The sequence below is a fragment of the Cellulomonas marina genome, from assembly GCF_900111925.1.
Lineage (GTDB): Bacteria > Actinomycetota > Actinomycetes > Actinomycetales > Cellulomonadaceae > Cellulomonas > Cellulomonas marina.
This window is the reverse complement of record NZ_FOKA01000021.1, coordinates 1-54,847: the sequence shown is the minus strand read 5'-3', so window position 1 is coordinate 54,847 and position 54,847 is coordinate 1. Positions and strand designations below refer to the sequence as shown.

At 73.2% G+C, this 54,847-nt stretch carries 62 protein-coding genes (1 of these 62 cut by a window edge); 28 read left to right on the top strand and 34 right to left on the bottom strand.

Annotation, left to right across the window (positions count from 1 at the left end; translation table 11 throughout):
• The 5 genes from BM048_RS16820 to BM048_RS16800 all read left to right on the top strand — a co-directional run.
• Window positions 1–651, top strand: the 3' portion of a protein-coding gene (locus tag BM048_RS16820; protein ID WP_090034969.1) for a RelA/SpoT domain-containing protein. The gene continues 150 nt to the left of window position 1, outside the view; only the last 651 of its 801 coding nucleotides appear in the window; its start codon lies beyond the left edge, outside the window; the stop codon is at window positions 649–651.
• A gap of 49 nt (window positions 652–700) precedes the next feature.
• Window positions 701–1,255, top strand: coding sequence for a hypothetical protein (locus BM048_RS16815; protein WP_090034966.1), 555 nt, complete (start codon window positions 701–703; stop codon window positions 1,253–1,255).
• A gap of 2 nt (window positions 1,256–1,257) precedes the next feature.
• The gene (locus BM048_RS16810) at window positions 1,258–2,145 is read left to right on the top strand and encodes a hypothetical protein (RefSeq protein WP_090034963.1); all 888 of its coding nucleotides are present in this window, start codon (window positions 1,258–1,260) and stop codon (window positions 2,143–2,145) included.
• A 312-nt stretch (window positions 2,146–2,457) separates the two neighbouring features.
• Window positions 2,458–3,597: a type IV toxin-antitoxin system AbiEi family antitoxin domain-containing protein gene (locus BM048_RS16805; RefSeq protein WP_090034960.1), complete on the top strand. Its 1,140-nt coding sequence runs from the start codon at window positions 2,458–2,460 to the stop codon at window positions 3,595–3,597.
• A complete protein-coding gene (locus BM048_RS16800) occupies window positions 3,594–4,508 on the top strand; it encodes a nucleotidyl transferase AbiEii/AbiGii toxin family protein (RefSeq protein WP_239078852.1) in 915 nt (304 codons plus the stop codon). The genes BM048_RS16805 and BM048_RS16800 overlap by 4 nt, the downstream gene beginning before the upstream one ends.
• A gap of 20 nt (window positions 4,509–4,528) precedes the next feature.
• Here the strand turns inward: BM048_RS16800 and BM048_RS16795 are convergent, their stop codons facing one another.
• From BM048_RS16795 to BM048_RS16700, 20 genes are all read right to left on the bottom strand, one after another.
• Window positions 4,529–5,782, bottom strand: coding sequence for an AlbA family DNA-binding domain-containing protein (locus BM048_RS16795; protein ID WP_090034957.1), 1,254 nt, complete (start codon window positions 5,780–5,782; stop codon window positions 4,529–4,531).
• A gap of 214 nt (window positions 5,783–5,996) precedes the next feature.
• On the bottom strand, window positions 5,997–6,926 hold the full coding sequence (locus BM048_RS16790) for a hypothetical protein (RefSeq protein ID WP_139224524.1): 930 nt from the start codon (window positions 6,924–6,926) through the stop codon (window positions 5,997–5,999).
• A 247-nt stretch (window positions 6,927–7,173) separates the two neighbouring features.
• The gene (locus tag BM048_RS16785) at window positions 7,174–8,763 is read right to left on the bottom strand and encodes an RNA-guided endonuclease InsQ/TnpB family protein (RefSeq protein ID WP_090034952.1); all 1,590 of its coding nucleotides are present in this window, start codon (window positions 8,761–8,763) and stop codon (window positions 7,174–7,176) included.
• 64 nt (window positions 8,764–8,827) lie between these two features.
• Window positions 8,828–9,136 (bottom strand): hypothetical protein, encoded by a 309-nt coding sequence (locus BM048_RS16780; protein WP_090034949.1) that lies wholly within the window; start codon window positions 9,134–9,136, stop codon window positions 8,828–8,830.
• Window positions 9,133–10,149, bottom strand: coding sequence for a PDDEXK nuclease domain-containing protein (locus BM048_RS16775; protein ID WP_239078854.1), 1,017 nt, complete (start codon window positions 10,147–10,149; stop codon window positions 9,133–9,135). The genes BM048_RS16780 and BM048_RS16775 overlap by 4 nt, the downstream gene beginning before the upstream one ends.
• Window positions 10,150–10,297: 148 nt before the next feature.
• Window positions 10,298–11,254 carry a hypothetical protein gene (locus BM048_RS16770; RefSeq protein WP_090034947.1) on the bottom strand — a complete coding sequence of 319 codons (957 nt, stop codon included), beginning with the start codon at window positions 11,252–11,254 and terminating at the stop codon, window positions 10,298–10,300.
• Complete coding sequence (locus tag BM048_RS16765) at window positions 11,248–11,850, bottom strand: hypothetical protein (RefSeq protein WP_139224523.1); 603 nt, start codon at window positions 11,848–11,850, stop codon at window positions 11,248–11,250. The genes BM048_RS16770 and BM048_RS16765 overlap by 7 nt, the downstream gene beginning before the upstream one ends.
• Window positions 11,847–15,077, bottom strand: a complete 3,231-nt coding sequence (locus tag BM048_RS16760) for a LysM peptidoglycan-binding domain-containing protein (protein ID WP_090034942.1) — start codon at window positions 15,075–15,077, stop codon at window positions 11,847–11,849. The genes BM048_RS16765 and BM048_RS16760 overlap by 4 nt, the downstream gene beginning before the upstream one ends.
• On the bottom strand, window positions 15,077–15,502 hold the full coding sequence (locus BM048_RS16755) for a hypothetical protein (RefSeq protein ID WP_090034940.1): 426 nt from the start codon (window positions 15,500–15,502) through the stop codon (window positions 15,077–15,079). Before BM048_RS16755 ends, BM048_RS16760 begins: the two co-directional genes overlap by 1 nt.
• The gene (locus tag BM048_RS16750; RefSeq protein WP_239078853.1) at window positions 15,499–15,942 is read right to left on the bottom strand and encodes a TadE/TadG family type IV pilus assembly protein; all 444 of its coding nucleotides are present in this window, start codon (window positions 15,940–15,942) and stop codon (window positions 15,499–15,501) included. The genes BM048_RS16755 and BM048_RS16750 overlap by 4 nt, the downstream gene beginning before the upstream one ends.
• Window positions 15,939–16,358 carry a TadE/TadG family type IV pilus assembly protein gene (locus BM048_RS16745; RefSeq protein WP_175499609.1) on the bottom strand — a complete coding sequence of 140 codons (420 nt, stop codon included), beginning with the start codon at window positions 16,356–16,358 and terminating at the stop codon, window positions 15,939–15,941. The genes BM048_RS16750 and BM048_RS16745 overlap by 4 nt, the downstream gene beginning before the upstream one ends.
• A 38-nt stretch (window positions 16,359–16,396) precedes the next feature.
• Window positions 16,397–16,588 carry a hypothetical protein gene (locus BM048_RS16740; RefSeq protein ID WP_090034934.1) on the bottom strand — a complete coding sequence of 64 codons (192 nt, stop codon included), beginning with the start codon at window positions 16,586–16,588 and terminating at the stop codon, window positions 16,397–16,399.
• Between the two features lie 99 nt (window positions 16,589–16,687).
• Window positions 16,688–17,599: a hypothetical protein gene (locus BM048_RS16735; RefSeq protein WP_139224522.1), complete on the bottom strand. Its 912-nt coding sequence runs from the start codon at window positions 17,597–17,599 to the stop codon at window positions 16,688–16,690.
• A 5-nt stretch (window positions 17,600–17,604) separates the two neighbouring features.
• Window positions 17,605–18,477, bottom strand: coding sequence for a type II secretion system F family protein (locus tag BM048_RS16730; protein WP_090034929.1), 873 nt, complete (start codon window positions 18,475–18,477; stop codon window positions 17,605–17,607).
• Window positions 18,474–19,976, bottom strand: a complete 1,503-nt coding sequence (locus BM048_RS16725; RefSeq protein WP_090034926.1) for a TadA family conjugal transfer-associated ATPase — start codon at window positions 19,974–19,976, stop codon at window positions 18,474–18,476. Before BM048_RS16725 ends, BM048_RS16730 begins: the two co-directional genes overlap by 4 nt.
• Window positions 19,973–20,755 (bottom strand): CpaE/TadZ family protein, encoded by a 783-nt coding sequence (locus BM048_RS16720; protein WP_090034923.1) that lies wholly within the window; start codon window positions 20,753–20,755, stop codon window positions 19,973–19,975. The genes BM048_RS16725 and BM048_RS16720 overlap by 4 nt, the downstream gene beginning before the upstream one ends.
• 1 nt (window position 20,756) lies before the next feature.
• On the bottom strand, window positions 20,757–21,434 hold the full coding sequence (locus BM048_RS16715) for an SAF domain-containing protein (RefSeq protein WP_090034921.1): 678 nt from the start codon (window positions 21,432–21,434) through the stop codon (window positions 20,757–20,759).
• Between the two features lie 24 nt (window positions 21,435–21,458).
• Window positions 21,459–22,187, bottom strand: coding sequence for a hypothetical protein (locus BM048_RS16710; protein WP_090034918.1), 729 nt, complete (start codon window positions 22,185–22,187; stop codon window positions 21,459–21,461).
• Window positions 22,184–23,116 carry a ParA family protein gene (locus BM048_RS16705; protein ID WP_175499608.1) on the bottom strand — a complete coding sequence of 311 codons (933 nt, stop codon included), beginning with the start codon at window positions 23,114–23,116 and terminating at the stop codon, window positions 22,184–22,186. Before BM048_RS16705 ends, BM048_RS16710 begins: the two co-directional genes overlap by 4 nt.
• A 406-nt stretch (window positions 23,117–23,522) precedes the next feature.
• On the bottom strand, window positions 23,523–24,344 hold the full coding sequence (locus tag BM048_RS16700; RefSeq protein ID WP_139224521.1) for a hypothetical protein: 822 nt from the start codon (window positions 24,342–24,344) through the stop codon (window positions 23,523–23,525).
• A gap of 194 nt (window positions 24,345–24,538) precedes the next feature.
• Here BM048_RS16700 and BM048_RS17980 point away from each other — a divergent pair, with 194 nt between their 5' ends.
• The 21 genes from BM048_RS17980 (at window position 24,539) to BM048_RS16600 (ending at window position 43,373) form a co-directional block, all read left to right on the top strand.
• A complete protein-coding gene (locus BM048_RS17980) occupies window positions 24,539–24,787 on the top strand; it encodes a hypothetical protein (RefSeq protein WP_139224520.1) in 249 nt (82 codons plus the stop codon).
• Entirely contained in the window at window positions 24,784–25,782 is a 999-nt protein-coding gene (locus tag BM048_RS16695) for a conjugal transfer protein (protein ID WP_139224519.1), read from the top strand. Before BM048_RS17980 ends, BM048_RS16695 begins: the two co-directional genes overlap by 4 nt.
• The gene (locus BM048_RS16690; RefSeq protein ID WP_090034906.1) at window positions 25,779–26,087 is read left to right on the top strand and encodes a hypothetical protein; all 309 of its coding nucleotides are present in this window, start codon (window positions 25,779–25,781) and stop codon (window positions 26,085–26,087) included. Before BM048_RS16695 ends, BM048_RS16690 begins: the two co-directional genes overlap by 4 nt.
• Before the next feature lie 44 nt (window positions 26,088–26,131).
• Window positions 26,132–26,698, top strand: a complete 567-nt coding sequence (locus BM048_RS16685; RefSeq protein ID WP_139224518.1) for a hypothetical protein — start codon at window positions 26,132–26,134, stop codon at window positions 26,696–26,698.
• Window positions 26,691–29,198 carry an ATP-binding protein gene (locus BM048_RS16680; RefSeq protein ID WP_090034900.1) on the top strand — a complete coding sequence of 836 codons (2,508 nt, stop codon included), beginning with the start codon at window positions 26,691–26,693 and terminating at the stop codon, window positions 29,196–29,198. Before BM048_RS16685 ends, BM048_RS16680 begins: the two co-directional genes overlap by 8 nt.
• On the top strand, window positions 29,195–31,270 hold the full coding sequence (locus BM048_RS16675; protein ID WP_090034898.1) for a hypothetical protein: 2,076 nt from the start codon (window positions 29,195–29,197) through the stop codon (window positions 31,268–31,270). Before BM048_RS16680 ends, BM048_RS16675 begins: the two co-directional genes overlap by 4 nt.
• Window positions 31,267–31,890: a hypothetical protein gene (locus BM048_RS16670; protein ID WP_090034895.1), complete on the top strand. Its 624-nt coding sequence runs from the start codon at window positions 31,267–31,269 to the stop codon at window positions 31,888–31,890. Before BM048_RS16675 ends, BM048_RS16670 begins: the two co-directional genes overlap by 4 nt.
• Window positions 31,887–33,041, top strand: a complete 1,155-nt coding sequence (locus BM048_RS16665; RefSeq protein ID WP_090034892.1) for a M23 family metallopeptidase — start codon at window positions 31,887–31,889, stop codon at window positions 33,039–33,041. The genes BM048_RS16670 and BM048_RS16665 overlap by 4 nt, the downstream gene beginning before the upstream one ends.
• A 238-nt stretch (window positions 33,042–33,279) precedes the next feature.
• Window positions 33,280–34,542: an AlbA family DNA-binding domain-containing protein gene (locus BM048_RS16660; RefSeq protein WP_090034890.1), complete on the top strand. Its 1,263-nt coding sequence runs from the start codon at window positions 33,280–33,282 to the stop codon at window positions 34,540–34,542.
• 118 nt (window positions 34,543–34,660) lie between these two features.
• On the top strand, window positions 34,661–36,085 hold the full coding sequence (locus BM048_RS16655) for a hypothetical protein (RefSeq protein WP_139224517.1): 1,425 nt from the start codon (window positions 34,661–34,663) through the stop codon (window positions 36,083–36,085).
• A 671-nt stretch (window positions 36,086–36,756) separates the two neighbouring features.
• Complete coding sequence (locus BM048_RS16650; RefSeq protein ID WP_090034885.1) at window positions 36,757–38,844, top strand: FtsK/SpoIIIE domain-containing protein; 2,088 nt, start codon at window positions 36,757–36,759, stop codon at window positions 38,842–38,844.
• Window positions 38,841–39,155, top strand: coding sequence for a hypothetical protein (locus BM048_RS16645; RefSeq protein ID WP_090034882.1), 315 nt, complete (start codon window positions 38,841–38,843; stop codon window positions 39,153–39,155). Before BM048_RS16650 ends, BM048_RS16645 begins: the two co-directional genes overlap by 4 nt.
• Before the next feature lie 5 nt (window positions 39,156–39,160).
• The gene (locus tag BM048_RS16640; protein ID WP_139224516.1) at window positions 39,161–39,436 is read left to right on the top strand and encodes a hypothetical protein; all 276 of its coding nucleotides are present in this window, start codon (window positions 39,161–39,163) and stop codon (window positions 39,434–39,436) included.
• Window positions 39,437–39,527: 91 nt separating this feature from the next.
• Window positions 39,528–40,259, top strand: coding sequence for a hypothetical protein (locus BM048_RS16635; protein WP_090034878.1), 732 nt, complete (start codon window positions 39,528–39,530; stop codon window positions 40,257–40,259).
• Window positions 40,256–40,498 (top strand): WhiB family transcriptional regulator, encoded by a 243-nt coding sequence (locus BM048_RS16630; protein WP_090034875.1) that lies wholly within the window; start codon window positions 40,256–40,258, stop codon window positions 40,496–40,498. The genes BM048_RS16635 and BM048_RS16630 overlap by 4 nt, the downstream gene beginning before the upstream one ends.
• A 19-nt stretch (window positions 40,499–40,517) precedes the next feature.
• Entirely contained in the window at window positions 40,518–41,378 is an 861-nt protein-coding gene (locus tag BM048_RS16625) for an Lsr2 family DNA-binding protein (RefSeq protein WP_090034874.1), read from the top strand.
• A gap of 27 nt (window positions 41,379–41,405) precedes the next feature.
• Complete coding sequence (locus tag BM048_RS16620; protein ID WP_090034871.1) at window positions 41,406–41,618, top strand: hypothetical protein; 213 nt, start codon at window positions 41,406–41,408, stop codon at window positions 41,616–41,618.
• 56 nt (window positions 41,619–41,674) lie between these two features.
• Window positions 41,675–42,352, top strand: a complete 678-nt coding sequence (locus tag BM048_RS16615) for an HNH endonuclease family protein (RefSeq protein WP_175499607.1) — start codon at window positions 41,675–41,677, stop codon at window positions 42,350–42,352.
• Window positions 42,353–42,383: 31 nt separating this feature from the next.
• Window positions 42,384–42,650: a glutaredoxin-like protein NrdH gene (gene nrdH, locus BM048_RS16610; protein ID WP_090034864.1), complete on the top strand. Its 267-nt coding sequence runs from the start codon at window positions 42,384–42,386 to the stop codon at window positions 42,648–42,650.
• Window positions 42,643–43,074 (top strand): hypothetical protein, encoded by a 432-nt coding sequence (locus BM048_RS16605; protein ID WP_090034862.1) that lies wholly within the window; start codon window positions 42,643–42,645, stop codon window positions 43,072–43,074. The genes nrdH and BM048_RS16605 overlap by 8 nt, the downstream gene beginning before the upstream one ends.
• Window positions 43,071–43,373, top strand: coding sequence for a hypothetical protein (locus tag BM048_RS16600; protein WP_139224515.1), 303 nt, complete (start codon window positions 43,071–43,073; stop codon window positions 43,371–43,373). Before BM048_RS16605 ends, BM048_RS16600 begins: the two co-directional genes overlap by 4 nt.
• Window positions 43,374–43,463: 90 nt before the next feature.
• Here BM048_RS16600 and BM048_RS16595 read toward each other — a convergent pair whose 3' ends face one another.
• The 3 genes from BM048_RS16595 to BM048_RS16585 form a co-directional block, all read right to left on the bottom strand.
• Entirely contained in the window at window positions 43,464–44,042 is a 579-nt protein-coding gene (locus tag BM048_RS16595; RefSeq protein ID WP_090034859.1) for a hypothetical protein, read from the bottom strand.
• Window positions 44,043–44,274: 232 nt separating this feature from the next.
• Window positions 44,275–44,916 carry a hypothetical protein gene (locus BM048_RS16590; protein WP_090034857.1) on the bottom strand — a complete coding sequence of 214 codons (642 nt, stop codon included), beginning with the start codon at window positions 44,914–44,916 and terminating at the stop codon, window positions 44,275–44,277.
• Window positions 44,913–45,383, bottom strand: a complete 471-nt coding sequence (locus tag BM048_RS16585) for a hypothetical protein (RefSeq protein ID WP_090034853.1) — start codon at window positions 45,381–45,383, stop codon at window positions 44,913–44,915. The genes BM048_RS16590 and BM048_RS16585 overlap by 4 nt, the downstream gene beginning before the upstream one ends.
• Window positions 45,384–45,578: 195 nt before the next feature.
• Between BM048_RS16585 and BM048_RS18345 the strand changes: the two genes are divergently transcribed.
• Window positions 45,579–45,749 (top strand): hypothetical protein, encoded by a 171-nt coding sequence (locus BM048_RS18345; protein WP_175499606.1) that lies wholly within the window; start codon window positions 45,579–45,581, stop codon window positions 45,747–45,749.
• An 80-nt stretch (window positions 45,750–45,829) separates the two neighbouring features.
• On the opposite strand, the gene BM048_RS16580 is transcribed toward BM048_RS18345, so the two are convergent.
• The 5 genes from BM048_RS16580 to BM048_RS16565 all read right to left on the bottom strand — a co-directional run bounded on the left by BM048_RS16580 (window position 45,830) and on the right by BM048_RS16565 (window position 48,265).
• The gene (locus tag BM048_RS16580) at window positions 45,830–46,354 is read right to left on the bottom strand and encodes a helix-turn-helix transcriptional regulator (RefSeq protein ID WP_090034850.1); all 525 of its coding nucleotides are present in this window, start codon (window positions 46,352–46,354) and stop codon (window positions 45,830–45,832) included.
• Between the two features lie 121 nt (window positions 46,355–46,475).
• Window positions 46,476–46,871: a DUF6573 family protein gene (locus BM048_RS16575; RefSeq protein ID WP_090034847.1), complete on the bottom strand. Its 396-nt coding sequence runs from the start codon at window positions 46,869–46,871 to the stop codon at window positions 46,476–46,478.
• Window positions 46,868–47,011, bottom strand: coding sequence for a hypothetical protein (locus tag BM048_RS18340; protein ID WP_175499605.1), 144 nt, complete (start codon window positions 47,009–47,011; stop codon window positions 46,868–46,870). The genes BM048_RS16575 and BM048_RS18340 overlap by 4 nt, the downstream gene beginning before the upstream one ends.
• Before the next feature lie 76 nt (window positions 47,012–47,087).
• Window positions 47,088–48,089 carry a DUF3560 domain-containing protein gene (locus tag BM048_RS16570; RefSeq protein WP_090034843.1) on the bottom strand — a complete coding sequence of 334 codons (1,002 nt, stop codon included), beginning with the start codon at window positions 48,087–48,089 and terminating at the stop codon, window positions 47,088–47,090.
• The gene (locus BM048_RS16565; protein WP_090034841.1) at window positions 48,086–48,265 is read right to left on the bottom strand and encodes a hypothetical protein; all 180 of its coding nucleotides are present in this window, start codon (window positions 48,263–48,265) and stop codon (window positions 48,086–48,088) included. Before BM048_RS16565 ends, BM048_RS16570 begins: the two co-directional genes overlap by 4 nt.
• Before the next feature lie 111 nt (window positions 48,266–48,376).
• Between BM048_RS16565 and BM048_RS16560 the strand changes: the two genes are divergently transcribed.
• On the top strand, window positions 48,377–49,087 hold the full coding sequence (locus BM048_RS16560; RefSeq protein ID WP_139224514.1) for a helicase associated domain-containing protein: 711 nt from the start codon (window positions 48,377–48,379) through the stop codon (window positions 49,085–49,087).
• A gap of 12 nt (window positions 49,088–49,099) precedes the next feature.
• Here BM048_RS16560 and BM048_RS16555 read toward each other — a convergent pair whose 3' ends face one another.
• From BM048_RS16555 to BM048_RS16530, 6 genes are all read right to left on the bottom strand, one after another.
• Window positions 49,100–50,365, bottom strand: a complete 1,266-nt coding sequence (locus BM048_RS16555; protein ID WP_090034836.1) for an AAA family ATPase — start codon at window positions 50,363–50,365, stop codon at window positions 49,100–49,102.
• A gap of 79 nt (window positions 50,366–50,444) precedes the next feature.
• Entirely contained in the window at window positions 50,445–51,596 is a 1,152-nt protein-coding gene (locus BM048_RS16550; RefSeq protein ID WP_090034835.1) for a hypothetical protein, read from the bottom strand.
• Window positions 51,593–51,784, bottom strand: coding sequence for a hypothetical protein (locus BM048_RS16545; RefSeq protein ID WP_090034833.1), 192 nt, complete (start codon window positions 51,782–51,784; stop codon window positions 51,593–51,595). Before BM048_RS16545 ends, BM048_RS16550 begins: the two co-directional genes overlap by 4 nt.
• Window positions 51,781–52,023 carry a hypothetical protein gene (locus BM048_RS16540; protein WP_090034830.1) on the bottom strand — a complete coding sequence of 81 codons (243 nt, stop codon included), beginning with the start codon at window positions 52,021–52,023 and terminating at the stop codon, window positions 51,781–51,783. Before BM048_RS16540 ends, BM048_RS16545 begins: the two co-directional genes overlap by 4 nt.
• A gap of 68 nt (window positions 52,024–52,091) precedes the next feature.
• Window positions 52,092–53,291, bottom strand: a complete 1,200-nt coding sequence (locus tag BM048_RS16535; RefSeq protein WP_090034827.1) for a vWA domain-containing protein — start codon at window positions 53,289–53,291, stop codon at window positions 52,092–52,094.
• Window positions 53,288–54,415 carry an ATP-binding protein gene (locus tag BM048_RS16530; protein WP_090034824.1) on the bottom strand — a complete coding sequence of 376 codons (1,128 nt, stop codon included), beginning with the start codon at window positions 54,413–54,415 and terminating at the stop codon, window positions 53,288–53,290. Before BM048_RS16530 ends, BM048_RS16535 begins: the two co-directional genes overlap by 4 nt.
• Between the last annotated feature and the right edge of the window lie 432 nt (window positions 54,416–54,847).

Below are 54,847 nucleotides of genomic sequence, written 5' to 3'. Positions count from 1 at the left end.
AAGTATCCGACCGCCGTCGCCGGCGAGGCCGTGGCCACGATCCTCGAGGCCTGCGCCGAGGAGTCCGGCATCACCAGCGACCACCTCCAGGTCGTGCCCCCGGGCGCGCGCATGCACGCGCTCGAGTTCCGCGTGAAGAGCCCCTCGTCGCTGGCCCGCAAGATCCTGTCGCGACTGCGCCGAGACCGCGTCGTCGTCGGCGAGGGCACTGCCCGGGACGTGGCCGGCCGGTTGACCGACGTCGTCCGCTACACCGCCGTGTGCGTCGACCACGAGGACCTCCCCGCGACGGCGCGCTCCATGGTGACTGCGCTGGGCACCCGCTCGTACACGGTCGTCGAGGCCGAGCACTCCTATGTCGACGGCAACCCCTACAAAGGTCTGCACCTGCTGGTGGCCTCCCCCGGCGGCCGCGTCTTCGAGCTGCAGATCCACTCCGAGCTCAGCCAGAGCGTGAAGGACACCCTGCACGTCGACTACGAGATCGAGCGCGACATGGACCTGGCCTGGGAGGAGCGCGCCGCCGCACGTGAACGGATGGAGAAGCTGTCGGCGAGCGTGCCCACGCCGGCTGGCCTCGACGAGCTCACCACGCTCGGCGACGTGCCGGTCCGGGCGCGCACGTACCCCAACGCTTACGCGACTTCGTAGCCGCTGGTAACCTGGAGGTGTAAGGAAAAGTGTCGATAGGACGAAGGGGGTGGGTCCGATGGCCACGCAGTTCTTCCGCGTCCTGAACGCACTGGGCCAGACCAACGCGCCCGCGGCGTGGACCGACGACCACCGCATGTTCGTCTGGGTCCCGAACACCCGCAGCTGGCACCGCTCGCGCGAGCTCGAGACCGACTACCTCATCGACCGCGAGCTCACGTACGAGCCGCTCCCCTCCGATGACGTGCCGCCCGCGATGGCGGCCGCGAAGCGGATCGACGAGCGCTCCGCCGGCTGGCTGATCGAGGAGTACCGCAACCAGCCTCCGGCCGACCGGCGCACCAGCTCCGACCTCGGGCTGCGGATCGCGGGCGAGCGAGCCACGACCGCCAGGGTGCTCATCGAGCGTCTGGCCTCGACGTCCGGCTGGGTGGTCGTCAAGACCTACCCCAGCGGCGGCCGTGCCGCCGAGCGCTCCGCGGCCTCGCTGGCCAGCGACATCCGTCGCGGCCAGCGCAAGGCGCTGTCCAAGCTCGGCCAGCTGGACGCGCGCGTCACACCATCGGGCGCAGACCTCGTCGTCGAGGCCCGACGCCTGCCCTGACCGTGCAGAGCGCCGTCGACCCCGCCACCGGGCGCACCTGGTCGGCAGAGCTCTACGCCCGCACCGCGCCAGCCCACCGGCCCGTGACGCTCGAGTGCGACGGTGCCGGCGCCGACGGCCCGTGCCGCGCCGTCACGTTCTTCCGCCGCGCCTCGGTCGACGGCCGGCGGCCCTGCTTCTTCAGCCGCGACCACGTCACGGACTGCACCTCCGGGTCGATCGCCACCGACGACGCCGACGCAGGGCCGGCGCGCCCGACGGCCGCGATCGCCAGCCGGGTGCGCTGGGTGGCGATCAACCTCGACCCGCCGGCGCCGAGCCGGGGGCCGGACGGGCGCCGGCGCACGACCGAGGACCCGTCGCAGCCGTCCGCCCCGCGGCACGACGTCACCGCCGGCACCTCGACGAGCGAGGCGACCCTGCGGCCGCGGTTGCGCGCCGTCCTGGCCACTCTCCAAGGCGACGGGTACCCGCCCGGCGCCGTGGTCCGCCTGGACGGCTTCCCGCAGCTGCCGGTCGAGCGCTTCTTCGTCCGCCTCGAGCACGTCGACGCCGCGGCGATGAGCGGCCTGAGCCGCGGCTACTACGGGCACGTCCGAAGCGTGCGCGTCGACCCGGACGACGGCAGCTGGCTCGTGCGCGCGCACGACAGCGACATCTCCGTCGTTGTCAGCGCACGCGCGTTGAGCGGCTCACGCCTGAGCGGCACGGACCCAGCCACGCTCGTCGACGGGCCGCTCCTCGCGCTGGGGCACCCGCGCCCGTCGCAGCGCTCCCCGGGGCGGTTCTACGTCAAGGTCGCCGACCCGACGCTCCTGGAGATCCAGGCGCCGGCTCGACCAGGCGCAGGTGCCGGCGCAACGACGGCGCCCGCGAGTCCTCGCGTGTAGCCAGCACCTCGAGGATGAGCGCGGCTGTGGTCTCGGGTAGGTCCGCCGGCGCGTAACGCAGCGCGGTCCGCGGGCTCACGCCCATCTGCTCGCTGACCTGCTCGATCCGGTGGTTGAGCACCGCGTCGACCTCCTCGCTGCGCACGTGCGCGCTGTGTTCCTCGAGGAGTCGCGCGACACGGTCGGCCAGCGCGGCGAACGCCAGCGTGCGACGCGTCAGGGCCATCGGTGGAGCGTCCCATACGGGCCGAAGGAGGACCGCTCGCCACAACGCTGCTGGGATTGTCACACTCAGGGCGTTACATTTGCAGCATGCGCACCTCTGACCTCGCGACGCTCACCGAGCTCGCAGCTGGGCAGTGGGGGCTGGTGACCGCCGCCCAGGCGCAGGAGGTTGGGGTCTCCCGCATGCAGCTGGCCCGCCTGGTCGACGCCGGCATCCTCGATCGGGTCGCGCACGGCGTGTACGCCACCCCGGCGGTCCTGGGCGATGAGCTGCTCGGGCTGCGGACGGCGTGGGTCGCGCTGCAGCCGCGACGTGCCGTAGCCGATCGCCTGGCGGACCCGATCGACGCCGGCGTCGTCTCGCATGCCTCCGCCGCGCAGCTGCATGGCCTCGGCGACCTGCTCGCCGACGAGCACGAGCTCACCCTGCCGACCCGCTACCAGTCCACCCGTCCCGGCGTGCGAGTGCACCGCGCGGCCCTGGCGCCGGATGACGTCACCGTGGTCGCGGGTCTGCCCGTCACCACGGCGGCGCGTACGGTCGCCGACCTGCTGAGCGCCGGCCACGACCTCGAGCACGTCGGCCAGGTGGCGGCCGACGCCGTGCGCAAGGGATCGGCCGACGGTCGCGCGCTCGTGCGGGCGCTCGAGCCGGTCGCGCGACGCCACGAGTCCCGCGACGCCGCCGCGCTGACGACCCGGCTGCTGCAGGCCGGGGGTTTGGCCCCACGTGAGCTCGGGGACCGCCTGGTCGGTTCCGACGCCGGCGTCGACCTGGTCGCCCGCTCCCTGAACGACCGTCTCGCCCTGTCCCCCGAGAGCGTCAAGCTCGTCGAGGACCTCGCCACGCTCGTGAGCGCCGCGGCGATCAGCCCTGAGCTGCGCGCCGGCCTGGCCAACATGGCCGAGCGGACCCGCGCGATGGTCGCGCCGGTCAACGAGACCATCGCCCGCACGGTGCTGCCCAGCGTCAACGCCGCGCGTGCCCGGATCGCGGCCGCGCTGCCGAGCCTGGAGACCCGCGAGCGGATGGCGACCTGGTTCGAGGACCCGGAGAACCAGGCGGCCCTGCAGCAGCTCCTCCTCGCGCTGCAGACCGCTGCTCAGACCACGGCCGCGGCTGCGGCTGCCAGCGACGACGTCGACGAGCACGACGAAGAGCACGTCGACGAGCACGACGAAGAGCACGACGACGAGCACGACGACGACGATGAGGATCGGCTGTGAACGTGACCGGGTACCGCGACGGCATCGCGATGTGGCGCGCCATCAGCGATCGCGCACGCGCGGCGTCCAAGGCGACAGGGCGCCCGACGAACGAGCTCGTCCGCCGGTTCGTCTACGACCGCTTCCTCGCCCGCGTGTTCGCCGACCCCGGCTCCCCCTGGGTGCTCAAGGGCGGCACCGCCGTGCTCGCGCGCGTGAACGATGCCCGGCACAGCAAGGACGTCGACCTCCTGCGCAGCCTCGGCAACATCGACGACGCGCTCGAGGCGCTGCGCGCGGCCGTGGCCGTCGACCTCGCCGACCACTTCCGGTTCGTGGTCGGCACCGCGCGTCCCGTCGGCGGCGCCGGCCAGCAGCCCGACGTCGCGGGCTACCGGGTGCAGATCGAGGCCTACTGCGGCACGCGTCGCTGTGAGGTCTTCGGGGTCGACCTGGTCACCGGCTCGCTGATGACCACCGAGCCGGAGGTCGTGCGCTCGAGCCTGCCGCTGGAGCTGCCAGGTCTGCAGGCACCGACGGTGCGGGCCTACCCCGTCGTCGACCACATCGCCGACAAGCTCGCCGCCACCGAGACCGTCTACGCCGACGGCGCCCGCTCCAGTCGCCCCCGCGACCTCGTCGACCTCGTCGTGTTCGCCCGCACCCAGACCGTCGACGGCGAGGAGCTACACAACGCGATCGTCGCCGAGCGCCTGCACCGCCGGCTGCCGGCCACCCAGACCTTCACCGTCCCGCCGGCCTGGGCGACCACCTACCCGCCGCTGGCCGCCAAGACGCCCCACTGCGACGGGCTCCACGACCTCGCGTCAGCGGTCAGCCTCGTCGCGGCGTTCCTCGAGCCGGCCCTGACCGGCGCGGCCACAGGTCACCGCTGGAACCCGGCCGACCAGAGCTGGAGCTCGCTCAACTGACACCAGGCAGGTGCCGCGGCTCAGCGGCGGCTGGCGCCCCCGGCGAAGCTGCGCGGGTCGGTGTAGGGCAGGTACTGCGAGGTCACGCCGAGCCCACGCAGGAGCGGCTCCAGGAGCCGGCCCACGACGTCGGGCGTCTGGCTCACGAGCTCACCCGTGGTCGCGGTGACGACGCGCACGAACTCCGCCCGCGGGTACCCGGCGAAGCGGCGCCCCATCCTGTCGTCCATGGCGGCGGTCGCCGGCACGCCGTACAGCCGATCTACCCGGACCCCGAGCCGCCACGGACCGCCGTAGGAGAACCGCTCGCTCGACAGATGACCGGTGATCTCGGCGAGGCAGTGCGTGAGCTCGAGGATGTGCCCGGCGTCGACGAACTGCTGCGAGGGCCGCTCACCGTTGAAGTCCGAGGGGTCGGTCGTCCCGCCGCTGGACGTCATGGCGATCTGGCCGTCGTCGGCGACGAGCCCCCGCAGCGCGTACAGGTCCTGCTTCAACTGCTCGGTCGGCGGGAAGGACGTTGCGGCCAGGCCGTCGGGGTCCGCTCGCTGGTACGTCAGCGACTCGATGGTCGGGATGAACTGGGGCCTGAACCGCACGGCCGAGGTGACCATCTGGAGCAAGGTCTCGTGGTGACCGGCGGCCGGTTGTGCGTGAACAGGAGCGAGAGGCTCGGCGAGGAGGTAGACGTGGCCCTTCCGCCGGGTGAGTGCAGGAATCTCGAAGTCCTCCGCCATCGCACGCAGCCGGGTCTCGAACCCGGCCGTCTGCGCCTGACGGGCCGTCATCAGCCGCCGGACCTCCGGGTCGGACAGGCGCCGCTTGCCAGTCGCACCGCGGGCCCAGTACGCACCGTCGACCATGTGCGGTGCGTCCGGTGACGCAGGCACCCCCACCAGCAGGACGCCACGCTCGTCGTCGTCCGGGTGGTCCACCCGGACGATCGTCACGCTCAGGGGCGGGGTGATCTGCCCGCCCGCGACCTGGTCGATCCGGGTCTCCAGACCCTGCAACCGGGCACCGACGACGTCGCCGGCCTTGCGGTCGGCGTCGGCGACGCCGATCACGAGCAGCCCGCCGTCGACGGACAGCGACGCGAGGTCCTTCGCGAGCTCGAGGTTGGCCGACTTGCTCGAGGCGGGCACGTCCTGCTTGAGCTCGACCCACTGCGTCTCGTCGAGCACCCCCGCCTGCGCAGCGGAGACGACTTCGTCCCAGGAGGTCAGCGGCACGGGCCGTCGTGTGGGGCCCAGGTAGAACGACTCGGTGATCACGACGTCATCGTGCCGTAGAGGTCTGTCACCCCGGCGATGGGCTCGACCCTGACGGGCCCGCGCTCAAGCAACGACGCCGGCGCGCCGAGGAATCAACAGAACGGCTGTCCCCTCGGGTCATGCTGTTCCCGCGCCCCGGTGTGGGCCTCGGCGCCCCCCTGCAGTCGGGGGCCCACACCGGGGCCACCCCTCTTGGCTGTGGCCAAGCCATCGGTCATGGGTGCTGCGCAAAGGCCTCGCGTGGGAGCCCGGCCCACCCCTCCGGCGTCTGCTCGTAGCACCAGGTGCACTCCGACCAGTGCCAGATGTACGGGTCCTCCGCATGCAGGCGTCGCCGGACGGCCACAGCCGGCGCCTTCGCCACCGATGACCACCACCGCACCCCTGGCATGAGCTCTGCGCCCGCCCGGTACAGCCGCGTGCCGATCCCGAGCCCGACGAAGCACTCCCACGGTCCCGGGTCCGGCTCATCCACCAGCGAGGCGACCTTGTACGTTCGCGCGTTCGTGGCACCGAAGACGCCGATGCGGCCGGGCACGGGCACGCGATCGGCCCAGAAGTGCTGGCGCAGCCCGCTCGCCCGATGCTGTACGACGCACTGGTCGTCACCCACCCAGGTGAGCATCTCCTCGTCCGACGCGATCCGGGCGAGTGCCTCGACGGTGTCGACGCTGTAAGCGCGGATCGCAGCCTCGTCGAGCAACTCGGCAAGCGCGGGTAACTGCGTGACGAAGACGTCCTTGCGGTGTGTCGTCATCCCCTGGAACCCACCAGCAGCAGCCGGTGTGGTCCGCTCCAGGCTCGAGCGCGCCGCCGCGACGACTCGGTCGAGCTCGTCGAGGACCTCCGGGTGGAACGTGTTGCGGTGCGAGTGCTGACGCGCCTGGGACACCGCGCGCCCGATCAACGCAGCCACGATGGTGCGCCGCAGCTCTGGGTCATCAATCTGTGCCGAGACCCTCGCGAGGTCGTCCTCAGTTCGTCGCAGCGCTCGGCGCAGGTCGAGCTGCTCCGCGAGCTGCCACCAGCGCACCGTCTGCGCCCGCCGCTGCAGCGAGCCCAGCTCCTTCAGGACGTCGGCATGCCGAACCAGGTCGTCGACGTAGTTCGCGCGGCGCCGCTCCTCCTCATCCCACAGCCTCACCTCCCGCACTGTGCCACGGCTCTCGAGGTGTGTTCGGCACACGCGCGGTGCCGGTGCGGCGTCCCCCGGCGACGGGGTGGCGTTCCTCCCGACCATCCCCGCGCGTGGGGGACGCGGCAGGTGCATCTGGGCGAGATGCTGCTCCAGCTGCTGGGACCATCCCCGCGCGTGCGGGTCGCGGCAGCTCGGTGACGGCGAGCGGTGGACCGAGGTCGGACCATCCCTGTGCGTGCGTGCGGGTCGCGAGCTACGCGACCAGCGACGGTGCAGTGCGCTGGGGGGATGGGGAGTCGGTTACCCGCTCCGGTGGCCCCGCGGTGCGGGGTCTTGCCGGACCAGCCTGCTCCCCCGTCGCACGGGGTCGTCGGCGCTCGTCCGGCCGTTTCGCGTCTCCCGCGTCCGCAGGCGACGTCGCGACTATCGCCGAAGCGAGGTCGCGGATGTTCCGTGCGGCGTTGAGGTCCCGGTCGATGACCAGGCCGCACTCGTCGCATCGGTAGGTGCGCTCGGACAGGAGCAGCTTGGCTCTCACTGCTCCACAGCCCGAGCATGTCTTGGAGGTCGGCGCGAACCGGGCGACCGCGACCACGACGGACCCGTACCGCTCGGCCTTGTAGGTCAGCTGCCGGCGTAGCTCGCCGAACCCGACGTCGAGGATGGCCCGGTTGAGTCCGGACTTCGCGGCTGAGCCGTTCGACAGGAACGACCCGGGCCGGTCGGGGTCGGGTACGGCCAGCGGTGCCGCGGTCATCCCGCGGACGTTGAGGTCCTCAATGGCCACGACAGCCCACCCGGTGGCGAGTGCCTTGGTGAGCTCGTGCACGACGCCCTGGCGGCGGAGCGCGGTGCGGTGCCGCAGCCGCGCGACGGCCCTCTGAGCCTCTTTCCAGCCCTCGGACGGGCCAACACCGCGGCGAGGGCCCGCGCGGCGCGCAGCGGCCCTCTGCGCGCGTGTGAGGCGCCGTTCCGCAGCGGCCGCGGCACGGGGGTTGTCGTGAACAGTGCCGTCGGATAGCACGGCGAGGTGCTTGACGCCGAGGTCGACGCCGACGACGCCGGCGGTGCGCTGGGCTCGGGTTGTGACCGGGGCGGGCAGGGAAGTGGTGGCGATAGCGACGTTGATCGAGACGTACCAGCGATCACCGTGACGGGAGAAGTGCGCCGCTGTGGGCCGGCCCCCGCGGTGGATGAGCCGGCGCAGCTGGCGGGTGTTCTCGTGCACGCGCAGCGACCCGAGCGAGGGAACCTTGATCCGGTGGGCGCCGTCGATCACGCGCCAGGGATCCTGGTCGGCGATGACGAGGTTGTAGAGCGAGAACGCGTCGCGGTCGCGGCCCTTGCGCTTGAACCGAGGCCACCCCGCCGGCCGACCGTCACGCCGGGTCCGCCGCGCCGGCGCGGTGAGCCGCTGGTGGTAGCGGTCGACCGAGGCATCGAGCGCGCGGAGCGCGGAGGAGACGGCGAACCGGTTGACGCCGTGCCGCTCGGTCTGCCACCACGCGAACCGTGACTCGGGATCGCGGGTCTCGGCGGTGAACGCCCGGCCGAGGGCGATCGCGCGCGGGGTGCGGCCGAGCTCGGCCCGTGCCGCGGCGTACGCGCGGCGACGCCACGCAGAGTCGTCCATCAACGCGGTGGACGACGCGGCCGCGCCGGCTGCCTGATTCTGGACGTGCGCGCGCACGGCGTCCTCGTGGGCGTTCACGGCCGCCAGGGCCCAGTTCCACACCGCACGAGCCGTACCGGCATGCCGGGCGAGCAGCACCGCCTGCTCTTCGGAGAGGGCGCGCGTGTCCAGGCACAGGCGCACGACTCGTGTCGTGGTCTGCTCCCCCACCGTGCACCCCCTCTGGCGATCGTGGCGTGACGGTAGCGACCGGCACCGACACCGGCCGCCGGCGCTACGCGTCTGGCTGTGGCCGAGGTGGCCCGGACAGCGGCCAGGGCGCCGCGTCGATCTGCGCCCACGCGTCCTCCACGCTCGGGCGCATCACCATGTGCGGGCCGTGCACCGTGCGCGCCGCGACCGCGCGCCAGAACAGCGCCACCATCCGCACGTCGTCCTCGTAGCCGAGGTGGCCCTGCACGTAGGCGTCCACCAGCGCCGAGCACTTGAGCGCCTGGAGGTACGTCACCGCCACCGGCACGTTGTCGTGCGGCTGGGGCTCCCGGACGGTGTCCTGCCACTCGTCCGGGTCGAACCCCGTCACGGCTCGGGGTCCAGGTCGTCGAGGTCGAGCGCCTCGCGCAGCTGCTCAGCGCTCGGCAGCGCGGCACGAGCGTCGGCCGGCAGCCCCTGGTAGTCCGCGACGGCGACCGGCGCGGCCGTCGACGCCAGCGAGTACCGCACCACCGGCCCGGCCTTCCCGGTGCACAGCAGGATCCCGACGGTCGATGCGTGCTTCTCGGGCCGGCGGTACTGGTCGTCGACGACGGCCACGTAGAACCCCAGCTGGCCGAGGTGGGCCGGCTCGAAGTCGCCCACCTTCAGCTCGACGACGACATACCGCAGCTGCTCGACGTGGAAGAAGAGCAGGTCGAGGTAGAACTCCGAGACGGCGTCGGTGCGGTCGTCGGGCACCGTGAGGCGCACCTGGCGGCCGACGAACGCCATCCCGCTGCCGAGCTCGAGCATCGTCGCCTGCAGGCGGTCCATCAGCGCCTGCTCGACGTCGCGCTCGGCCAGGGTCTTGACCAGGGCCAGGTGCTCGAAGACGTAGGGGTCCTTGACCAGCTGCTGGGCGAGCTCGGAGTCGGCCGAGTCGAGCGCGGCGGTGAAGTTCGTCGGTGCGGCGCCCAGCGCGGTGCGCAGCCCGGAGCGGATCTGCAGCTCGAGCACCCCGCGCGTCCAGCCGTGCTCGGCCGCGGCCGCGGCGTACCAGTCGCGCTCTTCACGGGTACCGAGCCGGTCCAGGAGCACGTGCACGTGGGTCCACGGCAGTTGTGCAGCAGCGTGCTGCACAAACTCCGCCTCGGTCGGCCAGACCTCGGCCGCCTTGCGCATGTAGAGCAGGTTCCGTCGGGACCAGCCGCGCTGATCAGGGAACTCGCGCTTGAGGTCGCCCGCGAGCCGGTCGACGACCTTGCTACCCCACCCAGCAGCCTGCTGCCGTACGAGGATGTCGCGGCCGATCGACCAGTACAGCCGCAGCACCTCGGTGTTCGCCGCGCGCGCCGCGCGGAACTGCGTCGCGCGCACGCGCGCCTTGAGCTCGGCGAGCAGCTCGCCGTACCCGTCCACGACGTCGCGCTCGTCCTCACCGTCGCGCTCGACGCGGGCCGCGGCCTCCGCGAGCTCGGCCGCGGCCCGCAGCTCGCGCTCAAGCGCGGACTCGCTCACCCGCGACTCCACGAGCGGTGACCGGCCGGCGTCATCGACCGGCCCCGTCCGTGACGATCACCTGGAGCTCGCCCACCCGCAGCTGCGTCGTGCGCGTGAAGGTCAGCGGGATCGTCCCGGACTGACCGCCGCCGGCCCACGCGACGGTCCAGTACGACGTCGCGGTCACCGTGTACGCCTCCCCCGGCCGCCCAGCCGAGGTCCGGGCGTACCGGTGCCCGCACGTCGGTGAGGGCTGGTCCTGGTAGCGCGCCTCGTACGCAGTGCCCTTGGCCGACGGACCCGTGCACGTCACCGAGCGACCGTCGCCCATGTTCCAGACGATCCGGTCGAGCGTGCCGGTCGCGGTAACCGTCAGCCCGCCGGCGCTGGCGCTGCGCGTGATCGGCCCGACCGTGTGCTCATCCGGATCTGCGACCCACAGCCATGTCGGAAGACCAATGATCTGCATCGAGTCCGGATCGTCGCCCTTGCCCGTGATCCCGATCTCCGGCGCGCGGAAGTCCATCGCCGCGACAGCCTGGTCCGCGAGCTCACGTGGTGATGGACCGGCGCCCGGTGCCGAGGCTGCCCAGTACGTCTCCGAGTAGCACTCGCCAGCATCCTGACCGAGGCACGACGGCTGGACGCACACCAGGATGACGCCGTCCGTACGACCGCCCCACACCGGAGCACCAGCAGGCGGCTGAGGATCTGCGGTCCGCGCGTAGCAGCCCTTGCCGGCGACCCAGTAGTAGCCCTCGAGGGAGCAGGGAACCTCTCGCCCACCGAATGAGCACGTCGTCGGGCCGCTGGCACCGCCGCCGCCGTTTCCGGGGCCACCCGGGCCGCCCGGCTCCTCCGGGTCCGTGACCGTAATCGTGCACTGCCCCCGGACAGGTGTGGTGCCGGGCGGGCACTGGATGGGCTCGGCCGCGGCCGGCTGGAACGCCGAGGGCAGCACGAGCAGGAGCGCGACGAGCAGGATGCGGAGGGTCCGGGTCAGCATGGCCGGTCCTGCAGAGTCTCGGCCGCATTCACAGTCCACCGGCCGTCAGCCTGGCGCTGCATGAGGACGGCAGTGATCAGGCGATCGGGGAAACCGGGCTGTGTCACCGAGGCACCCTCCGGGTTCACGATGTCGCTGTCGCTCGTGTCGAGGCACGCCTCCATCCGCACCTGCTCGCCACCACCGCCCGACGGGTCGGGGATGTGCTCGGTCACGGTCAGCGACGCGATGGCGGTCTCGCCGGTCTGTCGAAGCCCCTGCTGCGAGGCCTGTGTGTAGTAGTTGACGAGCACCTCGCGGTAGTCGCCGCCGACGAGCGGGATTACCTGGTCCTGCCATCCCGCCATCCCAGCCTGCTGGACCGCGTTGTCGACGGCGTTGTAGTGCTCGTAGGCGGCCCGCGCCTCGCCGATCTGCTCCTGCACAGGGTCGAGCGTCGGCGTCGGCGTCGGCGTCGGGGTGGGGCTCGGTGTCGGTGCCGTGGTCGTCGTGGCGGTAGGTGTCGGCTTGCGGTCGTCGGGCGTGCAGGCGGTGGTGCCGGCGACGAGGGCCCCGGCGATCACCGTGGCGACCAGAAGTCGTCGAGGGTGGGTCATCGTGCTCCTCCGTGTGCGGCGCGTCGGGTGGTGAGTTTGTGGACCTCGGCGAAGAGCTCTTCGGTCTCGGGCTCGGCTTCGGTCTCGAGGTCGGCGAGGAGGTCCTGCAGCTGGCTGACGAGGCGGGTGGCGTCGTCGGCGCGGCCGGCGGCCCACTCGGCGCGGATCCCGTCGCGCCAGACGCGCTCGTCCGCGGCGTCGACGAGCCGGCCGACGGCGGCGGCCTGGCGGGCGGTGGCGGTGTCGCCGGTCTGCAGCGCGCGGCGTGCGACCTCGTGAGCGACGTCGACGATCGCGGCGAGCATCTCCTGCATGTCTGCCTCGGCCCAGGTGTACTTGGTGGCCTTGGCGTCGGCGAAGGGCCGGCCGCGCACGAGGGAGAGCGCGGCCTTGAGGTCGGCCAGGGGCGTGGTCGCGGCGTTGTCCCCGACGAGCTCGAGGAACTGCGCCCAGTCGGTCGTGACGCCGCGCAGGCGGTAGCCGTCGCCGTCGGCGGCGTCCTCTTCGCTGCCGACCACGAGCGGCAGGTGGTTGCGCCCGTCGGCGTCGACGCCGAGCCAGCGCCGGGCCCGGGAGACGGCCGAGCGGCGCGTCGTGAGGTTCGGGGCGCGGCCGGGCCACATCGCGGCGGAGATGTCCGCACCGGTGGCGCCGGGGTGCAGCGCGAGGAACGCGACGAGCTCGGTGGCCTGACGCTGGTGCGAGGGCTGCATCGTGACGCCGGAGGTCACTTCGACGTCGACGGGGCCGAGGACCTTGACGGCCGGCGGCCGCAGCTGGACGACTGCCGCCGACGTCGGCTCGTCGGCGACCTCCGCGACGTCGACGTCGACGACCGTGCTGTCGGCTGCCGCCTCGTCGTCGTCGGTCGCGGCCGCGACGGGCAGGTCGGCGAGCGGGACCTCGTCGTCGACGAGGTGAGCGGCCCACGTCGGGCCGGGCTGAGGGTCCTGCTCGCGCAGCAGGTTGAGCGCGAGCTCGTAGGTGGCGGCGTCGAGCTGCTGGGGGCGGATGGTGATGCCGGCGGGCTGGAGCACGCCGCGGCTGGGGTCGTCGCGGTCGAGGTCGAGGACCCACTCCCCTAGCTGCGCGTCGGAGGTCACCGCGGCGATCCCCACGCGGGGGACGCGGGTGACGAGCTGCTCGAGGGCGGCGCGCACCGTGGGGTCGAGCTGCTCGCCGATGAGCAGGATCTCGGGGGTCCAGGCGTCAGCGGCGAGGCCGCGGCCGCGTGCGTCGACGAGCGACTGGGCGCCGGACTGGCCGAGCGCGGACTCGACCTCGGCGGCGCGGGCCTCGAGCTCCCGGACGATGTTCGCCAGGCCGTGGACGTGTCGGATGCGGCCGGTGTCGATGACGTCGCCGAGCTCGGGCATGGTCGAGACGAGGGTGACCTGGACGTCGTCGGCCCACGGGGTGGTCGCGAGCTCGATGGCCAGCGCGGCGAGGGTCGCGTGGGTGGTGGGCTCGTCGCCGCGGATCGAGAGGCAGTCGACCTGCTCGAGGTCGAGCAGCACGTGCGCGTTCTCCTCGTCGTGCCCGAGGGTCACCAGGCTCGGGTAGGGCGAGGAGGTGTCGGCGTCGACCTCGAGCGGGACGTCGGCGGTGTCGGTCGCGGTGATCTGCCAGACGCACCGGTCGGCGGTCCCGGTCCACGGGGCGGGCAGGTCGGCGGGCTGGTCGAGGTAGATCTCGAAGTAGTCCTCGGACAGCCGGGCGGCGCGGACGTCGGGCAGTGCCTTGCCCTGCTCGCGGTGCCAGGCGGCCATGGCGCGCAGCGCCCGGTTGACGGTGTCGACGCCGAGCGGGTCGGCCACGGCGCGCAGCTCGGCCTCGAGGACCGACTCGCCGCTGTCGGGCTCGGGCAGGGCGATGCGCTGGCCCGGGCGCCGGCGCCGGCGGGCGGCGGAGCGCTTGGCGGCGAGCAGCCCGAGGAGCCCGACGGCGAGCAGGCCACCGACCCCGGTGAGCGTCCGAACCTCGACGGCGTGGTCGTCGACGTCCTCGTCGAGTGACGTGGCGGTCTCGTCGTCGCCCTGCTGCGTCGAGTCCTGCGCGTCCTGAGGCGCCTGGCTGGCGGGCGGTGCGGGCTGTGCCGGCTCCTGGCCGGTCTCCTCGGCGCGCTGCGTCTGGTCGGCCGGCTCGAGCGCCTCCTGTGCGCCTGCGGGACCCTGCTCGTCGAGCGGCTGCTGAGCCTCGGCCGGCGGGGCCACGGTGGTGGGCGCCTCGTCGATCGCAGGCTGCTCGTCGACCACGGCCGCGGGCTGCTCGTCGACGACGGGCGCCTGCTCCTGGGCCCCCATGACCGTGGTGGTCGCGGGCACGATGACCGTCCAGCCGGGGCGGATGAGGCTCGGGTCCTGCAGGCGGGCACCGTCCCCCTGGTCGAGGTCCTTGGACGCGTCGAAGATGTCGGTCCACCGCTCGCCGTCGCCGAGCTGGTCGTCGGCGATGGACCACAGGGTCTCCCCCGGCTGCACGACGTGCGTCGTGCTCGCCGCGGGCGCGCTGGCGGGCGCGGCGGCCTGCGGTGCCGGCACGGGGAGCAGCAGCGTCCAGCCCGGGTCGATCCAGTGCGACGGGCCCAGGGAGTGCCCGCCGGGCTGCGGCCGTCCGTAGTTGAGCTCGGCGATCTCCGGCCAGCGCTGCCCGTCTCCGAGCTGCTCGTCGGCGATCGCCCACAGGGAGTCGCCCTTGCGTACCTGGTAGGTCGCGAGCTCCTCGGTCTGGGGTGCTGCCTGCTCCTGAACCGCGGGGGCCGGCGCGGTAGCGGCGACAGGGGTGGCCGGTGCGCTGACGGTGACGCCCGGGGTGAGGGCGGCGCTGACTGGGGCCGGCGCCGCGGCGGCGTCAGCCGCGGTCGCGACGGGTGCGACGGAGAGCGCGATGAGCACGGAGGCGACCAGCCCTGAGGCGAGCCGCTGCTGGGCGCCGAGGCCACGCAGTCGGGGCGCGCGCACGCCGCGCAGCTGGGCGGCGGTCTCGGTGATCGTGGCGATCGCGAAGGTGGCCCAGGCGAGCCACGCGACGACCTTGATCACGCCGAGCAGGACGCTGCCGGTGTAGTCGGGCCGCGAGAAGGTGCCGACGACCTGGTCCCAGTCGGGCAGCGCGCTCGGCAGGGGGCTGCCGGCGACCGCCCACAGCAGCACGGGCAGGCCGACGACGAGCGCGACCAGGACCAGTGCGGCGAGCAGGCCGCGCAGGCGTGTGGCGGTGGTGGTCATCAGCCCTCCTCGGTGATGCCGCGGGCCACGCGCGCGGACGCGGAGCTGGTCACGTTCCAGGTGCCGGCACCCACGATCCCCAGCAGCTGGGGCGTGTAGGTGGTGGTGACGGTGACGGTGACGGTCTGGCCGGACACGTCGACCGCGCCGGTCATTCCGGAGGCGCCGATGACGGCGTTGGCGGCGGCCTGGGCGCCGGAGTTGGTGACGTCGGGCCGGACGCCGTCCTGCGCCTGGGCGGTCTCGATCTGCTGTCCGGCGGCGCGCGCGGCCTGCCGGGCGACGTAGGCGGCCTGGTCGGCGGCGTGCAGGCGGCCGCCGACGTCGACGACGAGGCCGACCATGGCGATGAGCGCGACCATGACGACGATGAGCATGATCGAGGCGTCGCCGCGGTCGTCGTCGGTGAGGCGTCGGCGGGTCATGACCGCTCCCGGTAGGTGTCGAGGACCGACGTCGCGGTCGCGGTGAGGGTCCTGGTCGCCGGCGCACCGGGCAGGGCCAGGTCCCCCAGGGGCACGACGCAGGTGACGGTGACCTGCACGGTGGCGGGCTGTCCCGGCGCGGCCGCGAAGCCGCTCGTGCTGGTCGTGACGTCGGTCGAGACGCAGGCGAGGTCGGAGTTGGCGAGGGTCGTGGCGGCGGCGTTCGTGGCGGTGGACTGGGCCGCGGTCGCGTTGCGGGAGATCGACGCGGCTCGGGCCGCCTCGTTCGCGGCGGCCTGGACGGCGCCGTCGCCGACGGCGATCCGGCCGACCGCGATGATCAGCAGGCCGATCAGGAAAAACGCCGGTAGGACGACGGAGGTGCCGACGGACACGGAGCCGCGGTCGTCGTGCTTGAGCTGGCGCAGGCGCTGCCTCACGGTGCACCTGCCGAGGTGAACTGCTCGACGGAGCCTGTCGCGGTGGCCCAGACGGTGATCCCGGACAGGCCCGGGACGATCGACAGCGCCTGGCCGCTGACGGTGGCGGTGACCTGCGCTGCGCCCCGCTCGACGTTGACCGCCGCGCCGGACAGCAGGGACGCGCCGCCGGCGCGGTCGAGACGGGCGTTGGCCTCGGCGACACCGGAGCCGGCGGTCGCGTCCTCCAGCTGGGTGGCGAGCACCGCGCCGTTCGCTGCAGAGCGCGCGACGTTGCGGGCGTGGAAGACGATCCCGCCCTGGACGATCGCGAAGAGCAGGAGCAGGACGACGGGGTAGAGGATCACGACCTCGACGCCCGCGGAGCCGGTGTCGTCACCGGCGCGCAGGCGGGCGATCCACGGTGATGCGGACACCGTGGATCGCCGCCCCCTGCGAGTCATGGCCATCGCGCTTAGAAGAGCGCGATCTGGCCGTTGACGAAGGCCGTGACCGCGACCGCGATGAGACCGGCGATGACGATGCCGAGGACCGTCAGCAGGACGTACTCGACGGAGCTGGCCCCCTCGTCGTTGGGCCGGTCGCCCTTGAGCCGCGAGATGCGGTCCTGGAGGCGGGTCGTGGTGGTGCGGAGCTTGCGGATCATCGGCTTCTCCCCTGCGGTGCGGTGGTGGTGGGTGGAGTTGCGGGCATCTCCTGTAACTGCGGATCTGGACGTCGTTGTGACACGAGGCAGGCTACGGATCTATCCGGCGCCTTGGGAGAACACAGTCATACCGACTGGAATCACCATCGCGAGAAGGAAAACTCCGACGGTGAGCGTGGCGGGGATCGTCATGCGGGTGCTGTCGTCATTGGCGGCCGCCCGGTCCAGGGAGATCTGTGCGCCGCGCAGGCTGCGTGCGCGGCCGCGCAGCTGCTCGACGACGGCCGCGCCCTCGGCGCCGGCCAGGCGCATGATGTCGGCGACGTCGTGCAGCGCGGGCACCTCCAGGGAGTCACCGAGCTGGTCGAGCGCGGCCCACGGGGTCACGCCGGCGAACCGTGCGAGCTGCAGCGTCTGGGAGATGCGCTGGAACGGCCACGACCCGCCGACGGTCGCGGCGCCTTCGGTGGCCTGGATCGCGCCGGCGCCGGACATCCGCTCGATCGCGAGCAGCTCGAGGTAGGCGCCGACGGCACGGGTGACCTCCGCGCGTGCGGCCTGGGCCTTGGACGTGGCCTCCAGGTCGGGCAGGAACCAGAAGACCGTGGCGAGCAGGAGCGTGCCGAACACCGGCACGATCAGCGGCAGCTGCAGACCGAGCGCGGAGAAGAGCACCCCGCAGGCGGGGAGCGCGATCAGGCCGATCAGCGCGACGAGGACCTTCTCCCCCAGCAGCGTGTGCGGCGCCTTGCCGATGAGCTCGAGGTCGGCCGGGCTGGGCGTGATGCCCTTGATGCGCGGCAGGCTGACGCGTCGGGAGACGACGACGCCGAGGCGGTCGCTGATGCTGCCGTCGTGGACCTCGAGCGCGGGGTTGCGGGGCTGATCGGCGCCGGAGAGCCGGTCGAGCGCGCTGTTGAGTGCCGGCTGGGTGGGCAGGAGCTCGCGCAGGACGAGCCAGACACCGGCGCCGATGGTGGCGCCGAGGAGGAGCGGCAGGATCCAGGGCATGGTGATCACCGTCCGGGGGTGGCGGGCAGGAAGCGCGGGATGGGTGTGCCGGTCGCGATCTTCCGCATCCACATCAGGCACCCGGCGTAGGCGGCGATGAGCACGATGGCGACGATCTGGCCGAGTCCGGTGCCGTACCAGGCGGCGTAGGAGCTGGTGAGTGCGAGCAGGGCGATCGTGCCGACGCTGAAGATCGTCACCCACCGGGCAGTGGCACGGGGTCCGGATCGGTCGGCCTCGATCTGGCGCCGGGAGGCGGTGAGCTCGGCGACGGTCTCGGCGAGCTCGTCGAGCGCCTTGGTGACCGCGCCCTCGCGCCGCTCGGCCTCCAGGATCAGGCACGCGGCGACCAGGTCGCTGACGTAGTCGTCCATCTCGTCCGCCCACCGCAGCAGGGCCCCGCGGATCGGTTGCTGGGCGTCGAGGCGGGCCACGAGCCCGGACAGAGAGGGCTGCAGCGTCGGGGGCGCGGACCCGAGCGAGGCACGCAGCGCCTGCTCGAGACCGACCGACCCGCCGACGAGGGTGCCGGACAGGCCGCGCACCCAGCTCTCGAGGTCGCCCAGGCGCTGCACGTCGACGTTGGAGCGCGCCGGGCGCAGCAGCGACGGCAGGCCCAGGATCGCCGCCGGCGCCAGGGGGACGAGGATCCACCATCCGGTCAGTGCCGCGACGACGAGCGCGACCGCTGCGGCGACCGCCGCGGCGCGGCGCCGGCGGCCCAGCGCTCCGGCGGCGCGCAGGCCGAGGAGGTCCAGCAGCTTCGCGCCTCGCTGCGGGCCCGGGACCGTGGGATCGATGGGACGCAGGCCCGCGACGATGGCGAGGATCCCGGCGCCGATGAGGATGACGACGATCGCGGCGGTCAGCGCAGTCACGACTGCCCCCAGGTGCCTTGGGTGTAGTTGAACAGCGAGCGGTCGAATCCCGCGCGCACGAGGTCGTCCATGAAGGTCGGCGCGTTGGCCGGCACCGCCCGCCCGTCCGGTCCGGGCACGAACACGTCGGTGATCGCGACGGGGTTGTCCCGTTCGCCGCGGGTGACCTCGATGACCTGGGAGACGTACCGGTCGCGGGACCCGTCGGGCCGTGTGTCGACCGAGATGTAGACGATGAGGTCGATGCTGTTGGCGATCGCCCGGTAGGCGTAGGTCTCCGAGAGGCGGGAGTCCTTGACGGTGAGGCCGACCAGGCGCTCGACGACGTCGCGGGCGGAGTCGGCGTGCACGGTCGACATGGAGCCGTTGCCGCCCTGCATCGCCTCGAACATCGCGACGATCTCGGCGCCGCGGACCTCGCCGACCAGGATCCGGTCGACGTTGTGACGCAGGGATCCGCGCAGCAGCTCGCTGGCGGAGATCTCGCCGGCGCGGGTGCCCCCGGCGGTGTACTCCCCCGAGCCCAGCCGGGTCTCGAACGGCACGACGCGGTGGTGACGCTCGGGCTCCTCGTGCAGGTAGAGCTCGAAGTCGGTCTCGATCGTCGCCAGGGACTCCCACGGGTCGAGGGCCGAGGCCAGCGCCCGCAGCAGGGTCGTCTTGCCCGAGCCCTGGCCCTGACCGCTGACCACGATCGACTTGCGTGCACGCACGGTGGCCGCGAGGAACTCCTCGAGCACGTGGTCGATCTCGCCGGCCCGCCGCAGCATCGCCATGTCGACGTGCTGGAGGTGCTGCAGGCGGATCGAGATGCGCGGGACGGGTGTGGTCCAGGCGTCGGCGGCCAGGCGGACCCGGCCAGGGAGGCGCATCTCCAGGTGCGGGTTCGAGCGGGTGAACGACAGCTCGTTGTCGTCAGGGTCACGGCTGGCGAGGAACTGGAGGAAGTTGATCAGGTCGGCGTTGGAGTCGGCGATGGGCGGGGCCCACTCACGGTGGCCGTCGGCGAACAGCAGCAGGACGCGGTCGTGGCCGGTGATCTCGATGTTGACGACGTCCTCGCGCTCGACGAGTGCCTGCAGCCGGCCGAGCCGGAACATCGCGTCGAACAGCGCCTTGACCAGGCGGGCCTCGTACCTCGGCTCGAACCCGGGCTGGCCGTTCTCGAGCATGGTGTCGCTGTGGTCGCGCACGACCGACTGGATGTGCGCGCGGCCGAGTTCCTCGCGGCTCGCACGGTCGAGGCGCTGCCCGACGAGCGACCCGGCCTGCAGCTCGGCGACCTTCTGCCGCAAGGCGTTGACCGTGCGCCAGAACTCTGCGTCGGCTGCCCCGGTCACGGCGCCGGTCGTCGTAGCGGCGGGGGCGACGCGGGCCAGGCCGCGCGCCGGCGTCTCGGTGGTGTCCGCCCAGACGTGCCGCGGTGGCAGGTCGGTCGGCTGCGGCGGGGTCGCGAACAGCGGCAGGTCGTCCAGCGACGGGATGTTCTCGGTGGTCATCGCTCCTCCGTTCCCAGGTCGGTGCGCCTGCGCGCGATCCGGCGCGAGGCTTCGTGGGCGACGGTCAGGGCGGTTCGTGCGAGGTGCGACCGGTCGAACTTCCGGGTCGTCTTGGCGCCGACGGAGTACACCTCCGCGGAGACCGGGTCCCAGGCCAGCGCGCCCACGGACGCCAGGCCGATCTGCTTGGAGATCTCGCTCTCGGGGTAGGGCCGGCCCGCGCCGATGACCAGCAGCGCGTGGTTGGTGACCTGGCGGGCCGCGGTCTCGACGCGAGCGTTGACCAGTGCCCGGGTGGCGTAGATGTCGGGCAGGCGGGATCCGGTGGTGACGAGCACGAGGTCGGCGACGGTCAGGATCGCTTCGCGCGGGTCGACTGGGCTGTGGAGCCGGCCGAGGTCGAGGATCACGTCCACTCCCCCGCTCTCGAGGGCTGCCAGCAGGCTGGCCAGCGGACCCCACAGGTCACGCAGCGACGGCGCGCTGGCGGCCTCGGGGATGCCGGGCAGGAAGTACCGGTCCTCCGCGCCGTCGAAGATCGGCAGGGTGTTCTCGCGCAGCTGGTGCTGGGTCAGCTCGCCGTGGCTGTGGGCGATCGCGAGCTGGCGCAGGCCGCGGTCGTGGGGCAGCTGTCCCTGGTAGAAGCCGGGCAGGACGCTCGAGCCGGCGACGTCGGCCTCGACCAGGAGCGCCGGTCGCGGCCAGGCCGCGGTGAGCGCGATCGCGCTCGTCGTGCAGCCGGGTGCGCCCTTGGCGGATGCGATGGCGATGAGCGCCACGTCAGCCCTCCAGCGAGTCGAGGACCAGCGCGACGCGGCCGGTGGCGGCCCGGGCGGCGAGGTCGGCGGCGTCGGAGGTGTCGACCTCGACGTTGACGATCACGGTGTCGCCGCCTTCGACGGCGGAGACGGAGATGACGGTCGCGGCGATCGCCGCGGGTGTCTCGACCGGCGGGTCGCCCTGGGAGACGGGCGTCTCGACGACGCGGACCTGATCTCCGGAGCGCAGGTCGAGGTTCGGACGCTGGGAGGGTGTCAGGGCGATGCCCACGACCGACCTTTCGGCCGGCGGTGTGAGCTCGGCCGTGACCGAGCTCGGCGTGAGGAGCGACCCGGCGGGCAGATCGGTGGCGGCCCGCTGCCCGGCGATGTCGTCGAGCTGGGCGGCGTCGACCGGCTGGAGTGTGGTGGCGCCGGCGGGCAGGTCGACGACGGCCAGGTCGCTGGCCTCGATGACGTCGCCTCGGCTAACCGGACTGGCCAGCGCGAGGACCTGGACGCTGTCCGACAGGCGCCCGACGAGCATCACCGCCGCCAGCGCGCCGACGGCGATCAGGGCGACGCCCAGAGCGGTCAGGCCGCGCCGGCGCCGGGGCTTGAGCGCGCTGCGAGCGGGGACCGGCGCGGTGGCCAGCGGCGCGGCCGGTGTGTTCCGGGCCGGTGTGGTCGTGGTCGTCATGCTTCCCCCTGCAGTGGGTGCGCCTCAGCGCGTGGTCGGCGGAGTGAGGTAGTGGGTCAGTGCGACGGTGATCAGGTGCGAGCGGTCGAGCGCTCCGGTCTGCTCGACGAGCTGCTCGATGACGGCCCGGTTCTCCTCGGACATCCGGAGCATCAGCTGGCTGCGGGCTCGCGGGCCGTCGTTGGTGGGTCGCGCCCGTCGCGGGGCGCGGCTGAACAGTGAGGCGGGCTGGTCGCCGATGACGTCGGCGCTGATCGCGTCCCGCAGGCGTGCGTACGGCTCGGGGCTGCCGGGGTCGACGAGCGCGTCGATGGCGTCGAAGACGAGAAGGGTGTTGCTGGTGCCCTCCTGGTCGCGCCGCTCGGTGAAGAGCGGCACCAGGTCGGCCGGCACGTGCACGGGGTAGTTGGTGTTGGTGCTGCGTGCCCCGCCGGCCCCGGCCTCGTCGCGGTCCTTGGCGCGCTGGCGCGGGGCGCTCCTGGTTGCGCGCTCCCCCGCGGTGCGTCGCTTCGGTGTGGCGGAGTGCTCCGGCTCGCGGGCGGGTGCCGCGGGTGCGGCGTCGACCACGTCGTCCGCAGGCTCGGGGTCCGGTGCAGGTGCAGCCGGGGTGTCGTCGGGCTCCGGGGCGGGCGCGGGGCGCTTGAGCCGGCCAGCGAGGGACGCGGTGCGGCTGCTCGCTCCGAAGGTCGCCCCGAGGTTCTGGCGGCCGACGACGGACGTGGTCGGCGGGGTGGGGGTCTCGTCGGTGCTCACTGCTCTGCCTCACGCTTCTCGAGCCGGGTCACGATCTCCTCGGCGAGCTGCTGGTAGTCGCCGGCGAGACCGCCGACCGAGGCCGCGACGGTCGGCGCGGCCGGGGCGCTGTCGCCGGTGGAGCCGGCGCGCTTGCGCAGGCGCTCGTACCAGGGCTCCTGCGTGGCGGCGCGGGCCTCGAGCTCGTGGACGAGCTGGCCGGCGTTGCGCGCCTGGGCGGCAGAGACCTCCGCGTGTCGGATCACCGCGTCGAACAGAGGCTCAGCGCTGTCGAGGTCGGCGGCGATCTCCGCGAGCGTGTCCGCGCGCAGTCGATGGGCCGCGGTGCCGGCGCCGAACAGGACTACTCCGAGGAGCTCGATGTCGGGGTTGACCTCGCGTGCGGCGACGTAGCGCTCACCGATCTGGCTGATGGCCTTCCGCGAGGAGGCGTCGGACTTCGTCGGTACGAGGAGCCACCGGGCTGCGGCGAGGGCGATCTCCTGGACGATGCGGCCCTTGGGCGGGCAGTCGATCAGCACGACGTCGTAGCGGTCGACGATTGGCAGGAGGGACCGGGCCAGCGCCTCGAGCGCCTCGGCGCCCTTGCGGGCCCGTCGGCTCTCGAGTGTGACGGCCAGGTCCTCGAGGTACTCCCCCGCCGGGACGACGTCGAGGTCGGGGCGCACGTCAGTGATCGGCTCCAGCGCTCGTCCCGTGCTGATCGCCTCGAAGGCACCCTGGCCGTTGTCGGCGCGGTCGGTTCCGGTGTAGCCGAGGTCCTCACCGAGGTTGCTCTGGGAGTCGAGGTCGATCGCGAGGACCTTGAGGCCGGAGGCAGCCAGCAGGCCGGCGACGTTGGCGGTGATGGAGGTCTTGCCGACCCCGCCCTTGCCGGTGGCCACGGCGATGACGCGGTAGAGCGACCGCCGCTCCTGGGCTGTGAGCATCCTTGCCTCCTGGTTGGCGCCCGGTGTAGGCCGAGCGCGGTGTCGGTGCGTAGTGGCAACACTACCCAGGGTTGCTAGCAACTGACAAGCAGGCATGCCGCTAGTGCACCTCGATGCGCCTGTGAGGCAGTACCAGGTCACTACCTGACGGTTACGGGCCCTATCTCTGAGCAGTAGCACCGCGCCAGCGATAATCAAGGTAGATGCAACCCGCGTTATCGCGGTCTTATACCTACGTGCTACTAGTGCGACAGGGCGGGTGCGGCATGCAGACTGCGGTCATCATGCGTTGCGCATGCTGGGCGGTGGCGTCGTGCTGCCTGCCCCTGTGTCGGTGAACCATCCGCGGCGATGCAGGTGCCGCGCAGCGGCAGCGATGCGTCGTTGACGCTTCGTCGAGTGCATGTCACAGCCTTGCACCCGCGGCGGCGTTGTCGGCGTGCACAGCCTGCGCCAGTCGTCGCACGGCGCGGTGGGCGCGCTGGCGCAGGGCCGTGTGCGTGATGCCGAGCTCGGCGGCGAGCGTTGCGCCGTCCGGCGTCGCGCCGGTCTCGTCGACGACGTAGAGCCGGGTGACGAGGGCGGCTTCGTCGGCGGTCAGGGCGCGGGTGTCGACGCCCCAGGCGATGACCTCGAGGACCTCACCGGTGATCCCGAGCGCGTGCTCGTGGGGGGCGGCGGGGGCCGTCGATTCGGCGAGGAGCGCGTGCGCGTCGAGGACGTCGAAGGGGAGGGGTACCTCGTGCTCGGCGACCTTGACCGTCCGCCGGCCCGCGACGGCCTCCAGGACGGCGAAGTGCAGCCGACCGGCGACTCGGTCGGCGTGGTCGGTGGGGAAGCAGGCGATGGCCGTCCAGAGGGCGGCGACCGTCTCGGCGATCGCGTCGTCGTAGGTGGAGAAGCGGCCCTGGCACCGGCGGGCGATCGTCACGGCGGTGCCGAGCATGCACTGCAGAACCATCCGGCCCGCGGGGTAACTGCCGTCGGCGTGCTCGCTGAGGAGTGCGCCGAGGATCTCGTCGGCCTGCGCTCGGTCCAGGCGTGCGCTGGCGGGGCGGCTGTCGGTGCGGAAGTAGGGCCGAAGGGCCGGCCATCGCTCGAGCCAGAGCTCGGTGTGGGCGGCGAAGTGCCCGGAGTTCACGAGGTCGGTCCACTCGCGGTCGAGGTCGTCGATGACCTGCCCGCGGGGGGCGGTTGAGCGGGTGTTCGGGGTCTGCGTCGCGGACATCGCGGGGCTCCTCTCGTCTCCCCGCGACGCTCCTCAGGCGCTGTTGCCCGCTCCTGTTGCCCAAATCGCCCCGCCAGATGTGACCTGCGTCACATCTCGTTCGAGTTCGTGCAGGCCGTGTCACACGGCTGCCCGTGGGCGCAGTTACCGGTGTTGCCGGGCGGAGGAGCCGCCGACAGACGGGAGAGCGGGCGATGGACCACGACGACAGCGCCGCGGTGGGCACCCTGCGCGACAGCGCGACCGTGCACGCCGTGCGGCGAGAGATGGCGCGCCGGGCCGGCCCGCTGCTCGAGCGACTGAGCCGGGACCCGCTCGGCGACCCGCAGACGGCGGCCGAGCTCCAGGAGTACGCCCAGCTCATGGCGAGCGAGCGGGTGGCGCAGGGTCGCGCTGCCCGAACCCGCCTGGGTGCGATGGTTGCCGGCGGAGACCTGCCGTGACGCCGATCCTGACCCGGAAGCGGGCAACCCCTGTCGAGGAGGTCGAGGAGACCGCCGCGTCGACGTTGCCCGTCGCAGAGACCCAGGCGTGGAGCGGGGGGTCAGCCCTCGCCACCAGGGCCGGCACCGCGGTTCTGTGGGCGCTCCTCGCCTGCGGGCCCCTCGGCCTCGCCGTCAACGCACTGGAGCCGGCGGCACAGGTCCAGGCGGCCGTCGACCCCGCGCCGCTGCCGGGTGAGGTCGCGGTGGTGGGGGAGAGCGCCGTGCAAGCCGTCAGCGGGTGGCTCACGGCTACCCGCGAGGACGCCGGCGCGGCCAGCGGCATCTATCCGGAGCTGAAGGCTTCGGCGCTGCCGAAGGCGGCCGCGACCATCACGGACGCGTCGGTCGCCACGCTCCGGCTCGAGGCACCCGGGGTGTGGTCCGTGACCGTCGGCGTGGACGCGTCCTGGCCCGACGAGGCGGGCAACCCGCTGCCCGCGCAGCGCCTGTACTTCGAGGTCCCCGTGGCGGCCGCCGGCGACGGAACCGCCGCCAGCGTGCTCGCGCTGCCTGCGCCCGTGCCCGCGCCGCAGCCGGTCGGTGACGCCGAGCTGCGCTACCAGACCGGCCTACCCGCGAACAGCGCCCTGGGGACCACCGTCGGGGAGTTCCTGCAGGCACTCCTGACGGGCCAGGGCGACGTCAGCAGGTACGTGACCCCCGGTGCGGAGATCACGGCCGTCACCCCCGCCCCGTTCTCCGCCGTCGACGTCCGTCGCGTGTGGGCCACCGAGCAGCTCGACACGAGCGCGACGCCCGACGACGGACAGACGGCCCAGGTGCTCGTGGACTCCGCCGTCACGCCGACGTCGGGCGTGGAGTTGGCCACGCAGTACCGCCTCAAGCTCACCGCCCGCGCGGGTCGGTGGGAGATCAGCCAGATGCAGAGCAACCCCGTCGTGCGCGCCGAGTCCGGCGCGTCGGCACCGACCACAGAAGGAGCACTCCCATGAGCACCAACCTCCTCGCGTCCGGCGCGGTGAACGCCGGCCTGATCGACAACATCACCGGTCTCGCCGGCGAGAGCCAGACGGCCGTCAACGCCGTGGTGAGCGTCGCGCTGCTGGCGTTCGTCGCGCTCGTGACGTTCAAGAACGGGTTCTCGCTCGCCCGGTTGCTGATGTCGGCGCTCGTGGCCGGGTTCTGCGCCTGGCTCGTGCTGGGTCAGGGCATCTTCACGGTCCAGAACCAGGTCGGCGAGGACGTCGGCGCGTCCGGCCCGGTGGTCGTGGTCGTCGGCGACCGGCATCTGGTCTGAGCGCTCGCTCGATCGCTGATCGGTACGAGGGGCGGTGAGTAGCCATGGCTGAGCCGGCGAGGTTCTTCACGCGGGCCCGCAGGATCCCGATCCTGGTGGGCCGGCTGCCCGACGGCCGGCCGATGCCCGGTGGGCCGTACACCCTCGTGCAGGTGCTCAGCGGGGCGGGCGTCGGGCTCACGCTGTCGAAGACCACCGCGCTGTGGGCGCACTTCGGTGGCCTGCTCGACCTGGTCTTCGCGGCCTGCGTGGTCGTCGGTGTCGTGTGGGGGACCGGGAAGCTGCCGAGCAGCGGGCGCAACCCGTTCACCTGGGTGCTGGACGCGGTGTCGCTCTACAGCACGCCGCACCAGGGCAGCATGCGCGGCCGGCCGTTGCGGGTGAGCCGTCCTCGGCTCGTCCGTCACCGTCTCGTGGTTCTCCAGGCGCCCCAGCCCGCGGCCGACCCGGCAGCGGTCGAGACGCCTCCTGCCACGACCGAGCCGCATCGCGCCCAGGTCGAGGTCTCGGCCAAGCCTGCAGCCGCCGTGCCGGCCGCGACGGGCCCTGCACTGAGCGGGGTCGCGCGGCTGCTCGCCGGCGCCGTCACACGAGAGGACTCCCATGCGTAGCCAGATCACCGCCCTGCACCGCAACCTGCTCTGGACGCGGTCGGGGACGTGCTGGGCCCTGTGGCGGCTGACGCCGCTGCCGTACGGGTACCGGACCGACGACAAGAAGGCCGAGGTCCGAGCCGCGCACACCGCGCTGCTGCGCGTGCTGCGCGGCGAGGCGCTGCTGCTGGGCATCGGTGCGACGACCGACCCGGTCACGGTCGTGGAGCGGATGATCCGCGGCATCGAACTCGAGCAGCGGCCTCAGTGGGCGCAGGAGTGCGAGGCGACGCTGGACGCGCTGGAGGACGTCGAGCTCGGCTCGCGCACCTTCTGGCTGTGCGTCCCACTGCGCAATCCCGGTGCCTCGAAGCTCAGCGAGCCGTGGCGGGCGTCGATGACCGGGCTGCGGGACAGCCTCGGGATGGCGCGGTCCGGGCCGCCGCAGCGGCAGATCGCGGTCCGTGTGGCACAGGCAGAGCAGATCCGGTCGGCGCTGCCGCCGGTGTTCCGGCCGCGGCCCGCGACGGTCGCGGAGATGATCTGGCTGCACCTGCACGCCCAGCAGCGAGGCCTCCAGCTGGACCTGCCGGTGCCGGTGCCCGGTCAGGCGGAGGAGGCGCTGCTCGGGTCGCCGGCGTCCATCGGAGAGCCGGTGATCGACCCCGCCGGCCAGACGGACCTGCCGCGGGGCTCGCTTGCCGGGCTGAACCTGCTCTCGCGCCGGTACGTGAAGATCATCAACACCGACAGCGGACAGGCCTCGTACCAGACCTCGCTCGTCCTGACGGGGACGCCGTCGGGCGGGGTGGCGTTCCCCGGCGGGGAGTGGCTCGGCAACGTCGACGCGTGCGGTGAGGACGTGGACTGGGCGCTGCGGCTGAACGTGCGCGCGCGCGACGAGGTCACCCAGCGCAACATCAAGGCCCACCGCAACCTCGTCGACCAGCTCTACCAGCGCGACGGCTCGGCGGGTGGCGTCTCGAGCGAGCTGTCGCTCGCGGCCGAGGAACTCAGCGCGTACCGCGAGCTCCTGGCCGCCGACGCGCTCGAGGTGGAGGTCGAGGCCACGGCGATCTTCACCGTCGGGGCGCCGACCGCCGAGGCGTGCCAGGCCAGCGCGCGCCGGGTGGCGGACTACTACGCCGACGCCCAGTTTCGGCTGTCGGCCGACGCCACAGGGCAGGAGGCGCTGTGGTGGGCCGCGCTGCCCGGTCCCGCCCCTCGGCTGGTGCACGAGGTCTCGCAGATCGCCCCGGCGTTCCACCTCGCCGCCGCGGTCCCGCTGGTCACCACTGAGCTCGGCGACGACCAGGGCTCGCTCTTCGCGCTGGGCCTGTCCAACGGCGTCCCGACACCCGTGCTCGTCGACCTCGCCGGCTCGGGCGCAAAGCTCGACGTCGCGATGGCTGTGGGGATCGTCGGCGAGCTCGGCAGCGGCAAGTCCGTCGCGGAGAAGAAGCTCGCCCTGGACGCCGTCGACCGCGGCGCCGAGCTGACCGTCATCGACCGCACCGCGGTGGGGGAGTGGGGCACCGCGGTCGCGTCCGTGCCCGGTGCTGTCGTGGTGGACGTCGCCGAGCGCGCCGAGCACTCGTTCGACCCGCTGCGGATCTTCCCTGCCGCATCCGGCGCGCGCGTCGCGCAGAGCTTCCTGACCGCCCTGCTGAGCATCGCCCCGACCAGCCGCGAAGGGGTGCTCCTCAACGAGGTCCTCGGACCTCGCTACGTGGCGAAGCACTCCATCACCAGCCTCGGGTCGCTCGTTCGTCACCTCGAGCAGTCCGAGCGCGAGGAGGCCCGCGAGCTCGCCCGCACCATGCACGTCTACTCCAACAAGGACTTCGGCCGAGCGGTGTTCGACGAGACGCTGCCGCCGATCCGCCTCGACGCGCCCATCGTGGTCTTCTGGACTCACCTGCTCGAGCTGCCTGACGAGGACGAGCTCAACGTCCAGCACCGGTTCGACCAGATGAAGCTCGAGCGGCGCTTCGGCCGCGCCGTGTACGCGCTTATCGCGTCGATCGCCCGAGAGCGGTGCTTCTCCAACCCGCGCAAGCTCGGGGTGTTCGTTGTCGACGAGGCGCACTCGGTGACCTGCTCGCCGGAGGGACGCTCGGAGCTGCTCGCGTTCCTGCGCGACGGCCGCAAGCACCTGGCTGCGCTCATCCTCGGCTCGCACGACGACGCGGACTTCGGCGACGAGATCATCCGCGGGCTGATCGCCTTCCGCGTGATCATGCGTCACCGCGACCGGCGCCTGGCCGCCCGGGCGCTGCGCTGGATGCTCGGCCTGGAGCCCGACGCCGTCGTCGACGAGCGACTGCTCGTCGAGCTCACCGAGAACACCTCCCCGGTCGAGACCGACGAGGACGGGCAGGCTCGCGTCCCGCTCGAGCGCCGCGGCGAGTGCTACATCCGCGACTTCCGCGCCCGCGTGGGTCGCGCGAAGGTCCTGCTCCCGCAGGTCTCTCACCGCGCCGTCGCCGTCCAGACCACCCCGGGCCAGGCGGCATGACCTCCCCGCGCCCGCTGCGGCTGACCGCCCTGGCCCTCGTCGCCGGGCTGCTGTTGGTCCTGATCGGGGCCGGCAGCGCCCAGGCCGCGCCCACCGCGGCACCGGCGGGCGCGGTGATGGCCGCGGCGGGCGGGGACGGCAGTGCCGACAACCCCTTCGGGTTCGAGCTGACAGACTCGCGCGGCATCTCGGTGTGGGACATGAACCTGTCCGTCTCCAAGGGCTCCTCGTGGAACCCCGGCGACTGGGACAAGCGCATGTGGGCCTCGGTCATGGACGGGGCGTGGGCCTCGTACCGGATCGTCACGGCCGTCGAGATCTGGGTCCTGAACTGGTCGCTGTCGCTGTCGTGGATGGACTGGATCCTGTCCCCGATGCGAGGGCTGTCCGAGCTCGTCGGCGACTTCATGGACCAGCTCGGGCTCATGCCGCTGATGCTGATCATCCTGGCGGTCGTGGGCAGCTGGTGGCTGCTGCGCGGTCGCTACGCCGGCGGTCTGGTCGAGCTGCTGCTCGGCTGCGTCATCGCGAGCTTGGCGCTCGGTGCTCTGTCGGACCCGATGGAGACGATCGCCGGCGACAACGGGATGCTCATGCAGGGCCGTGACGCCGGCATCGAACTCGCCTCGGCGGTCGCGTCCGGCGACGTCGGCGGCGCCGCCGACGTCGACCAGTACCGCAACGGACTGACCACGGCGCTGGTCGACTCGATGGTGCGGATCCCGCACCAGGTCATCAACTACGGCCAGGTCATCGACGGGACCTCGTGCGAGAGCACGTACGACGCCGCCGTGGCGGGCGAGGACGCGCAGAGCCAGCTCGCCAGCTGCAACGAGCAACTGGGCGCCTACGCCGACAACCCCGACGCGATGAAGGGCATGACCGTCCTGTCGGTGCTGCCGACCGCCTACTTCCTGTTCATCTTCTCGATGCTCGTCGTCACGCTCGTCCTGGTGACCGTGCTCGGCGCGGCGTGGACGGCAGTGCGGCTGGTGCCGCAACTCGTGATGGGCGTCGTGCCGGGCTCCTCGCGTGCCGCCCTGTCGCGCTCGCTCGCGATGGCCCTGTTCGCGATGTTCATGCTCACCTGCTCCATCGTCTTCGTCGTCGTGTGGATGCAGCTGCTGGAGGAGTTCTTCGGGTCCTCCTCGGGCCTGCCGTGGATGGTCCGGATCTACCTCGTCGACATTCTGCTCGTCGTGGGTGGGGTGGTCCTGTGGCTGTTCCGGAGCAAGGCCAAGCGGGCGTTCAAGAACGTCGCCGACCGGCTCGCGCGGCTGGGCGGCTCCTCAATGGCTCCCGAGCCGTCGCACCTTCCGCGCCTTCCCCGGATGCGCATGCCTCGCCTGCCTCAGGGCGGACCGGGACCGCGATCCCCGCTCGTGGGTCCGGGTCCGGGTCCAGGGCCGGCGGTCGCGCCGGTCGCTGACGCGGCACGCACCGCGGCGTCCATCGTGGGCGCCGGCGCGTCGGTGTCCTCCGCGCGAGGCGTCCGTCAGCTCGTCGCCGCGGGCGGACGTCCCGCGCTGCCGCCGGCCCCGCCCTCGAGGCCGGGGCCGCCACGGCCGGGTGGGCGGCCGGCCCTCCCGGCGGGGCCCGGTGGAGGCGGCGCCGCTGCGGCGCGCGTCCGCGGTCGGATTGCGCAGGGGGCCAGCCTGGCCATCCAGGTCGGTGCTGCTGCCGCGACGTCCGGCGGATCCGCTGTCGCCGGCGCCGCCACCAAGCGCGCCATCACCGCGGGCGGGGCGAAGGCCGCGGCCGCCACGACGGCCAAGAACGCCAGCACCGCCGCCGGCCGGGCCGCCAGCATGGCCGCTCTTCGTGCCGCGCAGACGACCGGTAACGGGCCCGGCGCCTCGACGACGGGGGCGGCAGCTCGCGCGGCTCGAGCGGCACGCAGCGACCAGGTCCGTGCCCGGCTGCGCGCGGTGCAGATGCGGCACGACGGCGATCGTGTGGTCGACGAGCAGACCGGGCGCAGCTACACCGTCCGTCCGGCGGCCACACCCGGAGTGCAGATCCTGCAGCCCAGCGGCGAGCAGCGGCGCCGACGCCGTGGCGGTGCAGCGTGAGCGCCCGGCGTGCCCTGGTGCTCCTCGCCGTCGTGGTGGTCGCCCTGGTCGTGGTGCTCTCTTCGCGCGGGCACGAGCAGCCGCAGGCAACGGGCGGTGAGCCGAGCGAAGCGTTGCCCGCGCCCTTCTCGCCGGCACCCGCGTCCAGCAGGCCGGCCCCCGCATCGGGATCCACCGAGCCGTCGCCCGGCCACGTCCCCGACCAGCTCGAGCACGACTCGCACGAGCACGCGCACGAGAACCTGGACGAGCCTGTGGCGTCCTCAGCGCCCGCCCCGGCCGTCTGGGACGCCACTGTCGCCGCCGCGGCCACGCAGGCCGCCACAGCCGCCCTCGAGGCCTTCGCGCGGCCAGGCTCCGAGGTGGACGCCGCCGCGTGGTGGACACGCCTGGAGCCCTTGCTGAGCACCGCCGCTGCCCCGATCTACGCCAGCGTCGACCCGCGGCTCGTGCCCTACATGCAGGTCCAGCACGTCGACCCCGCGCTCCGTGCCGAGTCCGACCTGCTGGCCGCCGTCACCGCGACGACCGACGCCGGCGCGTACGACGTCCTGCTCTCGCGAGAGGACGGAGCCAGCCACTGGCGGGTGGAGCGGCTGCGCCCGCTGGACGCCCCGTGAAGCGCACCGCCGCGATCGCCGCGGCCGTCGTCGTCGCCCTGCTCGTGGTCTTCGCTGTCCCCGTCGGCCTGGTCGGCATGGCACTGGTGTCGGCGTCCTTCGGCGGCGTGGGGGAGTCCGAGGACGGCGGCTGCACCGGCGAGGGATCGCCCATCACCGCCCTGCCTCCTGACCAGCTGCCAGTGCAGGTCGGTGGCTGGTCCCAGGAGCAGCTGGCCAACGCCGCCACGATCGTCGCGGTCGGGCAGCAGCGTGGCGTCCCGCTGCGAGGGCAGACGATCGCGGTGATGACGGCCATGGGCGAGTCGTCCCTGGTCAACGTCGGCTACGGGGACGACCGTCACGGGGTCACCAACCCCGACGGCGCGCTGACGTGCTCGCTGGGTCTGTTCCAGCAGCAGTGGTGCCTCGGCTGGGGCACCAAGGAGCAGGTGATGGACCCCGTCTACGCGGCCGGCAAGTTCTACGAGCGGCTGGTGACCGTGCCGGACTGGGGTGCGATGGCGCCCACGCTGGCCGCGCACGCCGTCCAGCGAAACGCCGACCCGTGGCACTACGCGAAGTGGTGGGACGCCGCCGTCGAGGTGGTGGCCGCCATCTCCGGTGAGGCCGCGATCTCCGACCTCCTGCACGAGGACGACGCGCCTTGCGCGGTCGCAGGTGACGCGACCGGCGTCTCCCTCGAGGGCTGGGCCAACCCCGCCGTCGGCTCGCGCTCGTCCGGCTTCGGGCCCCGCAACACCGGCATCCCCGGCGCCTCGATGTACCACCTGGGGCAGGACATCGCGAACGACTGCCGCACACCGCTGTACGCGGCCGCGGCCGGGACCGTCACCGCGGCAGGGCTGACGAGCTACGGGAACGTCATCGCGATCGACCACGGACAGGGCGCCATCACGCGCTACCTGCACGTCCTGACCGGGAGCCTGATGGTCGACGTCGGCGACCAGGTGCAGGCCGGCCAGCAGATCGGCGGGATGGGCGGCGACAAGGACCTCGACCCCAAGGGCGCCGGCACGAGCTCGGGGTGCCACCTGCACTTCGAGGTCATCGTCAACGGCGAGGCGATCGACCCCATGCCGTTCATGAGCAGCCGTGGCGTGAACCTCGGCAGCAGCCTGACTCCCCAGGGTCCGCCTGCCGGCGCCTGATCCTCGACCAGCTACCGTCCGCGGCCTCGCGGTGGGGAGGCGGACTGTCCTTGGCGGCCGGGGTGCCGCTCGCTCCGCCACTCCTTCGTCGGGCTAGGCGAGCGTAACCCGGGTGTCAAGCGGCAGGCAACGGGCAAGCACCCGGCTATAGCCCGGGTGTAACGCACGTGAGTGACCGCTAGAGCGCTGCATCCATCTCTACGCTGGGCGGCGCCACGATCGCTCAGAGAGGTCGCCCGTGTACACGTCGATGCACCGCGCGCTGGGTCGCGCGCCGTCGGAGCTCACGTACGAGCTGCTCGAGGCGTGCGTCGCCGCTCGGGTGCCGGAGAGCGCCTCCCTGGACTGGAAGCAGAAGCTGCCGTTCGACGAGAGCGAAGGGCGCTGGCAGGACGAGTGGGCCAAGGACGTGGCCGCGATGGCCAACAGCGGAGGCGGGTGCATCGTCTACGGCGTCGCGGAGGGATCGACGGACGACGACGGCTCGCAGGTCGCGATGCGGCTGGTCGACGTCGGACCGTTCGACCGCGACGACGTCGAGAAGCGGCTGCGGCAGTCCGCCGCCGCACAGGTGCACCCACCGGTCGCGCGCCTGCAGCTGGTCCCCGTGATGAGCCCCGACGGGTCTCGGCGCGCGCTCGTGGTGCGGGTGCCGGACAGCCCCGACGTGCCGCACCTGCTGCGCGTGGGCAAGGAGGCGTTCAAGGCGCCGTACCGGTACGGGCCCCTGACCGAGTGGATGACCGACCGTGCCCTGGAGGACGCCTACCGGCGCCGCTTCCGGCGGGGCGCCGCGCTCGAGGAGCTCCTCGAGCACCGGTACGCCGCCGCCGAGCGTCAGGCCCGCCACCTGTTCCACCAGGGGCCGACGTGGTTCGTCGGAGCCGGCGTTCCGGTCGACGCGCAGCCGGAGCTGGAGCTCACCCACAAGGAGGCCGCCGACCGGCTGCTCGCCACCCACGACCTGTACCGCGAGATCCGCGCCGCTGCGGTCGACGACTTCATCATCCTCCCCGACGTGAACACCGTGCCCGGACTGCGCCGGCTGACCGCCGGCGACGGTGACCGTGACGGCTTCCAGAGCGACCTGCACTTCGACGGGTCAGTCACGCTCGTCGAACAGCTGCGCAAGCCCGAAGTGAACGGCTTCGCCGGGCTGGCGGCGCCGACCGATGAGCTCGAGTCATCCGTGCTGCGGTTGGTCGCGAGCATCGCCGCAGCCGCGCGTGCCACGGGGGATCGCAGCACCTACGCCGTGCGCGTCGGCATCGCCTGGACGCAGCCGGCCGGCACGCCGCTGCACCTGGCACGCCCGCACCCGATGCTGACCAACACCTACCGGATCGAGGGCCGGCCGCTGTACGAGGTCGAGACCTCCACGCGGGAGGTCCGTGCCGACGACGACGTCGCCGGACTGCGGGCCGCAGCACGGTCCCTGGCCCTGGACTTGCTGCGTCAGGGTGGTCTTGCCGCGACGACGTTCCTCCGCGACGAGGCATAGCCGAGCGAGCACCCCGAGTCGGAGGCTTGCAGCCCGCTCGGCGTCGACGAGGCACACACTGACGTCGGTCGCCGAGCTCATCCGCGCAGCGTCTGGCGGCCGCCGTATGGTCCCGACCATGGATGACCTCCTCGACGTGCACGTCGGGACTCACGCGCCCGCCAAGTGGGACCGGATCGAGGAGCAGCAGGCCGAGTGGCCTGAGGAGTCACGGCAGGCACGTCCTCGGATCGCCAGCGAACAGCTGCCCTGGGAAGACGCCGGGCTGCGCCCGCGCTGGGTCGGCGACGACACGAGCCAGGCCGTCGCCGCGATCGACCCCTGCATCTACCACGGGCGTGGTGCCGACGAGCTCGAACGGTTCGTCCGCGGCACGCGACAGCGAAGCGAGCTCGCTGTGCACGTCTGGTCGTTCGGCGACCTCGAGAACGACCAGCCGTCACCACTGCGGGGCGTGTACTTCGCCGGCGACGACTCGGTGCACTTCCCGAGGATCGACGAGTTCTGGGTCTCCGGGACGCTCATCCGGGTCGCCGGGCAGCCAGTCGTTGCCGACGGGATCAGCGGCGCCGACCGGGACCTCGCGCTGCGCCTGGCCCGCCGCTCGCTCGAGCTGCCGTGGTGGTCACTGCAGGTGGTGCTGCAGCAGGCAGGCGCGTTCTTCGGCACCTGGACGCCGCTGCTCACCACGGCGGCTGGTGAGGTGCTCGCCGGTGTGTGGACCGACAACGCTGAGGCCGGTGACGACGACCGCCCGCTCGAGCGGCACTACGTGGTGCCGGCGCTGCCGTCGTACCGCCCCGTCCTGCAGTGGCTGGCCGAGCGTGCGATCCCCGAGCTGGTTCCCAACGCCGCGCGCCGCTCGCGGCGCTACGTCGCCGAGGTACCCGAACTCCAGACCACGCAGGAGCAGCGACTGGTGCAGCAACTCGACGACCTCGCCCGGAACTACGAGCAGGAGCGCGCCCGGCTCACAACGGAGCTCGCTGCAGAGCGTGACCGCGCCGAGCAGGTGCGCGAACCGCTGCTCTTCGGGACCGGCGCCGACCTGGAGGCTGCCGTCGCCCTGGTTCTCCGCGCCGCCGGCCTGCGCGTGACCGCCCTGGACCCTCAGCTCGGGACGAAGAGCGCCGACCTCCTGCTCGAGATGCGCGGCCGCCGCTTGCTCCTCGAGGTCAAGTCCAGCTCGGGCCGGCCGAGCGAGGCGCTGGTCGACGCCGCACGCCGGCACCTGCGCACGTGGCCGCAGCTGCGCGGTGACACCCCGGTCGGCGGGGTGGCCCTGGTGGTCAACCACCAGCACCGCCAGCCACCGGGCGACCGCACCCCGCTGGCCTACGAGCGACGCGAGTTCGTCGACTCCCTGAACGACGTCACCGTGGTGACGACGCTGCAGCTCTTCGACTGGTGGCGCCAGAGCCAGTGGGCCGAGATCCGCGCGGTGTTCGGTCACGACGCTGGCGAGCCGGCCTCGACCGCCGGCTCGCTGCCTCAGACCGAGCCTGCCGGTGCGACACGACCGTGGTGGCGTCGCCGGCGCTGACGCCGGTCCGCCCGATAGAGCCGGCCAGCCGCGGTAGACGTCAGCGCGCCCGGCCGTGGTGCAGCAGCACGCGACGGTAGGTGCTCCCGGGAGCTCGACTGCGCCTCATGACCGGCACTCATCTCACTGTGCGAGAACTTCGCGCGGCGTCCTGTGTGTCGGCTCGCGACTCGGGGACAAGGTCTGTGACCCCCTTCCCGCAGCCAGCAGCAAGCGTCCGACCCGCGCCGGACGAGGCCCAAGAACATCTCGGCACGCCGAGAGTCGATGCATCCGGTGTGACCACCAGCCCCCCGGCGCCGCGCCGTCGAGACGCCCGCAGACGCGACCTGCGGCGCCCCTCGAGCGCGCGCCGGCTGGCTCAGCACCCGCTCGTCATCGCGATCGTCGCGGCGGTTGCCGGTTCGGTCGTGACTGTGGCCGCCACCGTCATCGCCGACCGGCTCCTGCCTGCCGTTCCATCCGAGCCAGCTCCCTCGATCACGATCCATAACCACCACGTCGAGATCGACGTCGACGTGCCCGACGTCTGCCCCCAGCCCGAGCAACCGTCAGCCGTAGGTCGTGATCGTCGGGCCGCGATCGAGGCTCGGTGCGCAGCCGCTGTCACACGCGACGCCGCACCGGCAGTTACCGGAGGTGACCGAGCGCCTCGCCTCCGGGAGACCCACATGCCATCGACCCGCACCCCGTGGCCCGCAGCCACCGAACCGGCACTCGCGCTGCCACCGCCGGACCGCTCCTGGCCGTCCTCGGCCCTCGCCGTCACGGCGGCCACGCTCGTCCTCGCCGGCGCCGGCGAGATCCTCCGGGTCGGCCCCGACCCACGCGCGACAGCCGCCCTGGGTCTCCTCGGGATCGTGCTCGTCATCGCGCACGGGGTGCGAGAGGGCCGGCGCCGGCTCGCGCTGGACATGCTCGTGCTCGCCGTGCACCCGCTCCTGGGCCACCGGGCACCCAGCCGCACCAGCGTCCACGGCACGCGCTGGACCCGCGGCCGGGAGCCGGTGCCCGCACGGCTGCGGATCCTGTACGCGCCTGGCTCCGCGGACACCGTCGACTGGTCGGCGAAGGTCGCCGAGGTCGCCTCGCGCCGGCTCGGCGTGGCCTACTCGATCGACTCGTTCGACCGGCGCCGGTGCCGGCTGCACCTGCGCGCCGTCCCGCAGCGCAGCGAGGCGCCCACCTCGCCCGCGGTGGTGCGCGCGGAGAACGTGGTCCGCAGCGTCTTCGGTGAGGGCGCACACGTCGAGCTCGACGTCGTCGAGGACGAGGTCACCGCGATCCGGGTGCGGCACTCCCTCGGGTCGAAGGTGGCCCGCCAGCACGCCCGCTCGTACATCGAGAACTCCATTGGCGCGCTCCTGCCGGGCCGATGGCGCGCCACCTGGGAGCTGACCGAGGACCGGGTCCGCTTCGAGCAGCGCCCGACGATGCCGACGCACGTGCCGCACGTGCCCGAGCCGATCACCAAGGACAACCTCAAGCGGATCACGCTGGCCATCGACGAGTACAACGACGCGATCTGCTGGAACCTCGCCGGGTCAGGGCCGCACCTGATGGTCGTGGGCAAGACCGGCACCGGCAAGACCGTCGCGATCAACGGCGTCGTCATGGAGGCCGCGCGGCGCGGCTGGGCGGTGTGGATCTGCGACCCGAAGCGCATCGAGTTCATGGGGCTGCGGGACTGGCCCAACGTGCAGATCGTCGCCACGTCCGTCGTCGACATGATCGCGGTGATCTACGCCGCCCACGAGCTGATGGAGCAGCGGTACGCCGCGATCGAGCACGGCGCCGACGAGGGTGACTTCGAGCCGCTGGTCCTGGTGCTCGACGAGTTCCGGAACTTTCACCGTCAGGTGGCGTCCTGGTACCTGTCGGTGAAGCTGCGCGGGATGGCGGCCAAGGCGCCCGTCTTCGAGTGGGTCGCGGCGATCGCCGAGAAGGGGCGCTCGGCCGGCATCCACCTCGTGCTGGGGACGCAGCGCCCCGACGCCGACTTCATGACCGGGAGCATGAGGGACAACTTCGACTCCCGGCTCGCCCTCGGCCGCCTGTCGCCCCAGGGCGCGCAGATGATGTGGGAGTCGCCCTACCTCGGGGTGTCCGTGCCGCGGAGCATCCGCGGCCGCGGCACCGGCATCACCGACGGCGAGCGTGTCACCGAGGTCCAGGTGCTCTGGACACCGGACCCCCGTCGGGCCACGCGCGACCAGAAGGGTGACGACCTCGCGCTGCTGGACGCGCTGCGCCCGGCGACGAGCACGCACCCCCGACTCGAGGTCGAGCTCGGACCCGAGTACGGCCTCGACGGCGAGACCAACAGCGAGTGGCACCAGCTGCTCGAGTGCCGCCTCGTGCCTGCGGGTGAGGCGACGCCCCGCCAGGTCGGTGCCGCGGCCGCGGCTCTGGGTCGCCGAGCTGGGCCCCGCACCCTGACGGCCGCGAGCAGTGCCCCGCTGGAGGACGAGGCGATCGACTCAGCCGACTACGACGGCGGCGCGGACCTGCTCGAGGGGTACGCGCCGGCGGTCACCACCGCCGCGGCACGCCTCGCCGTGGGCGACCTGGTCCTGGTCGACGAGCTCGTCGACCAGTGGGCCGCGGTCGAGGCCGTCGACGTCGACCCCACGGGCGAGGAGTACGTGTGCGTCGCCTGGCGTGCCGACGACGGCGAGGTCGGCGACCTGAGCCTGCACGAGGACGACGCGGTCAGCGTTCGTCGCCCGCTCGCCGAGCCCGAGGAGGACCGCGCATGACCATCCACGACGAGCACCTGTGCGTGCCGGGCGTGATCCACACGATGCCGGTCGAGACCAGCCTGCTCGAGCGCCTGGCGCAGGACCCGCTCGAGCCCGTGCGGATGCTCGCACGGCGCGCGCTGCAGTACGCCAACGACGCGACCCAGGCCAAGGCCGCGGCGCGGCGGGCGCCCGAGCACTCGCAGCGCCCCCAGGACAGCGCCACGGCCCTCGAGGCGATCGCAGCGCACTACACCGCGGTCAGCCGCGAGCTGCTCGGCGTGGCCCAGCAGCTGCGCCGCGCGGCCGCGCCGGCCGGACGGAGGTGAGCGCGATGCACGACGAGCTTGAGCGCGTCGTCGACGAGGTCGCGGCGGCTCTGCCGGGCGTGCCGGTGGAGGTGCGCGCGCAGGTGGCTGAACTGGCCGTCCGAGCCGCCGTCGAGCACCTCGCAGAGCACCTGTGCGGCGCGCTCAGCGACGCCGTGGCGGCGATGCCCGTCGGCGCTGCCGGGCCCGCGGAGAGCGTCGAGGAGGTGCTGCGGTACGCGCGAGCCCAGATCGCTCGCCAGATCCGCTCTGGTGCTCTACTCCGCACAACCATTGTCTAAGACAAGGGTTTAAGCGACACTGATTCCGGTGTCACAAGCGGGTCCCGGATCGCAGTTACCGGAACCAGAAGCCCACCAAAGGGGGAGCGCCATGACCGTCGTCGCACCAGCAACACCGTGGCAGCTGGTCGTCTGCGCGAGCCGGTACTGCCCCGAGCTGCTCGCCGAGTGCAGCTGCACCGCCACCCCGGCCGTGCCCTCCGCGACGTCCTGGTGCGTGGGGGGCGGCGGCCTGGCTCTCGGGGCGCAGGGGCTGAGCTACACGCGCCGGACCTTCGTCGAGCCGCGGTGGGCGTACACCGAGCACGTCGAGGCGTCGTGGCCGCTGATCCACGTCCTCCTGCGTCAGCTGGTGGCCGGCGCCCTGCTCGTCGCCATGCGCACCGCGCACCTGGAGCACCGGCGCCTCGAGCGCGAGCTCGCCGAGCGAGCGCAGGACGCCGCAGCGGTGTGGACGGGACCCGACGTCGCTGCGCGGATCGCAGCGACCAACCGCGCTCGTCGGCAGCTGGTCGAGCACACCCGCACCACTCTCGGCCCGCTCGTGCAGGCGGCGCTGACCACCGCAGTGCCCAACGACATGGAGGAAGACGTGGAGACCCTGACCCTCGACACCATGGCCGTGGACGAGCCGATCCCGTACACGCTCGTCGCGCCCGGCCCGGCTCTGCTGACCGCTCTCCCTGCCGACCCGGTCGCGGCCGCCGCACGCGAGCTCTACGCGGACGTGTGCTGGCTGTCTGCGGGCCAGTCGCTGTCGATGGAGGCGCTCGTCGAGGGCCTCGCCGCGCTCGGGTGGCAGAAGCCCGTGGTCCGGTCATGACTGCGATCGCGGTCGTGCTCGGGCTGTCGCCGGACTTCGTCGCCGATGGCCTGTGCACCCAGACCGATCCCGAGCTGTTCTTCCCCGAGAAGGGCGGCTCCACGCGTGAGGCCAAGAAGGTGTGCGCCAACTGCACGGTGCGCGCCGAGTGCCTCAGCTACGCCCTGGAGAACGACGAGCGGTTCGGGATCTGGGGCGGTCTGTCCGAGCGAGAGCGCCGCAAGCTGCGCGACCAGTGATCAGAACGGAGCCACCCTGATGTCCGTATCGACCAGCACCACGCAGGAGACCTCGACCGGCTGGGCGCCGGTCCCCGACGTCGACAAGCTGACGATCCTCAAGCTGCTCGCCGACGGTCGATCGCCGGCGTTCGCCGCGACGGCGACGAACTACCCCACCTCGCGGGTTCGGCAGCTCGCCACCGCGCACGGCTTCCCGGACCTGGACAAGGTCGCATGGGCCGTCGACGTCGTCGCAGCCGACATCAACCGCGCCGAGCTCGAGCGTGTGACCGACCCGAGCACGGCGCCGCAGCGTGGCACCGCGCAGCGCCCCCCGGCTCCGCCGACGGCCAACCCGGCGCCGGGTGCGCCGGCCGCGTCGCTCGCGCCCGTGCCGGAGCACGCGGCCGCGGCGAAGGACACGGCCGCGTCGGAGCCGCCGGAGCACCCGCAGGACGACGACGTCGCCGGGCCGGCCGCCGACTCGGCGGCTGGGCTGATCGCGCGGGGGAGCAAGTCAGCACGGGCGCGCACCAAGCGCCTGGCGACCAAGGCCGCCGAGGTCCTGGGTGCGCTCCAGAGCGCGCTGCAGGCCGAGGAGGCAGAGCGCCTCGCCGCCGCGGAGGCCGCGCGTGCCAAGGCGCGGGAGCAGGCCGAGCGTGCGGCGAAGGAGCGCAAGATCCGCGCCGAGCTCGAGGAGCTGGAGCGCCGGCGTGACGAGCTGCGCGGCCAGCTGCACCCGGCGCGACCGTCACGGCCCGCGCCGGCGCCGCGCGCCATCGACCCCAAGGCCGTGCGCCGCTGGGCGCGTGCCAACGGCGTCGAGGTGCCGAACGCGGGGCGGGTCCCCGTGCGCGTCGTCGAGCAGTACCTCGCCGCATCGACCAAGGCCGCCTGACCGCGGTCGTACCGAGAGGACATCGCGATGGCACACCTGCCGACGTTCACCGCCGTCACCGTCGTCGACTGCTTCGGCGTGTTCGAGTGCGTCCTGCCCACCTGCTCGTGCCGGTGGAGGTCGGGGATCGCGTGCGACTCGCGCACCCAGGCCGTCGCCGTCCACGACATCCATGCCCGGACCGCTCGAGCGCGCGTGATCCGCGCGAAGCGGCGGGCCAGCCGCCGTCGCGCCGCCTGACGGCGCCGGGGGAGAAGTTGATGAGCCACCTGAACGGTCGTCGTCGGTCTTCGCGCGTGAGCGGTGCGGTCCTCGCCGTCGCCGCAGTGGTCGCGGTGTGGACCGCCTCGCAGCCCGGCAGCGACGTCGTGCCGGGCACCGCGAAGTCCACCACCGGCCCCAGTGCGTCGTCGTCGCCTGCAGCAGCTCCAGCAGCGTCGACCGTCGACCTGGCCGGCCTCGTCGTCGTCGACGACGCCGCCCCACGGCCGTACGAGCGTGACGAGTTCGGTCAGCGATGGGCCGACGTCGACCGCAACGGGTGCGACCAGCGCAACGACGTGCTCGCCCGGGATCTCGTCGACGTCGTGTACCGCCCCGGGACCCAGGACTGCGTCGTCGAGCGAGGTGCTCTGACCGACCCGTACACGGGCGAGCTGGTGCGCTTCGAGAAGGTCGACGGCGGGATCGACATCGACCACGTGGTGCCTCTCGCCGCGGCGTGGCGCGCCGGCGCCTGGTCGTGGACCGCGCAGCAGCGCACCGACTTCGCGAACGACCCGGCGAACTTGCAGGCGACGTCGTCGAGCGTCAACCGGTCCAAGGGAGACCAGGGCGTCGATGAGTGGCTGCCGCCCGACCCTTCCTACGCGTGCGCCTACGCGACCCGGTGGGTGCAGATCAAGACGCGCTGGTCGCTGACGGTGACCACCGCGGAGAAGACGACGCTCGAGCAGCTGCTCGAGCGGTGCTGATCCCGGACCGCCCGCACGACAGGAGAGCCGCATGCCGACCCCACCGACAACGACGTCGTCGAGCACCATCACCGTCTACAGCAAGCCGAGGTGCGTCCAGTGCGACGCGACGTACCGGGCCCTGGACAACCTCGGCCGGGAGTACGTCGTCGTCGACCTCACCGAGGACGCCGACGCCCGCGACTACGTCATGGCCCTCGGGCACCTGCAGGCGCCCGTCGTGGTCGCCGGCGACAAGCACTGGTCCGGGTACCGTCCCGACCGGATCTCCGCCCTGGCAGGTGAGCGCCGTGCGTGAGCTGCTGACGATCGCCGCGCAGATCGGTGAGGTCGCGGCCGGCTGCAGCGACGCGCGCACCGTCGAGCTGTTGCAGGAAGCCGAGTCGCGGCTCGTCGAGGCGTCTCGGGAGCAGGGGGTGGAGCAGGTGGAAAGCCGGACCGCGCTCGGGGAGCTCGTCATGTCGACGTGCACCAAGCCGGGGCACGTCGTGGTGCTGCTGGACCTGCTCGGCCAGACGTGGGTCGGGTACGCCGGCGCCGCCGGCGCCTACGTCGCCCGGCCCCCGAGCCGGCACTACGTCCTGGAGGCCGTCCAGGTGCGCGCGAGCGACCTGTGGCTGCCGGTCAGCGAGCTCGACCCGGCACGGTTTCCGATGCTCGCGCTGCACGCTCCCGACTGGGCGGGCACGGCCTACGCCGACGCACGGGGGGTCACCCGATGAGCGCGGGCCGCGGCACGCCCGGCCCTCAGATGAGCGACGACGCGGTCGCGCTCGTCGTCCTGGCCGTGTTCTTCGGAGGTCCGATCCTCGCGATGCTGACGGGCGCCGGTGACGGCGTCGCGAACTGGCTGACCGAGCACGGGGTGCTCACCCGGGACGGGGTGCTCGTCGAGCTCGCCGCCGGCGCCGGGCTCGATCTGGCGCGGCTGGCGATCGCGGCGGGGGTGCTGCTGGCGCTGGTCGCCTGGGCGGTCAACGTGGTGCACCGGCGCCGCGCTCTCGAACGCCGGCCCTCGTAGCCCGCACCACGAGCGACCCGGGCGGGCGCACGATGGCGGGCGACGGCCCGGCCACTCTTCCAGGGGGCCGGGCCGTCGTCATGCGTGCGGTCAGTCGACGACTGGGCGCTCGACGCCGCCGAGGTAGGCGATCGGGCCGCCGCTGCTCGTGCGGATGCGCGACCTGAGGATCTGCTCGGCGAGCGTGCGCAGGTGCCCAGGGGTGTCCTGGCGCATGGCCGGCTCGAGGTCGGCGCGCAGGCGCCCGAGGAGCTGACCGGCGTAGTGGTGGCGCGGTCGGGTCTCGTCGGGCCGCGTGTAGGCGCCGACGTGGCCGGTGATGCGGTACACCGCGACGGGAACGGTGGCCACCGTGATGGCGAAGACCTCGTTGTCGAGCACGACGTCGGGGTCCGAGCGCCACCAGCGCAGGGAGGTCTCCTCGAGCTCGGCGTCGCTGTGCCCCATGTCGAAGCCGATGTACTTGCGCTCGTCTTGGGGGTGCTTCGCGGGGTCGGCCGGTTCCTTGGATCCGGTGCGCAGGACGGTGAGCTCTCCGGCGGCGACGACCACGTCGGGCCGGGCTGCGAGCTTGTCGACCAGGGCGGCGGGGATCGGCAGCGGCAGGATGTGGCAGCGCACGAGCTTGCTGACCGAGCCGTAGGCGATGTCGAGGCGGGTGGCGGCCACGCTGCGAGAGATGGTGGCTGGCCGCGGTTCGGGGCCGTCAGCGGGTACGGCGAGGACAGGAACGGGCATGGCGAACCTCCGGTTGGAGACGTGAGCCCCGGGCTGGATCCCGGTGCGGGCTCGATGTGGCCACGGTACACGTAATGTTGTGTCACACGCTACTAAAGCGGTCGCCGCGCGGGTCGCTGCGGACCGGGGGGTCACCCGGCGTCGGCTGGTACCGGGAGGCGTCTCAGGTCAGGCTCGCCGACACGGGGAGCTCGGCGACCGGTGCGCTGGCCAGCCAGACCTGCGTGTGGCCGCGCGGTGCCTTCTTCGTCGGCAGCTCGAGTCGCCATGGTCCGACCTCCTGCAGGAGCTGGTAGCGCAGCGCGTCGCCGGCGAACTTCGAGTCGGCGATCGCGAGGTCGACGAGGCGTGCGCCGGCGGTCGCGCGGCGGATGAGGGCCGGCTCGTCACGCACGACGACGACGCGCCGCAGCGGGCGCCACTCGTCCTCGAGGACGAGCACCCGGTGTTGGTCGAGCCAGCCGCGCTCGGCGTACTCGGTGAGGTTGCCGCGGCCGCGGCCGAGACTCGCGCGCTCGCGCATCTTCTGCGTCCGGTCGGCTTGGAGCCGCTCGCGGCGCAGGGTGCTCGCCTTTGGGCGCCGCCGGCGCACGATCGCGTCGAGCTCGCGCACCGGCATCGCGGTGGGCGCCCCGTGGCGGGTCCAGTGCCGCACGGTGCTCGGCGCTACCCGTCGACGGCGTGCGACGGCCGCGGCGTCCGGAACCCAGGTGCCCGTGCGTGAGCGGTGGCCGCCGTAGAGGACGACCAGCAGCTCACGGACGAGCTCTCCGGTCCACTGGCCAGGGTCGAGGGCGCGGCTCATCGCGGGCCTCTCCCGCCCGAGGTCGCCGTGACCCGGGGGCCGCGCACCCCGGCGGCGATCATCCGCTGGAGCAGGGCCCCTAGGGGGTCGTCGGCGTGCTGGTTCAGCCGTGCGGCGGCCCGCAGGGGACGGTCGTGGGCCCAGTCGAGGTAGGCCAGGACGGCGGCCACCGTGGCGGCGGCACCGGGTGTCGTGGCCTCGGCGGCCAGGCGGTGCAGCAGGGGCACGGCGCGGCGGACCGCGTCGGCGTCGAGCGGTCCGCGGGTGAACCACGCGCTGGCGGGAGCGAGGCTGCGGGAGAGCGGAGCGGCGTCCTCGAGGTGGCCGGAGATGATCGCGATCGCTGCGTCGCGCATCGCCGGCCGGCGCAGCGTGTGCAGCACGGCCGCGAGCTCGCCGTCGCTGAGCTGCGCGGCGTCGCGCATCCCGCGCTGGAGCAGCGTGATCAGGTCGTCGACGTCGAGCATCCCCGGTGCCTCCTTTCAGACTGGTGCGGGTGAGGAATCGGCTGGCCTCCGGGCGACGGGTCGCTCGGTCGTTACGATCGGTGAGAGCCGACCAGCGCGACGAGGGGAGCAGGGGACGTGCCTGACGCCGACCGTGTGCCCTCTCCTCGAAGCCCGAAGCGTGTGCAGGTACCACGCGGCCCCGCCCGTGGCCGTGTGGGTGTCGCGGCGGCGGCCGGCCCGCTGGTTCAACTGAACGTGCGCCTGCCCGTCGATCTCGACGAGCAGCTCGCGCGTGAGGTCAACGCCGAGGGCGACAGCCGTCGCACGAAGCAGGAGATCGTCACCGAGGCTCTGCGCGCGTACTTCGCTAGCCGGCCCGCCTGATCTCGGCTGGCCTTCGAGGGACTCGAACCAGGTCACTTCGTCGGCCCGACTCCAGACGGTGAGGGGCGTGCTGTCGGTGCTCACGCCTGGCCTCCTTCGTCCGATGGCGGCGTCGCGCTGCGGGCGCGCCGGCCGGCTTGGCGGGGCTGCTCGAGCCAGCGCTCCACCGCGGCCCTGGGGTACAGCGCGCCGTAGCTGGTGGTGATGAGGGCCGCGGGGAAGTCGTCCCGCTCGTGCACCCACTGCTGGACGCGCTGCCGGGAGACGCCGGCGGCCTTGGCGATGTCCGGCACGCGCAGGACGTCGGGAACCACCCACGTGCTCAGCTCTGGTGTCCCGCCCGCCGCGCTCGCCGAGACGGACAGCCCGGTCAACTGCGGGGGTGCGGCGCCGGCGTTGCCGAGCGCTGCGGTCGCGAGGTCGACGGCGATCGCCGCGGCGGCGCGGATGTCCTCGGCCTCGACGGTCAGGGCGAGCCCTGCGCGCCCGTCGACCGCGGTCGCCGCGTGCGCGCCGTGTTCGGCGAGCTCGTGCACCACCTGCTCGAGCGGGCGGCCGCCGTGTGCTGGCGGGGACCACTCAAGCGTCGCGGTGTAGCGCGTCATGTGCTCGTCCTCTCGACTCCGCTTGTCTTAGACAAGAGCGTAGTCCCGGGGTTCTCGAGGGTGGGCGTGTTGGCGCGCCGGCCGGGCGGTGTCGGCTTCACGCCCGGCCGACGCGGGCTCATCAGTCCTCTTCGGGGAGCATCACAGTGAGGACGGGCTCGCCGTCGTCGCCGGGCCCCAGGTGGGCGACGAGACGCAGCGGGCGAGGGGCGACCGAGTGGGCCGTGTTGGGCACGCGCCAGACGCTCATCGGGATGCGCTGCTCGCGTCGGTCGGGGACCGCGCGCGAGCGAACGGCGGCCGCGGCGCAGACGAGCACGTCCCACGCGCGTCCGCTCTCGTCCTGCGGCAGCGGGTTCGTCTCGTCCCACTCGATCGCGTCGGCGTACGCCGCCGCGGTGATCGCCGTGTGCCACGGGATGCGGGCCGCGGCGTGCTCGTCGAGCTCGACGAGCACCCCGTCGCTGATCGCTTCGCGACGGGTGTAGGTGTGGATGACCGGCCACGGCTCGCTCATCGCGCCCCCGCCTCCTCGCGGTCGCGATCGCGCTCGTCCTGCACGAGGGCCCAGGCCTCGGTCACCTCGTGCTCGGTGTACCCCGACCCCTCGGTTCCGTACCGGACGGTGTACGCCACGACGTCGTGCGCCTGGCTCATCGTCATCGTCATCTCCGCCTCCCGACTATCTCTTGTCTAAGACAAGGGTATCCCTGAGGTTCGACACGCGCCAGCCCTAGTGGTCCTCCTCCCCGCAGCAGTCGAGGCACACGGTCTTCACGTTCGGGCACGCGAGGGTGTCCATCACGGACCGCCCGCAGTCCTTGCACGGGTCGAACCGGTGGTGGTCCTGCACCTCGTGCCAGGGGGTCGTGTCGTTGCCGAACAGGCCGGCGACCGTCACGGTCTTCGGGTTGGCGCGCACCACGGCCAACCACCGGCCGCGGACCTTGACCATGTCGCCGGCCGCGACGTGCGTGGGCCCGTAGTCGGTGGCGATGCCGGCGGCGATCTGCTCACCGCGGACCGTGGTCCAGTACGCCAAGTCGGCTCGGTCGCGCTCGAGCTGGGCGCGCACCCGCAGCGACCAGGCCTCCTGCGCAGGTGTCCGCACGCCGGCGGCGTCGAGCGCTCGCTCGGTCTTGCGGATCTGCGCCTCGAGGCGCTGGATCCGGTTGGCGACGGTGACGGGCGCGTGCCGCCGCGCGGCGGCGCCGGCCGCCGCCCGCGCGGCGTCCTCGGCGCGTCGTGCCTGCGCGTCGTGCTCGATGCTCGTCCGCATGGCGCGCTCGATTCGCTCGCGGTCGCGCTCGGCCCGGCGCTGGGAGTGGTGACCCAGCAGGATCGGCTGGCCGAGCGGGATGCGGTCGGCCAGCGCGCGCCCGGCCTCGTCGGCCTGCTCGGCCACCGTCCGATGACGTGCCGCGCGCTCCTGCAGGCGCTCGGCGCGCTGCTGCTCGTGCTCGGCCTGGCGCGCTTCGAGGTGGGCGCGCTCGTGCACGGTGTCGTCGACGTCGACGTCGACCTCGTGGCCGGCCTCGCGCAGGGCGCCGGCGGTCCGCTCGATCAGACCGCGGTCGGCGAAGCGGGCACGGCTGCGCGGCACGAACCAGGCGCTGAGGCGCCCGCTCCAGCGCCAGCCGAGGGCCTTGACCGTGTCGGCTGCGCCGTCGTCGCGCGCCGTGCCGTGCAGCAGCGTCCCGTCGAGCTCGTCGTGCTCGATCCGCAGCGCGCTCATCGGGAATCGCCCTGCGCGCGCGTCTGGCGCTCGCGCTCGGCGCGCGCGACGCCGGCGATCTGCTCGAAGGCCTCGACGTAGAAGTCGTCCGGCCGCACCGACGAGTGCGGCATCGGACCGTCTGCTCCGGCCCGAGCCTCCTCGACGATCCCCTCGATCCGCTCCAGCAGGTCCATCACCTTTCCCCTTTCCTTGACTAAGACAAGAGTACCGCCGAGCACCGACACAGACGGCTAGTTGCCCCGGTGTGGGAGCATGGAACGAACAGCGGAGGGGGAGTGACCACGATGGGCAAGACCACCGCGCCAGCCTCGGCGCGCGCCGCGGCGTGGGCGAAGTTCCTCGACGAGTTGGACTGGTGGATCGAGCAGCACGGCGACGCCGCGGTGCCGCAGGCCGCCACGAGCCGGCTCGTCGACGGTGTGCCGTACCCGCTGGGGCGCCGGGTCAGGGCACAGCGCGAACGGCACCGCCGCGGAACCCTCGACGTCGAACGAGCGCGTGCCCTCGAGGCCCGGGCGGGGTGGTCATGGGACGGGTACGCCCCGCGCACCGCGCGGGTGTGGCAGCAGCGCCTGGCCGAGGTCCGCGCGTACGTCGACGCGCACGGCACCCTCGACGGCCTGGAGAGCGTCAACGCTCCCGCCGCACGCTGGCTGCGCGACCAGCGCGCCGCCGAGCTGACCCCCGCCCAGCGGCGCGAGCTCGCGCGGATCCCCGGCGCGACCACCGAGCGCAAGTCACGGCTCGACGAGTTCGTCGCCGCGATGCGCGGTTGGCTCGCCGTCGAGCCCGACCGCGACGCCGGCGACGTCCAGTTCTCCACCGTCTACCGGGTCGGCCGCGCGAGCGTCCCGCTCGGCAAGCGCGTGGCCTACTGGCGCTCGCGGTACGCCGCCGGCCGGCTCACCGCCGGCGAGGTCGAGGCCATCGAAGCGCTGCCCGGGTGGTCATGGAAGCCGCCGCGGCGGCGCCAGCCGGCGGCCCAGGAGGCCTGAGCCGGCGACGGCTCACGCGGCCTGGAGGAGCCGGTCGAGCAGCCGCGCGTGCGTGGCGAGGTTCGTCGCGTCGGGGCGCTCGCGCAGCGCGTCCGCCAGCAGTGCGGGGGAGCGGTCGTCGGTGACCACCATCACGTGGGTGCGGTGACGCGACAGAGCCACGCACAGCCGTCCGAGGTCGAGCGCGAAGTCCTCGTCCACGTCGTGCCCGAGCAGCGGGTGCACCGCGACGACCGCCTCGCGCTCGAGGCCCTGGGCCTGGTTGATGGTGCCCACGAACAGGTCGGGCAGGTCCGACAGGGCGGCCGCGACGAGCGCGGCCTGCTCCACGTGCGGGGCGATCACCGCCACGTCGGCCGGTACCAGGGGTCGGGTGCCGTCGGGGGAGACGAGGTACGCGGTGGCCAGCAGGTCGCGGGCGGCCTGAGCGGCGGCCAGGCCCACGCTCGGGTCGCTCGTTCCGCCGGTCACGGTCAGCGGCAGAGCACGGTACTCGGGCAGGTCGTGCGTGCCAGCGGTCAGGTGGCGAGGGGGTCGGGCGGACGTGAACGGCAGCGCCGGGTACAGCGGGGCGAGCAAGTCGGTGGTGGCCGGTCCCAGCCGCCACGTGTGCGGCAGGCGCAGTCGCGTCACGTCGTCGCCGTGGGCTGCGCGCAGGGCCGCTGGGGCGGGCACCTGCGGGCCGCTCGCCCAGGTCGCCCAGCGTCGTGTCGCGCCGGTCACCACGGGGTCGATCTGGCCGGGGTCGCCGACGAGGACGAACTGGTCCGCCATCGAGCCGAGCGCTCCGAGGTCAGCGAAGGTGAGTTGGTAGGCCTCGTCGACGAGCATCACGTCGAAGTGCACGGGCCGGTTGCTCGGCACCCAGAGCCACCGCGCCGTGGTCGCGACGATGACGCCCGCGCCGGGCCGCAAGCCGCGTGAGGTGGTCAGTGCGACGTCGGCTGCCAGGTCGTTGGGGCGGTCGGTCGCGGAGTCACCGTGCAGGACGGTCGGCGCGCCCGTCGCGGCCGTGCGGTTGGCGACGTCGATGCTCTGTGCCCGGGTCTGCGCGGCGATCGCCACGGTCATGCCCGCGCGGGTGTGCAGCTGGTGGGCGAGGTGCGTGATCAGGTGCGTCTTGCCGGCCCCGGGAGGGGAGTCGATCACCACGGCGGGGTCGCCGCCCCAGACGGCGAACAGCGCGCGGGCCAGGGTCGGGTTGCGCAGGTGCTCGGCGGGGCCCGTGACCTGCGGCGTCGTTCGCTCGGCGGTGGCGGTTCCGGTCGTCCTCTTCATGCTCTCAGGGTACCGGCAACCACTGACACCGGGATAACTAGCCAACAAGTGCCGTTCGCGCGCGGGCTCCGCCTCGGGTTCAGTCCCCGGCGGCCGCCACGATCACGTCGAGGGGGACCTCGCCACGACGCGCCACGGGCTTGCCGCGTCCGGCGATCCAGTTCGCACCCCGGTGGTACCCGCCCGCCATGAGCCGCCGCCCGTTCGCCTGCATGAACGGGTCCACCCGGCCCGGCCGCAGCGTCACGCGGTCGCCCGGGGCGAGTCCGCGCGGTCGGCGCACCAGCCCTCCGACCGTGATGGTGAGGCGCGCGTCGGTCCCGATGGTCGCGGCCAGCACCCGCCCGTCCAGGCACGCTGTGCGGCTCGCGTTCACCGGCTCCCCGGCCCAGGCGGTGACCTTGGCGTCCACCCGCAGGCGGCTCAGCGTCCGGTCGGCCTCGACGACCACCGCCGCGTCGTCGCACGCCGCGACCCGACCGGGGACCACCGTGCCGTCGTGTGCCGCCGCGACCGCCACGAGCGGGTCGTCGAGCCGCAGCGACTCGAACCACTCCACCGCGTGCGACCTCGCGACAAGACCGAGTGCGGCGTCGATCCGCGTGTCCCTGGCCCACCACGGCCGCCCAGCCGCGAGGCGCTGCCCGTAGCGCTCCCATGCCGCAGAGTCGGTCGCGTTCGCGTCGAGCAGGCCCGGCAGCGTCGATCCCGCGGCCGTCCGCCGCGCGAGCTCGAGGAGCGCGTGCGGCCCGCTGGACGTGACGCCCAGCCAGGTCCGCCACGTCTCGACCTCGCGCTCGCGATCGGGGTGCACGCCGAGCACCCATCGCAGGCGGGCGGTGCTGGCGACAGCGTGCACCGCTCCGGTGCCGGGGTGGTCGAGGCGCTGGTCCCACCACCCGACGACCGGTGCGGCGGGCTCGTCGGGGTACGCGCGGGCGAGCGCGGCAAGCGTCACGACGTCGCGGGGGGACGCGACGACGAGCGTGCGGTGCGTCGGGCCGAGCGTCGCACCGAGGTCGGCCAGCGCGGTCAGTCCGTCGCGGTCGGTCCCGGCGAGGGTGGTCGTGCCGTCGGTGGCGTTGACGTAGACGTGCTCGCCGTCGTGGTCCACGGTCACCGCCAGCGCGTTGGTCGGTGGGAGGGCCGGTCCGTACGCGGCGACGGGTACGGGGCGGCCGGTGTGCGCGGCCCGCAGTCGGGCGCCGAGGTCGAACAGCGCGCGGCTCACGCGTCCTCCTGCTGGTCGGTGGTCGGGTGCAGGTCGAGCGCGGACCAGCCGGCGCGCACGGCGGGCGGGGTGCGCTCGTGGGGCTCGCCGTCGCGCAGGTCGCCCAGCACGGTGTCGAGGTCCGTGCCGGCGGCCGAGCAGGCGCGCTCGGCCAGGGCGGCCAGGGCCGGCGTGAGGTTGGCGCTCACGCGGCGGCCCTGGCGGTGAGGTTCTCCCGGCACCAGGCGATCGCCTCGCCCAGCGAGCGGGCCGTGACCTGGTGCTGCCCGGCGACGGTGACGCGGATCGGGCCGCCCCAGCGGTTGTGGGAGAGGGTGACCGGCTGGGGGAAGCCGGTCACGGTGTGCTGGCGCAGCACCTGCCCTCGGGTCAGCTTGATGTCGCGCGTCTCGGCGGTGATCCCGCCGCCCCAGTTCGTCCGGTACATCGTCGGCCCCTTCCCTCTCGGTACACCCCCAGGCTACCGGGTACCACTGACAACGGGAGAACTAGCCACTAAGGAGCAGGGGTGGCGAGGATGCCCCGCGCCCAGGTCGGCACGCGAGGCAGGCCGCGCTCGCGGGTGAGGACGGCGATCAGCCGGGCGCGGGTCGGGCGGCTGGGCCACGGGGTGTCGCCGTCGGTGAGGACCACGATCACGTCGGGTGCAGGGGTCAGGCGCTCGGCGGCCGCGATGCCGATGGTCATGTCCGTGCCGCCACCGCCGACCAGTCGCACGTCGCGCGCGTGGCGGACGGGGCGGGCCTCGGCAGCGCGGGCGTCGCAGGCGATGACGCTCACGCTGCCGCCCACGGCCTTGATGACGCCGTTGACCTCGCGCAGCGCGGCGGCGAGGTCGTCAGGCGTCATGCTCCCGGAGGTGTCCACGACGGCGGCGGCCGTGACCCTCGGCGCGCGCATGGCCGGGGTGACGATGCCGGGCAGCGGCCGCCGCCCGGGCCGGGTGTAGGTGTAGGTCAGACGACCGGTGGTGAGGGCGGCGGCGCGGCGGACCATCCCGGCGAGCACCTTGCGCCACGGCACGGTCGGGGCCGTCAGCTCGTCGGTCGCCCAGCGCTCGATCCCGGCCGGGACGGTGCCTCGTCCCTGCGCTACGGCGTCACGCACGTCCTGCGCGACCTTGCGCCGGGTGATCGTCACCTGGCCGTCGTCCAGGCCAGGCATCTGCGCGTTGTCCGCGGCGGGCTCCCACGCCTGGCGGGGGTCACCCGCCCCCGAGCCGCAGCCCGGCTCGGTCTGCGGCGGCTGGGCGGGCAGCGCGCCGTAGTAGGCCTCTTCCACGCCCGCGTCGGACAGGCCCAGGCTGGCCGGGGTCACGACCCACGACGGCAGCGGCAGCCCCGCGCGCAGCAGGTCGTCGTTGATCGCGGCGTCCGTCGCCAGGTTCCACCGGTCGTGGTCGACCGGACCAGGCAGCCCGTCTGCGCGACCGGCGTGGTCGCGGATCAGGTGCGAGGCCTCGTGCACGAGCACAGCCCCGGCGACCTGCGGCCCCCACTCGTCGAGCGTGGCGGGGTCCACGTACAGCCGCCAGTGCCGGTCCACGGCGAACGTCGCCAGCCCCGGAGCGGCCAGCGGCCGGACCGAGAACAGCGCGTGCGCGAGGTACGGGGCGGACTCAACGGCGACCAGGCGAGCGGCGGCCAGCGCGCGCCGCTCGTCGTCGGTCAGCGGCCGGATCGTCGTGGGGTTCACGCTGCCTCCTGGGGGATGAGCCCGGCGTCGGCCAGGACGGTCAGGAACGCCCGTGCGGAGGCCGGCGGGCGCTCCCCGGTCGGGCGGGACTTGAGCAGGGCGCGCGCGTTCGCTGCGGCCACGTCCTGGAGCCCGGCCCGCGCGGCCACGGCCAGCGGTGCCCACGCGGCGCGCCACCCCGTCTTGGTGCCGTCGGCGGTCGAGTGCGCGGTGACGGCCGTCAGGGTGGCCCAGGCGCGGGACGGCTCGAGGGTGGCCCACGCGACCGAGTCGGGGTCCGCCAGGACGTCGGCCGGGTCGGGCAGGTCGTTGTGCGCCCGCCAGGCGATGTACTCGACGGCCGCACCCTCACCGACCAGGCCGGTCGCGGCCAGCAGGGTCGCGGGGGTGTCGTCGGGGTCGAGCAGCGCGAGCACGTCGGCGGTCATGGTCCAGGTGCGGTGCGAGGGCCAGGCCCGCCCCGTCGAGGCGTCGTCGCGGGGCAGGTCGTGCAGCAGGTCGGGCCGCGTCCGGATGAACGAGGCGACCTGCGCCCGGGAGGCCGCGCGGGCGACCGGCGAGAAGTCGAGCACGCGGCCGGACGTCGGCACCTGGAACCCGGTCGTCATGCCGTCGAGCCAGTCGTCGAGCGCGGGCTCGAACTCCACGTGCAGGAACCGGTTGGCCATCGGAGCGGCGAGGTCCCACCCGTCGGCCGCGAACTCGGGCGGGTTGGCCGCTGCCACGACCCGGACCTTGTGGGGGAGCGTCAGGTCACCCACCACCCGGTCGAGGACCAGCCGCAGCGCCGCAGCCTGGACCGCCGGCGGCGCGGTGGTCAGCTCGTCCAGGAAGAGGTAGCCCTCCTCGGCCTCCGCCAGCCGCACGGCCCAGGCCGGGGCGGCGAGGTCCACGCCGTGCTCACGCACGATGGGCAGACCGGCGAAGTCGGCGGGCTCGCGCAGCGAGGCGATGACCGTTTCCATCGGGAGCCCCTCGGCCCGGGCGAGCGCCTGCAGGAGCGAGGACTTGCCGATGCCCGGCTTCCCCCACAGCAGGACGGCCACCCCCGCTCGTCCGGCGGCGCGCATGACGGTCAGAAGCGGGCTGCTCTGCCGCTGTAGGGCGGGCAGGTGGTTCGTCATCGGTCGTCCTCTCATCGCACTATCTCTGACACCGGTAAATCTATCTTTCACCACTGACACAACCATCACAGCGGAGTAACGGACCAGTCGCGCGAAGAGGTCCGCCTGCCCCACGGGCGGGTGCAGCGAGGGCTGGGTAGCCCCGCCAGCACCCGCGTGACGGGGCGGGCGGGCCTCGACCGCGAGGCGCCCCACCAACCCCAGACGCGGCGCAGCCGGCCCCCTCAGTTCGGATCACTCAACGGCACGAGAGCGCAGGTCATCGACCTGTTGATCGGTGGTAGGTGAGGCAGTGGGTACGGGCCGCGCAGCGGCCCCGAAGCGGGGGGAGCGGCGCAGCCGCGAACCCTCGCGAGCGAGCGCCAGCAGGGGCCGCCCTGGCGGCCCCAGGTTTTGCCCCGCACGCGCAGCGTGCGGACCAGGCAGCGCCGG

Coding starts and splice junctions, on each gene's coding strand:
- BM048_RS16555 (WP_090034836.1), bottom strand. CDS start 50,365: ATGAAGAGGACGACCGGAACCGCCACCGCCGAGCGAACGACGCCGCAG.
- BM048_RS17980 (WP_139224520.1), top strand. CDS start 24,539: ATGGACCACGACGACAGCGCCGCGGTGGGCACCCTGCGCGACAGCGCG.
- BM048_RS16600 (WP_139224515.1), top strand. CDS start 43,071: ATGAGCGCGGGCCGCGGCACGCCCGGCCCTCAGATGAGCGACGACGCG.
- BM048_RS16685 (WP_139224518.1), top strand. CDS start 26,132: ATGGCTGAGCCGGCGAGGTTCTTCACGCGGGCCCGCAGGATCCCGATC.
- BM048_RS16645 (WP_090034882.1), top strand. CDS start 38,841: ATGACCATCCACGACGAGCACCTGTGCGTGCCGGGCGTGATCCACACG.
- BM048_RS16770 (WP_090034947.1), bottom strand. CDS start 11,254: ATGCTGACCCGGACCCTCCGCATCCTGCTCGTCGCGCTCCTGCTCGTG.
- BM048_RS16690 (WP_090034906.1), top strand. CDS start 25,779: ATGAGCACCAACCTCCTCGCGTCCGGCGCGGTGAACGCCGGCCTGATC.
- BM048_RS16580 (WP_090034850.1), bottom strand. CDS start 46,354: ATGACGCGCTACACCGCGACGCTTGAGTGGTCCCCGCCAGCACACGGC.
- BM048_RS16570 (WP_090034843.1), bottom strand. CDS start 48,089: ATGAGCGCGCTGCGGATCGAGCACGACGAGCTCGACGGGACGCTGCTG.
- BM048_RS16640 (WP_139224516.1), top strand. CDS start 39,161: ATGCACGACGAGCTTGAGCGCGTCGTCGACGAGGTCGCGGCGGCTCTG.
- BM048_RS16755 (WP_090034940.1), bottom strand. CDS start 15,502: ATGACCCGCCGACGCCTCACCGACGACGACCGCGGCGACGCCTCGATC.
- BM048_RS16805 (WP_090034960.1), top strand. CDS start 2,458: ATGCGCACCTCTGACCTCGCGACGCTCACCGAGCTCGCAGCTGGGCAG.
- BM048_RS16585 (WP_090034853.1), bottom strand. CDS start 45,383: ATGCTCGACGTCGACGACCTGATCACGCTGCTCCAGCGCGGGATGCGC.
- BM048_RS16635 (WP_090034878.1), top strand. CDS start 39,528: ATGACCGTCGTCGCACCAGCAACACCGTGGCAGCTGGTCGTCTGCGCG.
- BM048_RS16725 (WP_090034926.1), bottom strand. CDS start 19,976: ATGACCACCGAGAACATCCCGTCGCTGGACGACCTGCCGCTGTTCGCG.
- BM048_RS16700 (WP_139224521.1), bottom strand. CDS start 24,344: ATGTCCGCGACGCAGACCCCGAACACCCGCTCAACCGCCCCCCGCGGG.
- BM048_RS16630 (WP_090034875.1), top strand. CDS start 40,256: ATGACTGCGATCGCGGTCGTGCTCGGGCTGTCGCCGGACTTCGTCGCC.
- BM048_RS16565 (WP_090034841.1), bottom strand. CDS start 48,265: ATGGACCTGCTGGAGCGGATCGAGGGGATCGTCGAGGAGGCTCGGGCC.
- BM048_RS16625 (WP_090034874.1), top strand. CDS start 40,518: ATGTCCGTATCGACCAGCACCACGCAGGAGACCTCGACCGGCTGGGCG.
- BM048_RS18340 (WP_175499605.1), bottom strand. CDS start 47,011: ATGAGCCAGGCGCACGACGTCGTGGCGTACACCGTCCGGTACGGAACC.
- BM048_RS16740 (WP_090034934.1), bottom strand. CDS start 16,588: ATGATCCGCAAGCTCCGCACCACCACGACCCGCCTCCAGGACCGCATC.
- BM048_RS16675 (WP_090034898.1), top strand. CDS start 29,195: ATGACCTCCCCGCGCCCGCTGCGGCTGACCGCCCTGGCCCTCGTCGCC.
- BM048_RS16765 (WP_139224523.1), bottom strand. CDS start 11,850: ATGACCCACCCTCGACGACTTCTGGTCGCCACGGTGATCGCCGGGGCC.
- BM048_RS16530 (WP_090034824.1), bottom strand. CDS start 54,415: ATGACGAACCACCTGCCCGCCCTACAGCGGCAGAGCAGCCCGCTTCTG.
- BM048_RS16590 (WP_090034857.1), bottom strand. CDS start 44,916: ATGAGCCGCGCCCTCGACCCTGGCCAGTGGACCGGAGAGCTCGTCCGT.
- BM048_RS16760 (WP_090034942.1), bottom strand. CDS start 15,077: ATGACCACCACCGCCACACGCCTGCGCGGCCTGCTCGCCGCACTGGTC.
- BM048_RS16680 (WP_090034900.1), top strand. CDS start 26,691: ATGCGTAGCCAGATCACCGCCCTGCACCGCAACCTGCTCTGGACGCGG.
- nrdH (WP_090034864.1), top strand. CDS start 42,384: ATGCCGACCCCACCGACAACGACGTCGTCGAGCACCATCACCGTCTAC.
- BM048_RS16715 (WP_090034921.1), bottom strand. CDS start 21,434: ATGACGACCACGACCACACCGGCCCGGAACACACCGGCCGCGCCGCTG.
- BM048_RS16575 (WP_090034847.1), bottom strand. CDS start 46,871: ATGAGCGAGCCGTGGCCGGTCATCCACACCTACACCCGTCGCGAAGCG.
- BM048_RS16540 (WP_090034830.1), bottom strand. CDS start 52,023: ATGTACCGGACGAACTGGGGCGGCGGGATCACCGCCGAGACGCGCGAC.
- BM048_RS16705 (WP_175499608.1), bottom strand. CDS start 23,116: ATGCTCACAGCCCAGGAGCGGCGGTCGCTCTACCGCGTCATCGCCGTG.
- BM048_RS16560 (WP_139224514.1), top strand. CDS start 48,377: ATGGGCAAGACCACCGCGCCAGCCTCGGCGCGCGCCGCGGCGTGGGCG.
- BM048_RS16620 (WP_090034871.1), top strand. CDS start 41,406: ATGGCACACCTGCCGACGTTCACCGCCGTCACCGTCGTCGACTGCTTC.
- BM048_RS16650 (WP_090034885.1), top strand. CDS start 36,757: ATGCCATCGACCCGCACCCCGTGGCCCGCAGCCACCGAACCGGCACTC.
- BM048_RS16735 (WP_139224522.1), bottom strand. CDS start 17,599: ATGCCCTGGATCCTGCCGCTCCTCCTCGGCGCCACCATCGGCGCCGGT.
- BM048_RS16655 (WP_139224517.1), top strand. CDS start 34,661: ATGGATGACCTCCTCGACGTGCACGTCGGGACTCACGCGCCCGCCAAG.